At 70.1% G+C, this 56,199-nt stretch carries 53 protein-coding genes, 1 tRNA gene, 1 pseudogene and 1 riboswitch (1 of these 56 cut by a window edge); of the genes and pseudogenes, 34 read left to right on the plus strand and 21 right to left on the minus strand.

All coding sequences use genetic code 11. The features are described from left to right. Nucleotides 1–21: 21 nt before the first annotated feature. Complete coding sequence (locus AB0D85_RS41775; RefSeq protein WP_362332872.1) at nt 22–498, minus strand: Lrp/AsnC family transcriptional regulator; 477 nt, start codon at nt 496–498, stop codon at nt 22–24. Between the two features lie 122 nt (nt 499–620). Between AB0D85_RS41775 and hppD the strand changes: the two genes are divergently transcribed. Next, nucleotides 621–1,769, plus strand: a complete 1,149-nt coding sequence (gene hppD / locus AB0D85_RS41780) for a 4-hydroxyphenylpyruvate dioxygenase (RefSeq protein ID WP_362332875.1) — start codon at nt 621–623, stop codon at nt 1,767–1,769. Between the two features lie 35 nt (nt 1,770–1,804). Here hppD and AB0D85_RS41785 read toward each other — a convergent pair whose 3' ends face one another. Continuing rightward, nucleotides 1,805–3,289: a tetratricopeptide repeat protein gene (locus tag AB0D85_RS41785; RefSeq protein ID WP_362332878.1), complete on the minus strand. Its 1,485-nt coding sequence runs from the start codon at nt 3,287–3,289 to the stop codon at nt 1,805–1,807. 92 nt (nt 3,290–3,381) lie between these two features. On the opposite strand from AB0D85_RS41785, the gene AB0D85_RS41790 reads away from it, so the two are divergent. Beyond that, the gene (locus AB0D85_RS41790; protein ID WP_362332881.1) at nt 3,382–4,788 is read left to right on the plus strand and encodes an FAD-linked oxidase C-terminal domain-containing protein; all 1,407 of its coding nucleotides are present in this window, start codon (nt 3,382–3,384) and stop codon (nt 4,786–4,788) included. 18 nt (nt 4,789–4,806) lie between these two features. Here AB0D85_RS41790 and AB0D85_RS41795 read toward each other — a convergent pair whose 3' ends face one another. Then, entirely contained in the window at nt 4,807–5,220 is a 414-nt protein-coding gene (locus AB0D85_RS41795) for an SsgA family sporulation/cell division regulator (protein WP_362332884.1), read from the minus strand. Between the two features lie 253 nt (nt 5,221–5,473). Between AB0D85_RS41795 and AB0D85_RS41800 the strand changes: the two genes are divergently transcribed. Both AB0D85_RS41800 and AB0D85_RS41805 read left to right on the plus strand, forming a co-directional pair. Continuing rightward, nucleotides 5,474–6,856 (plus strand): RDD family protein, encoded by a 1,383-nt coding sequence (locus tag AB0D85_RS41800; protein WP_362332887.1) that lies wholly within the window; start codon nt 5,474–5,476, stop codon nt 6,854–6,856. 179 nt (nt 6,857–7,035) lie between these two features. Next, entirely contained in the window at nt 7,036–7,680 is a 645-nt protein-coding gene (locus tag AB0D85_RS41805) for an RDD family protein (RefSeq protein WP_362332889.1), read from the plus strand. Nucleotides 7,681–7,769: 89 nt separating this feature from the next. On the opposite strand, the gene AB0D85_RS41810 is transcribed toward AB0D85_RS41805, so the two are convergent. After that, nucleotides 7,770–8,063, minus strand: a complete 294-nt coding sequence (locus AB0D85_RS41810; RefSeq protein WP_362332892.1) for a hypothetical protein — start codon at nt 8,061–8,063, stop codon at nt 7,770–7,772. 423 nt (nt 8,064–8,486) lie between these two features. Here AB0D85_RS41810 and AB0D85_RS41815 point away from each other — a divergent pair, with 423 nt between their 5' ends. Both AB0D85_RS41815 and AB0D85_RS41820 read left to right on the plus strand, forming a co-directional pair. Then, nucleotides 8,487–10,835 (plus strand): immune inhibitor A domain-containing protein, encoded by a 2,349-nt coding sequence (locus tag AB0D85_RS41815; RefSeq protein ID WP_362332895.1) that lies wholly within the window; start codon nt 8,487–8,489, stop codon nt 10,833–10,835. A 122-nt stretch (nt 10,836–10,957) separates the two neighbouring features. Then, entirely contained in the window at nt 10,958–11,287 is a 330-nt protein-coding gene (locus tag AB0D85_RS41820; RefSeq protein WP_362332899.1) for a hypothetical protein, read from the plus strand. Between the two features lie 310 nt (nt 11,288–11,597). On the opposite strand, the gene AB0D85_RS41825 is transcribed toward AB0D85_RS41820, so the two are convergent. After that, nucleotides 11,598–12,182 (minus strand): isochorismatase family protein, encoded by a 585-nt coding sequence (locus AB0D85_RS41825; protein WP_362332902.1) that lies wholly within the window; start codon nt 12,180–12,182, stop codon nt 11,598–11,600. Nucleotides 12,183–12,330: 148 nt separating this feature from the next. Then, nucleotides 12,331–13,677 carry a nicotinate phosphoribosyltransferase gene (locus AB0D85_RS41830; protein WP_362332906.1) on the minus strand — a complete coding sequence of 449 codons (1,347 nt, stop codon included), beginning with the start codon at nt 13,675–13,677 and terminating at the stop codon, nt 12,331–12,333. 7 nt (nt 13,678–13,684) lie between these two features. Here AB0D85_RS41830 and clpS point away from each other — a divergent pair, with 7 nt between their 5' ends. The 9 genes from clpS (at nt 13,685) to AB0D85_RS41875 (ending at nt 21,588) form a co-directional block, all read left to right on the plus strand. Beyond that, nucleotides 13,685–14,050: an ATP-dependent Clp protease adapter ClpS gene (clpS, locus tag AB0D85_RS41835; protein WP_362333096.1), complete on the plus strand. Its 366-nt coding sequence runs from the start codon at nt 13,685–13,687 to the stop codon at nt 14,048–14,050. Nucleotides 14,051–14,118: 68 nt separating this feature from the next. Further along, nucleotides 14,119–14,724, plus strand: a complete 606-nt coding sequence (locus tag AB0D85_RS41840) for a DUF2017 domain-containing protein (protein WP_362332909.1) — start codon at nt 14,119–14,121, stop codon at nt 14,722–14,724. A 334-nt stretch (nt 14,725–15,058) separates the two neighbouring features. Further along, nucleotides 15,059–16,507, plus strand: coding sequence for an amino acid permease (locus AB0D85_RS41845; protein WP_362332912.1), 1,449 nt, complete (start codon nt 15,059–15,061; stop codon nt 16,505–16,507). Nucleotides 16,508–16,641: 134 nt separating this feature from the next. After that, complete coding sequence (locus AB0D85_RS41850) at nt 16,642–17,064, plus strand: M67 family metallopeptidase (protein WP_362332916.1); 423 nt, start codon at nt 16,642–16,644, stop codon at nt 17,062–17,064. A gap of 158 nt (nt 17,065–17,222) precedes the next feature. Continuing rightward, entirely contained in the window at nt 17,223–17,318 is a 96-nt protein-coding gene (locus tag AB0D85_RS41855; RefSeq protein WP_311737230.1) for a putative leader peptide, read from the plus strand. An 84-nt stretch (nt 17,319–17,402) separates the two neighbouring features. Next, a complete protein-coding gene (locus tag AB0D85_RS41860; RefSeq protein WP_089106666.1) occupies nt 17,403–17,681 on the plus strand; it encodes a MoaD/ThiS family protein in 279 nt (92 codons plus the stop codon). Nucleotides 17,682–17,688: 7 nt separating this feature from the next. Then, the gene (locus AB0D85_RS41865) at nt 17,689–18,639 is read left to right on the plus strand and encodes a cysteine synthase (protein ID WP_362332921.1); all 951 of its coding nucleotides are present in this window, start codon (nt 17,689–17,691) and stop codon (nt 18,637–18,639) included. 247 nt (nt 18,640–18,886) lie between these two features. Continuing rightward, entirely contained in the window at nt 18,887–20,962 is a 2,076-nt protein-coding gene (locus tag AB0D85_RS41870) for a putative Ig domain-containing protein (RefSeq protein ID WP_362332924.1), read from the plus strand. A gap of 122 nt (nt 20,963–21,084) precedes the next feature. Next, nucleotides 21,085–21,588, plus strand: a complete 504-nt coding sequence (locus tag AB0D85_RS41875; protein ID WP_362332927.1) for a hypothetical protein — start codon at nt 21,085–21,087, stop codon at nt 21,586–21,588. A 23-nt stretch (nt 21,589–21,611) separates the two neighbouring features. Here the strand turns inward: AB0D85_RS41875 and AB0D85_RS41880 are convergent, their stop codons facing one another. After that, nucleotides 21,612–22,070: a type II toxin-antitoxin system PemK/MazF family toxin gene (locus AB0D85_RS41880; protein ID WP_362332930.1), complete on the minus strand. Its 459-nt coding sequence runs from the start codon at nt 22,068–22,070 to the stop codon at nt 21,612–21,614. 236 nt (nt 22,071–22,306) lie between these two features. Here AB0D85_RS41880 and AB0D85_RS41885 point away from each other — a divergent pair, with 236 nt between their 5' ends. Next, entirely contained in the window at nt 22,307–23,059 is a 753-nt protein-coding gene (locus tag AB0D85_RS41885) for an MBL fold metallo-hydrolase (RefSeq protein WP_362332935.1), read from the plus strand. Between the two features lie 101 nt (nt 23,060–23,160). On the opposite strand, the gene AB0D85_RS41890 is transcribed toward AB0D85_RS41885, so the two are convergent. Next, nucleotides 23,161–24,411 (minus strand): PTS transporter subunit EIIC, encoded by a 1,251-nt coding sequence (locus tag AB0D85_RS41890; RefSeq protein ID WP_362332938.1) that lies wholly within the window; start codon nt 24,409–24,411, stop codon nt 23,161–23,163. Nucleotides 24,412–24,510: 99 nt separating this feature from the next. After that, nucleotides 24,511–25,809: a PTS transporter subunit EIIC gene (locus AB0D85_RS41895; RefSeq protein WP_362332941.1), complete on the minus strand. Its 1,299-nt coding sequence runs from the start codon at nt 25,807–25,809 to the stop codon at nt 24,511–24,513. 177 nt (nt 25,810–25,986) lie between these two features. On the opposite strand from AB0D85_RS41895, the gene AB0D85_RS41900 reads away from it, so the two are divergent. The 4 genes from AB0D85_RS41900 to rdgB all read left to right on the plus strand — a co-directional run bounded on the left by AB0D85_RS41900 (nt 25,987) and on the right by rdgB (nt 28,228). Continuing rightward, entirely contained in the window at nt 25,987–26,220 is a 234-nt protein-coding gene (locus AB0D85_RS41900) for a PTS glucose/sucrose transporter subunit IIB (protein ID WP_362332944.1), read from the plus strand. Nucleotides 26,221–26,295: 75 nt separating this feature from the next. Beyond that, the gene (rph, locus tag AB0D85_RS41905) at nt 26,296–27,033 is read left to right on the plus strand and encodes a ribonuclease PH (protein ID WP_362332948.1); all 738 of its coding nucleotides are present in this window, start codon (nt 26,296–26,298) and stop codon (nt 27,031–27,033) included. Between the two features lie 149 nt (nt 27,034–27,182). After that, complete coding sequence (locus AB0D85_RS41910; protein WP_362332951.1) at nt 27,183–27,596, plus strand: hypothetical protein; 414 nt, start codon at nt 27,183–27,185, stop codon at nt 27,594–27,596. Nucleotides 27,597–27,625: 29 nt separating this feature from the next. Beyond that, nucleotides 27,626–28,228 (plus strand): RdgB/HAM1 family non-canonical purine NTP pyrophosphatase, encoded by a 603-nt coding sequence (rdgB, locus tag AB0D85_RS41915; RefSeq protein ID WP_362332954.1) that lies wholly within the window; start codon nt 27,626–27,628, stop codon nt 28,226–28,228. 56 nt (nt 28,229–28,284) lie between these two features. Here rdgB and AB0D85_RS41920 read toward each other — a convergent pair. From AB0D85_RS41920 to bcp, 4 genes are all read right to left on the minus strand, one after another. Further along, nucleotides 28,285–28,360 (minus strand) — tRNA-Leu (locus AB0D85_RS41920). A 7-nt stretch (nt 28,361–28,367) separates the two neighbouring features. Further along, nucleotides 28,368–29,225, minus strand: a complete 858-nt coding sequence (locus AB0D85_RS41925; RefSeq protein ID WP_362332957.1) for an HNH endonuclease — start codon at nt 29,223–29,225, stop codon at nt 28,368–28,370. Next, complete coding sequence (locus AB0D85_RS41930) at nt 29,222–29,848, minus strand: HNH endonuclease signature motif containing protein (RefSeq protein WP_362332960.1); 627 nt, start codon at nt 29,846–29,848, stop codon at nt 29,222–29,224. The genes AB0D85_RS41925 and AB0D85_RS41930 overlap by 4 nt, the downstream gene beginning before the upstream one ends. Nucleotides 29,849–29,989: 141 nt before the next feature. Then, a complete protein-coding gene (bcp, locus tag AB0D85_RS41935) occupies nt 29,990–30,457 on the minus strand; it encodes a thioredoxin-dependent thiol peroxidase (RefSeq protein ID WP_362332963.1) in 468 nt (155 codons plus the stop codon). A gap of 96 nt (nt 30,458–30,553) precedes the next feature. On the opposite strand from bcp, the gene AB0D85_RS41940 reads away from it, so the two are divergent. The 3 genes from AB0D85_RS41940 (at nt 30,554) to sugE (ending at nt 31,758) form a co-directional block, all read left to right on the plus strand. Further along, nucleotides 30,554–30,883 (plus strand): DUF3618 domain-containing protein, encoded by a 330-nt coding sequence (locus tag AB0D85_RS41940; protein WP_362332966.1) that lies wholly within the window; start codon nt 30,554–30,556, stop codon nt 30,881–30,883. Between the two features lie 24 nt (nt 30,884–30,907). Then, nucleotides 30,908–31,264, plus strand: a complete 357-nt coding sequence (locus AB0D85_RS41945) for a co-chaperone GroES (protein ID WP_362332970.1) — start codon at nt 30,908–30,910, stop codon at nt 31,262–31,264. 72 nt (nt 31,265–31,336) lie between these two features. After that, a riboswitch (guanidine-III (ykkC-III) riboswitch) is annotated at nt 31,337–31,405 on the plus strand. A 32-nt stretch (nt 31,406–31,437) separates the two neighbouring features. After that, nucleotides 31,438–31,758: a quaternary ammonium compound efflux SMR transporter SugE gene (gene sugE, locus AB0D85_RS41950; protein ID WP_362332973.1), complete on the plus strand. Its 321-nt coding sequence runs from the start codon at nt 31,438–31,440 to the stop codon at nt 31,756–31,758. A 16-nt stretch (nt 31,759–31,774) separates the two neighbouring features. Here the strand turns inward: sugE and AB0D85_RS41955 are convergent, their stop codons facing one another. Further along, nucleotides 31,775–34,102 carry a transglycosylase domain-containing protein gene (locus AB0D85_RS41955; protein ID WP_362333099.1) on the minus strand — a complete coding sequence of 776 codons (2,328 nt, stop codon included), beginning with the start codon at nt 34,100–34,102 and terminating at the stop codon, nt 31,775–31,777. Nucleotides 34,103–34,849: 747 nt separating this feature from the next. Between AB0D85_RS41955 and AB0D85_RS41960 the strand changes: the two genes are divergently transcribed. From AB0D85_RS41960 to AB0D85_RS41985, 6 genes are all read left to right on the plus strand, one after another. Beyond that, the gene (locus AB0D85_RS41960) at nt 34,850–35,635 is read left to right on the plus strand and encodes an ABC-2 family transporter protein (protein WP_362333102.1); all 786 of its coding nucleotides are present in this window, start codon (nt 34,850–34,852) and stop codon (nt 35,633–35,635) included. 19 nt (nt 35,636–35,654) lie between these two features. After that, nucleotides 35,655–36,476: an ABC transporter permease gene (locus tag AB0D85_RS41965; RefSeq protein WP_362332976.1), complete on the plus strand. Its 822-nt coding sequence runs from the start codon at nt 35,655–35,657 to the stop codon at nt 36,474–36,476. Continuing rightward, on the plus strand, nt 36,473–37,438 hold the full coding sequence (locus AB0D85_RS41970; protein ID WP_362332979.1) for an ATP-binding cassette domain-containing protein: 966 nt from the start codon (nt 36,473–36,475) through the stop codon (nt 37,436–37,438). Before AB0D85_RS41965 ends, AB0D85_RS41970 begins: the two co-directional genes overlap by 4 nt. A gap of 33 nt (nt 37,439–37,471) precedes the next feature. After that, nucleotides 37,472–38,236 (plus strand): DUF1707 domain-containing protein, encoded by a 765-nt coding sequence (locus tag AB0D85_RS41975; protein WP_362332982.1) that lies wholly within the window; start codon nt 37,472–37,474, stop codon nt 38,234–38,236. Between the two features lie 246 nt (nt 38,237–38,482). Further along, nucleotides 38,483–39,808, plus strand: coding sequence for a DUF445 domain-containing protein (locus tag AB0D85_RS41980; protein ID WP_362333105.1), 1,326 nt, complete (start codon nt 38,483–38,485; stop codon nt 39,806–39,808). Nucleotides 39,809–39,885: 77 nt separating this feature from the next. Beyond that, entirely contained in the window at nt 39,886–41,376 is a 1,491-nt protein-coding gene (locus AB0D85_RS41985) for an MFS transporter (RefSeq protein WP_362332986.1), read from the plus strand. Nucleotides 41,377–41,549: 173 nt separating this feature from the next. Here the strand turns inward: AB0D85_RS41985 and AB0D85_RS41990 are convergent, their stop codons facing one another. Both AB0D85_RS41990 and AB0D85_RS41995 read right to left on the minus strand, forming a co-directional pair. Next, the gene (locus AB0D85_RS41990; RefSeq protein WP_362332989.1) at nt 41,550–43,022 is read right to left on the minus strand and encodes an alginate lyase family protein; all 1,473 of its coding nucleotides are present in this window, start codon (nt 43,020–43,022) and stop codon (nt 41,550–41,552) included. A 53-nt stretch (nt 43,023–43,075) separates the two neighbouring features. Beyond that, nucleotides 43,076–43,534 (minus strand): hypothetical protein, encoded by a 459-nt coding sequence (locus tag AB0D85_RS41995; protein ID WP_362332992.1) that lies wholly within the window; start codon nt 43,532–43,534, stop codon nt 43,076–43,078. Between the two features lie 206 nt (nt 43,535–43,740). On the opposite strand from AB0D85_RS41995, the gene AB0D85_RS42000 reads away from it, so the two are divergent. After that, nucleotides 43,741–44,700, plus strand: coding sequence for a helix-turn-helix domain-containing protein (locus tag AB0D85_RS42000; protein ID WP_362333108.1), 960 nt, complete (start codon nt 43,741–43,743; stop codon nt 44,698–44,700). Between the two features lie 103 nt (nt 44,701–44,803). On the opposite strand, the gene AB0D85_RS42005 is transcribed toward AB0D85_RS42000, so the two are convergent. Beyond that, the gene (locus tag AB0D85_RS42005) at nt 44,804–45,106 is read right to left on the minus strand and encodes a hypothetical protein (RefSeq protein ID WP_362332995.1); all 303 of its coding nucleotides are present in this window, start codon (nt 45,104–45,106) and stop codon (nt 44,804–44,806) included. 193 nt (nt 45,107–45,299) lie between these two features. On the opposite strand from AB0D85_RS42005, the gene AB0D85_RS42010 reads away from it, so the two are divergent. Then, nucleotides 45,300–47,045, plus strand: coding sequence for an esterase (locus tag AB0D85_RS42010; protein WP_362332998.1), 1,746 nt, complete (start codon nt 45,300–45,302; stop codon nt 47,043–47,045). 146 nt (nt 47,046–47,191) lie between these two features. Here AB0D85_RS42010 and AB0D85_RS42015 read toward each other — a convergent pair. The 3 genes and pseudogenes from AB0D85_RS42015 to AB0D85_RS42025 form a co-directional block, all read right to left on the minus strand. Beyond that, nucleotides 47,192–48,363 (minus strand): annotated as a pseudogene (locus tag AB0D85_RS42015) (serine hydrolase domain-containing protein). Between the two features lie 26 nt (nt 48,364–48,389). Beyond that, complete coding sequence (locus AB0D85_RS42020) at nt 48,390–49,658, minus strand: MFS transporter (protein ID WP_362333001.1); 1,269 nt, start codon at nt 49,656–49,658, stop codon at nt 48,390–48,392. A gap of 353 nt (nt 49,659–50,011) precedes the next feature. Further along, a complete protein-coding gene (locus tag AB0D85_RS42025) occupies nt 50,012–50,740 on the minus strand; it encodes an SDR family oxidoreductase (RefSeq protein ID WP_362333004.1) in 729 nt (242 codons plus the stop codon). Nucleotides 50,741–50,843: 103 nt separating this feature from the next. Here AB0D85_RS42025 and AB0D85_RS42030 point away from each other — a divergent pair, with 103 nt between their 5' ends. Together AB0D85_RS42030 and AB0D85_RS42035 are read left to right on the plus strand one after the other, a co-directional pair. Then, nucleotides 50,844–51,683, plus strand: a complete 840-nt coding sequence (locus AB0D85_RS42030; protein WP_362333007.1) for a LysR family transcriptional regulator — start codon at nt 50,844–50,846, stop codon at nt 51,681–51,683. Nucleotides 51,684–51,937: 254 nt separating this feature from the next. Further along, nucleotides 51,938–52,531 (plus strand): PASTA domain-containing protein, encoded by a 594-nt coding sequence (locus tag AB0D85_RS42035; protein WP_362333010.1) that lies wholly within the window; start codon nt 51,938–51,940, stop codon nt 52,529–52,531. Between the two features lie 41 nt (nt 52,532–52,572). Here the strand turns inward: AB0D85_RS42035 and AB0D85_RS42040 are convergent, their stop codons facing one another. Continuing rightward, nucleotides 52,573–54,504, minus strand: coding sequence for an N-acetylmuramoyl-L-alanine amidase (locus AB0D85_RS42040; protein ID WP_362333013.1), 1,932 nt, complete (start codon nt 54,502–54,504; stop codon nt 52,573–52,575). A 353-nt stretch (nt 54,505–54,857) separates the two neighbouring features. On the opposite strand from AB0D85_RS42040, the gene AB0D85_RS42045 reads away from it, so the two are divergent. Further along, nucleotides 54,858–56,199: the 5' portion of a hypothetical protein gene (locus AB0D85_RS42045; protein WP_362333016.1), read on the plus strand. 122 nt of this gene lie beyond the right edge of the window; only the first 1,342 of its 1,464 coding nucleotides appear in the window; the start codon lies at nt 54,858–54,860; its stop codon lies beyond the right edge, outside the window.

Here is a 56,199-nt window from a genome sequence, read left to right on the forward strand (position 1 = left end):
GCCCCTTGGCGCACCTGCCCGTCAGCTCTCCTCGCTGTCCGCCGCCTGTTCCACCAGCGGGATGATCCGCAGCGGAACCGGGTTCTCCATGACGATCGCCGTGGAGGCGCGGACGATGCCGTCGAAGCCGACGACGCGGTCGATCACCCGCTGGAGATCCGCGTTGGAGCGGGCCACCAGCCGGCACAGCATGTCCCCGGTGCCGGTGGTGGTGAGCAGTTCCAGGACCTCCGGGACCGTCGCCAGGTGGGCGCGGACGTCCGGGCCCTGGCCCTGCCGGATCTGGAGGGTGGCGAACGCGGTGACCGGGTAGCCGAGGGCGGCCGGATCCACCTGGGGGCCGAATCCCTGGATCACCCCGTTCGACTGGAGCCGGTCCAGCCGTGCCTGCACGGTCCCGCGCGCCACCCCCAGCCGACGGGACATCTCCAGGACGCCGATCCGCGGCTCCCGGGCCAGCAGCACCAGGATCCGCCCGTCGAGATGATCGATTGCCATGCCCTGCCTCCGGATGGTCATCATGTACAGAAAGTCTGGCGATATGGCCGTAGTGCTGAGCATATTGTCCGGCCATAACGCGAACTATTGCGCACCTTGCCCGCCAGGTTCACCCTTCGACCATGACGCAGACCACACACCTCACTCCCGACACGACCGCCCGGCAGGACGACCCCTTCCCGGTCAAGGGAATGGACGCGGTCGTCTTCGCCGTGGGCAACGCCAAGCAGGCGGCGCACTACTACTCGACCGCCTTCGGCATGCGGCTGGTCGCCTACTCCGGACCGGAGAACGGCAGCCGCGAGACCGCGAGCTATGTGCTGGAGAACGGCTCGGCCCGGTTCGTCCTCACCTCCGTCATCAGGCCGGACACCGCGTGGGGCCACTTCCTGGCCCACCATGTCGCCGAGCACGGCGACGGTGTCGTCGACCTCGCCATCGAGGTCCCGGACGCCCGCGCCGCGTACGCCTACGCGGTCGAACACGGCGCCCGCTCGGTGGCCGAGCCGTACGAACTGAAGGACGAGCACGGGAGCGTCGTCCTCGCCGCGATCGCCACGTACGGCGAGACCCGCCACACCCTCGTCGAGCGGAAGGGCTACGACGGCCCGTACCTCCCGGGATTCGTCGCCGCGTCCCCGATCGTCGAGCCCCCCGCCCGCCGCACCTTCCAGGCCGTCGACCACTGCGTCGGCAACGTCGAACTCGGCCGGATGAACGAGTGGGTCGGCTTCTACAACAGGGTCATGGGCTTCACGAACATGAAGGAGTTCGTGGGCGACGACATCGCCACCGAGTACAGCGCGCTGATGTCGAAGGTCGTCGCCGACGGGACCCGCAAGGTCAAGTTCCCGATCAACGAGCCGGCGATCGCGAAGAAGAAGTCGCAGATCGACGAGTACCTGGAGTTCTACGGCGGCGCGGGCGTCCAGCACATCGCGCTCAACACCAACGACATCGTCGAGACCGTACGGACCATGCGCGCGGCCGGTGTGCGGTTCCTCGACACCCCGGACTCGTACTACGACACCCTCGGCGAGTGGGTCGGCGACACCCGGGTGCCGGTCGACACCCTGCGCGAGCTGAAGATCCTCGCCGACCGTGACGAGGACGGCTATCTGCTGCAGATCTTCACCAAGCCGGTCCAGGACCGGCCGACGGTCTTCTTCGAGATCATCGAACGCCATGGCTCGATGGGCTTCGGCAAGGGCAACTTCAAGGCCCTCTTCGAGGCGATCGAACGGGAACAGGAGCGCCGCGGGAACCTGTGACACCCTCGCGCCGGGTCGGCCGCGAGCGGGCCCGGCTAACCCGGCAGCGGCTCCTCCGGCGGCTCCTGGCCGAGCGTGGCCAGGGCCGTCCGCGCCGCCGGTGCCTGCAGAGGGGAGAAGTACGGATTGATCCGCAGCGCGTCCTGGAGGTGGCGCCGGGCCGGGGCGTCCAGCTCCAGGTCGCGTTCGATCATGCCCCGGTGGAAGGCGTACAGCGCGCTGCGGACCCCGCCGCCCTTCGTCGAGTCCGTCGCGACCGAGGCGTACCGCAGCGCCTCCTTGTCGTCGCCGGACCGGTGCAGCGCCCACCCCAGGGCGTCCGCCACCTCGATGCCGGGCTGCAGCTCCCATTCGGCCGTCAGCCGCTGCACCGCCTCCTGGGCGTCCCCGTGGTCCGCCTCGTACTGCCCGATGAGCAGATCGTCGTCGATTCCGGCCTCCAACTCCTTCTGCACCTGCGCCTGCAGCAGCTGGTACTGCGCGTGCGCCTCCCGCGCCATGCCCAGCGACTCGTACAACTCGGCCAGCTCCAGCGCCACTCGGGGGGTCGGCCGGTGCCCGAGCGCCCCCTGGTAGGCGGTCAGCGCATCCTGGGTGCGGCCCAGCGCGGCCAGCGCCCGTCCCTGCCCCGCCCGGGCGGCCGACTCGTCGGGGTCGAGGCGTACGGCCGCCTGGAAATGCCGTAGCGCGTCCTCCGGGTCGCCGCGCTCCCAGGCCAGCTGCCCGGCCTGGGACAGGTACGCGGCCTGCTCGGCGGGCGTCTGCGCGGCCGCCGCCGCGTCGGTCACCTGCGCCCCCGCGTCCTCACGCCAGCCCCGGTCCCGGTACACGGCCGAGGCCCGCGCCATCACGGCCGGCTTCACGTCGGCCCCGACCTTCAGCGCCGTCAGCTTGTCCAGCGCGGCCCGGGCCGCCTTGTAGTCGCCGAGCCCGTTGTAGGCGTCGATCAGCGCCGGATACGTCGACCACCGCTTCGGCGCCGCCTTCAGCGCGTCCTCGCCGAACCGTTTGGCCTCGGGGAAGTCCCGGCGCGCGTTCGCCAGCGCGGCCATCGCGCCCAGCGCCTCGGCGTTGCCCTTGGCGGCCAGGTGGAGCGAGGTCTGCAGCGCGCGCTCGGCCTTGGAGTAGTCCGCGGTGTCGGCGGTCCGGCCCGCCCGCTCGACATACGCCGCCCCGAGCACCGCCCAGGCCCGCGCGTCCTTCGGCTGCGCCCGCACCCGGGTCTCCCGCTCGCCGATGAGGGTCGTGAGGTCGGGCAGCGCGGCCGGCAGTCCGTTGACGACCGCCGTCAGCACCTGCGCCGACACCTGCCGGTGCGCCTGGGGCCCGGCCGCCGGGGGCCGGGGCGAGCGGTGCGGTTCGTACGGATGCCACAGCAGCTGCACCCCGCCGGCCGCCGCCCCGCCCGCCAGCGTGACGACGAGCAGCCGCCGCAGCACCCGGCGACGGCGGCGTGGCGGCTCCGGGTCCACGAGCAGTGAGGCGGCGGGTCCGGGCTGTCGGTTGTCGAGCGCGCACATGCCGCACACTGTGCGTCAATACGACCACCACATCCGGGCGGCCCAAGGACGGACCCTGTGGGGTTCACACCGATGGCCCCGGGTGCGACGCTGTGATCATGAGCCGTATCGAAGCGCCTCGGGACGAGTCCGTCAGCAACCTCACCGACCGGCTCCTCGCGGGTCTGCCGGCCGACGCGGTCCTCGTCGACCCCGATGTGACCGCCTCCTACGCCAACGACATGGCGAGCTTCTGTCCGGCCGGTACCCCGGCCGTGGTCGTGCTGCCGCGCACGGTCGAGCAGGTCCAGCACGTCATGCGCGTGGCCACCGAACTGCGCGTCCCGGTCGTCCCGCAGGGCGCCCGCACCGGCCTGTCCGGCGGCGCCAACGCCACCGACGGCTGCATCGTGCTGTCCCTGACGAAGATGGACCGCATCCTGGAGATCTCGCCGGTCGACCGCATCGCCGTCACCGAGCCCGGTGTCATCAACGCCACCCTCTCCCGCGCGGTCGAGGAGCACGGCCTCTCCTACCCGCCGGACCCCTCCAGCTGGGAGATGTGCACGATCGGCGGCAACATCGGCACGGCGTCCGGCGGACTGTGCTGTGTGAAGTACGGGGTGACCGCCGAGTACGTGCTGGGTTTGGACGTCGTCCTCGCCGACGGGCGGCTGATGTCCACGGGCCGCCGTACCGCGAAGGGGGTCGCCGGGTACGACCTCACCCGGCTCTTCGTCGGCTCCGAGGGCTCGCTCGGCATCGTCGTACGGGCCGTCCTCGCGCTGAAGCCCAAGCCGCCCCAGCAGCTGGTGCTGGCCGCCGAGTTCGGCTCCGCGGCCGCCGCCTGCGACGCGGTGTGCCGGATCATGGAGGGCGGGCACGTACCGTCCCTCCTCGAACTGATGGACCGTACGACCGTGCGGGCGGTCAACGCCCTCACCCGTATGGACCTGCCGGAGTCCACCGAGGCGCTGCTGCTCGCCGCCTTCGACACCCCGGACCCGGCCGCCGACCTCGCCGCCCTCGGCGCGCTGTGCGAGGCCGCGGGCGCCACCCAGGTGGTCCCGGCCGACGACGCCGCCGAGTCCGAACTCCTCCTCCAGGCCCGCCGGTCCTCGCTCGTCGCCCTGGAGGCCGTCAAGGGCACCACGATGATCGACGACGTGTGCGTGCCCCGCTCCCGGCTCGGCGACATGATCGAAGGGGTCGAGCGGATCGCCGAGAAGTACCGGCTGACCATCGGGGTCGTCGCCCACGCGGGCGACGGCAACACGCACCCCACCGTCTGCTTCGACGCGCAGGACCCCGACGAATGCGCCCGCGCCCGTGAGTCCTTCGACGAGATCATGGCACTCGGCCTGGAACTCGGCGGCACCATCACCGGCGAACACGGCGTCGGCGTCCTGAAGAAGGAGTGGCTGGCCCGCGAGATCGGGCCGGTGGGCGTGGAGATGCAGCGGGCCGTCAAGGACGTCTTCGACCCGCTGGGCATCCTCAATCCCGGCAAGCTGTTCTGATCTCATCCGCATCCGGCCTCACTGGGCGAGCAACTGGTCGAGCGCGTCGTCGATCCCCAGCCGCCTGCCCTCGGTCCCCGGGGGCACCGCCCGCAGCGTCCGCTCCAGCCAGGCGGACACCTGTGCGGTCGGCGCCTCCAGCAGGGCGTCCCCGTCGGGTGAACTCAGCGCCATCAGCACGACGCTGCGGCCCTCCGCCTTCGTCGGCCACACCCGCACGTCCCCTTGCCCGCAGGGCCGGAACACCCCCTCCACCAGCAGGTCGCGGGCGAAGGTCCAGTGGACCGGGCACTCCGAGTTGATGTGGAAGCTGACATGGACGGCGTACGGGTCGTCGGAGCGGTAACGGAGCCGGGCCGGGACCGGGATGCTCCGCTCCGGGGACAGGATGAGCCGGAGCTCCAGCTCGCGCTCCACCACGGTGTGATCCATGACGTTCGTTTCCTCTCTCGATCAGTCGTACGGGCGCCCTGTGGATGGGCCCGTACGAGTGGAGAGGGGCTGGGGCCGCGAGCATTACGCGGGTTCCGGAAATTTTTTTCCGGTGCCGTTCCGATGCCGTGAAGGGGATGCACAGGGGTGCCCGGAAAGGGGCGGGTCCTGCGGGACTGGCGGTACGGACCACCCGCGTCTGATAGATGTGGAGGCTCCCACACGACCCCCGAGCAGATACGGGACGACGGACATGAGCGCCCCAACCCCGGCACCCGGTGACGAGCGGCCCCGCGAGGGCTACTACCCGGACCCGTCCATCCCCGGTTACGTCCGTTACTGGAACGGTGCCGCGTGGGTGCCGGGCACCAGCCGCCCCGCCCCGGCCGACGGCGAACCGCTCACCCCGCCGCCCGGCTCCGGCTCCCACCCCTCGGCCGCCGCGCCCACCGCGGCTTCCGCGGTCGAGGAGACCGGCCCGCACTTCTTCGACGAGGACCCGCAGCCGTCCGGCGCCGCGGCTTGGGGGACCGATCCCCGGGGTTCGGCGGACTCCCCGGTCCAGCCGGACGGCCGGGCCGCGCGCACGGACGGCACGGCGACGATCCCGCCGGCGGACCAGGGGGACATCGACTCGGGCGGCACGTTCATCTTCCGCAGGCCGACGCTGGGCCCGGCGGGGACCCGGCCGGCCGACCGCCCGCCCATGGACGACGGCACGATGACGTTCCGGCCGATCCGGGGCGAGGGCGCACAGGGCGCGGGCTCGGGTACGGCCGCGACGGGATCCGGCGAGCAGGGTGCGGGGGCCGGGTTCGGTGCGGTGGGTTCCGGCGGCCAGGGCGCGGGCGGCTTCGGGACGCAGGGGCCGGTCGGCGCGCCCGGCACCGGCCGTCCCGGCTTCGGCGCCGGAAAGGCGGCCGCGGCCCGTGCGGCGGCGGCCCAGGCGGATTCCGCGCCCGCCGCTCCCCAGGCGGTCGCCCCCTCCCTGCCCCAGCAGTCCGCGGGGCAGGGGACCCCGATGGCCGCCGGTTCCGGCGGTGGGCAGTCCTCCTGGGCGCAGCAGGTGCACCAGCTCGCCGGCGACCAGCAGGCCCCGCCCTGGAAGCCGCCGGTGGAGGACGTCTTCCAGGCGGCCGCCCGGCGCCAGGCGGCGGCCCGTCCCGCCGGACTCGCCAAGCGGCTCGCCGCGCGGCTCGTCGACAGCCTGGTCGTCGGCGCGGTGACCGCCGTGGCCGCCGTACCGTTCGGCACCAAGGCGGCCGAGCACGTGCAGGACAAGATCGACGCGGCCAAGCTGTCCGGCCGTACCGAGACCGTCTGGCTGCTCGACGGCACGACGGGCGCGTACCTCGGGATCGTGCTCGCCGTCCTGCTCGTCGTCGGCGTCCTCTACGAGGTGCTGCCCACCGCCAAGTGGGGCCGCACGCTCGGCAAGAAGCTGCTCGGTCTGGAGGTACGGGACATCGAGGGCCACGAGCCCCCCGCGTTCGGCGCCGCGCTGCGCCGCTGGCTGGTGTACACCGTGCCCGGGCTGCTCGGCATCGGGATCGTCGGCGTCGCCTGGTGCCTGTTCGACCGGCCCTGGCACCAGTGCTGGCACGACAAGGCGGCGCACACGTTCGTCGCGGGGTAGGCGCTTCGCTGGTGGCGCCGCGATGCGTTGTTGTTCGGCTGCGGCGCCGTCGTGGCTGGTCGCGCCCACGCGGCGGTAGCCGCACATCCATACGGCCTCGCGCCCCTTCGGGGCGCTGCCGTACCCCGTATGGCCGCTCGCCGGGTGCGGGCCGCGTGGGTTCGCGGTCCACTCGGGCCATGAGCACCGAACCGCCGCCGGAAGACGACCCGTTCAGGAAGCAGCCCCCGTCGGGCCAGGGCGAGGGGCAGGGTTCGGGCTCGGGTTCGCCGTACGACACCCCGTACGGCGGCTCGCAGCCCCCGCCGCCCTCCTACGGCGGCCCGTACGGAGCGGCCGGCGGCGAGGGCGGCTTTCCCGCCGATCCCCTCGCCGGGATGCCCCCGCTCGCCGACAGCGGCAAGCGCACCCTCGCCCGGATCATCGACATGATCCTGGTGGGCATCGTGGTCGTGCTGCTCACCTGGGCGTTCGGGGTGAGCGAGTACCAGATGCACGGCAACAGGATCTCGGCCGGCCGGTCCCTCGCCCAGTCGGTCATCGCGGCGGTCCTCTTCGTCGCCTACGACACCCTGCTGATCGCCAAGACGGGACAGACCCTCGGCAAGAAGTGGCTCGGCATGCGGGTCGCCAACCTGGACAACGGCGCCACGCCCTCCGCCCAGACCTCGCTGGTGCGCGCCCTGGTGCTGTGGCTGCCGTTCGCCTTCTGCTGCGCCTGCGTCTGGACGATCATCTGCGGCGGCTGGAGTTTCTTCGACAAGCCGTACAAACAGGGGCTGCACGACAAGGCGGCGAAGACGGTCGTCGTCACCACGAACTGATCCGAGTACGAACTGATCCCGAGGGGCGCACAAGCGGTCGGCGGGTCCGTCGGTCTCGCGGACCCGCCGACTTCACTTGGGTGCGTGCGTCAGGGGGCGGTGGGCTCCCGGACGGGTTCGGCCGTGGCGGCCGCCACGGTCTCCCGGGGCGCGGGGATCCGCGCCTCGGGCGGTGCGGTCGGGGCGGGGTGCGACTGCGCGACCGTGCGGGGCCGGGGGAGCGGAACCGTCATGGCGACCAGCAGTCCCAGACCGAGCGCGGCGAGCGCGATGACCGCGATCCCGATGCCCGAACTCGTCTGTGACAGCAGCAGCATGGCGAGCGTCGAGCAGATCACGGTGAACGAACCGTAGACGAGCTGTGCCGGGGTCGGACGAGGCATGGCAATCGTGTCCTCGGGAGATGTGGAGGTGAGACGGGAAGCAGGCCTGGCATTTCACCGGCTTCCGGGCGTTCCACCATTCGACTCTATTCGCGTGCATGCCCGAGTGGAACGACCGGTAAGCGTGACCTAACCCACGGTACCGGTGCACAGGGGGCGCACGGTCGCATGGCATACGGCAACCGCAGGCATATGCGCGCCGGTTGAGCGAGGTCCCTCGTGGACCGGTCCCTCCCCGGGCGTCCGTAAAGCGAACTTCCGCTCCGCATACTGGAGTTGAAGTTTCTAAGTCAAGGTCTGTCTTTTCTCGTAAACCAGTAGTCAAATGTCGTCACTTGAATCGACGCGTTGAACGTGCGCGCACGGACCCCCAACCATGACCCGGTCCTCCTTCCGTGCGCGCGGCGCGGGGGAGGAACTCAAGTGACCAGCAGATCCTGGACGTTGAGAGCGCTCGCCATCGGAGTGACGCTCGCGACGGCCTCAGCCGGCTTCGCCACCTTCGCGGTCGCGGAGGCCGCGACCACGGCGAAGACCGTCACCGTCGACCGGCACGACCCGTCGGCGAAGCAGGAGGAGCACGACCTCGACGGGCCCCTGAGCAAGACCCAGGAGGCCCAGCGCCAGGAGGCCCTCGACCAGGTCATATCCGGCCAGGCCCAGGTCAAGGACCGCGACGGTTCGAAGGTCGTCCAGCTCAAGGGCAAGAAGGGCGGCAGCAAGTACGTCGAACTCGGCCGCGAGAAGACGGACAGGATCTTCACGATCCTCGTCGAGTTCGGCGACCAGACCGACCCCCGCTACAACGGCACGGCCGGCCCGCTGCACAACCAGATCGCCGAGCCGGACCGCACCAAGGACAACTCCACGGCCTGGCAGGCGGACTACAACCAGGCCCACTTCCAGGACCTCTACTTCGGCACCGGCAAGAACACCGAGTCGCTGAAGAAGTACTACGAGAAGCAGTCCTCGGGCCGCTACTCGGTCGGCGGCGAGGTCACCGACTGGGTCAAGGTCCCCTACAACGAGGCCCGTTACGGCAACAACGCCTGCGGCTCCACCACCTGCTCCAGCGTCTGGAACCTGGTGCGCGACGGCCTGAACGCCTGGGTCGCCGACCAGAAGGCGGCCGGCGAGTCCGACGCGGCCATCAAGGCGGACCTCGCCCAGTACGACCAGTGGGACCGCTACGACTACGACGGCGACGGCAACTTCAACGAGCCCGACGGCTACGTCGACCACTTCCAGATCGTGCACGCCGGCGAGGACGAGTCCGCGGGCGGCGGCGCCCAGGGCACCGACGCGATCTGGGCGCACCGCTGGTACGCCTTCGGCACCGACGCCGGCGCCACCGGCCCGGACGACAACAAGCTCGGCGGCACCCAGGTCGGGGACACCGGCATCTGGGTCGGCGACTACACCATGCAGCCGGAGAACGGCGGACTCGGCGTCTACGCCCACGAGTACGGCCACGACCTCGGCCTGCCGGACGAGTACGACACCAACGGCGGCGAGAACTCCACCGGCTTCTGGACCCTGATGTCCTCCGGCTCCTGGCTGGGTACCGGCAAGGAGGCCATCGGCGACCTGCCGGGCGACATGAACGCCTGGGACAAGCTCCAGCTCGGCTGGCTGAACTACGACGTGGCCAAGGCCGGCGTGCGGTCCGCACACAAGCTGGGCGTCGCCGAGTACAACACCAAGAACAAGCAGGCCCTGGTGGTCACCCTGCCCGACAAGGCGGTCACCACGACCGTCGTCACCCCGGCCGAGGGTTCGGCCCAGTGGTGGAGCGGCAGCGGCGACAACCTCAAGAACACGCTCACCCGTGACGTCGACCTGACCGGCAAGTCGTCCGCGACCCTGAACCTCGACGGCTGGTACGACATCGAGTCGGGCTACGACTACCTCTACACCGAGGTGTCCACCGACGGCGGCGCCAACTGGACCGCCCTGGACGGCACGGTGAACGGCGCTGCCATCCCGCGCGACGGCAGCGACAAGCCGGCGCTCACCGGTTCGATCGACGCGTACGCCAAGCTGTCGTACCCGCTGGACGCCTACGCGGGCCAGAACATCCAGCTCCGCTTCCGCTACCAGACCGACGGCGGGGTCGCCCTCAAGGGCTTCGCGGCCGACGAGATCACCCTGACCGCGGACGGGTCGACGGTCTTCTCCGACAACGCCGAGTCCGCGGACGCGGCTTGGACGGCCTCCGGCTTCTCCCGCATCGGCGCGTCCTTCACCAAGGACTACGCGCAGTACTACATCGCGGAGAACCGCCAGTACGTGTCGTACGACAAGACCCTGAAGGTCGGCCCGTACAACTTCGGCTTCTCGACGACCCGTCCGGACTGGGTGGAGCACTACCCGTACCAGAACGGCCTGTTGATCTGGAAGTGGGACACCTCCGAGGCGGACGACAACACCAGCGTCCACCCCGGCACCGGTCTCATCCTGCCGGTCGACTCGCACTCGACGCCGCTGAAGTGGTCCGACGGCACGCTGATGCGCAACCGCATCCAGGCCTACGACTCGCCGTTCAGCCTCTACCCGACGGACGGCATCACGCTGCACAAGGCGGATGTCGCCACCACGATCAAGGGCTCGCGCGGGGTGCCGGTCTTCGACGACCACGCCGGCACGTACTACGACGCGTCGAACCCGGCCGCCGGAGTCAAGATCACTGACACCAATACGAAGATCAAGATCGTCGAGGAGGCGCGAGACGGCTCGACGATCTCCCTCCAGGTCGGCCCCGCGGTGAAGTAGTCGGCATACCCGCAGGTCAGAAGCGTATCGACGGCAACCCCTTGGCGGGTTGCCGTCGATCGTGTTTAGGTGCGTCCTGTGGACTTCTTATTGACACCGACGGAGACGGGGGTCTGATTCGCATGGCTGCAGGAGGCTTCTGCAAGCTGCCGAACGGCAGGGTGGTGGTGGCGCTGAACCTGCCCAGTCCGGCCACGACCGACGGCACGTCCGCCGTACGGGTACTGGTCCACGCCCAGAACCGGGCCCGGGCCCTGACCAGGCTCCGTAACCTGGGCATGCGGGCCGTCTACCTGCGGGGCAACGCCGCCCCACCGACCCCGGACGAGATCACGGCCGTCCTCCACCACCCCGACGGCCTGATATGGCGAACGGCCCCTGACAACGGTGTCACGGTCACAGAACTATGGAGACCGATCAGATCCCTGCTGCGCAGACCAACAGCAGTGTGAGGCACCGGCCAGGGGCAGCTGACCCAGGGGCACGGGGCTGTATCCGATATGCGGCTCCGCCGCGTGGGCGCGACCAGCCCCCCACCGACCCGGAGGCGCCCACCGCCCGCCCCGGCACCGCCGAATTCCGCCGTCGCGGCTGAGCGCCGCCGCGGCGGAAACGAAGGCGACCGGCAGAAGAAGACACAGGCGATCCTCAGGGCACAGGCGCCCTCAAAGCACAGCGGTATGAGGGCGCGGGCCACGTCAGGGCGCGGCGACCTCAGCGTGCGGCCACCTTAGGGCGCGGCCCCCTCGGCGTGCGGCCCCCTCAGACGACCGGCTTGCCGGTGAGTTCCACTCCTGCCTCGCGGAGCTGCTCCAGTGCGCGTTCCGTCGTCTCCTCCGCCACTCCCGCCGTGAGGTCCAGCAGGACCTGCGTGCGGAAGCCCTCGCGTGCCGCGTCCAGCGCGGTCGCCCGCACGCAGTGGTCCGTCGCGATGCCCACCACGTCCACCTCGTCGATCTTGCGGGCACGCAGCCAGTCCCCGAGCTTCACCCCGTTCTCGTCGGCGCCCTCGAAACCGCTGTACGCCGCCGCGTAGTCGCCCTTGCTGAACACGGCGTCCACCGCGCCGGAGGCGACCGCCGGGGCGAAGTTCGGGTGGAAGCCCACCCCCTCCGTGCCGGCGACGCAGTGCGCCGGCCAGCTGTGCACGTAGTCGGGGTTGTCGGCGAAGTGGCCCCCCGGCGCGATGTGGTGGTCGCGGGTCGCCACCACGTGGCGGTAGCCGGCGGGCGCCTGCCCGATCAGCTCGGTGATCGCGGCGGCCACATCCGCACCCCCGGCCACCGCGAGGCTGCCCCCCTCGCAGAAGTCGTTCTGCACATCGACGACGATCAAGGCGCGGCGCATGGTCGGTGTCCTTCGCATTCGATTTCGGTTCTGTCGAGGGGGGAGACGCGTGGAGAAAGCGTGCGGGTCCGGCCTGAACCTCCGAGCGTAGAGACTTACGGGGGCGTAGGGGAGGGGGCTTTGCGGGGCGCGTACGCGGGCACCCGCTCTAGCTACCCGAGCGCCCCTGTACGTACTCCGTCGGAATGACCGGTTCCCCCCGGGAGAGCTGGGTCGCGGACAGCGGGAGATTCGCCCGGGCCGCCGCGTGGCGCGCGCGGGGCTCGTCCAGGGACTCGCGGGCGACCACCTGGCCGGACTTCACCAGTTCGATCAGGAGCTGCTGGTCGACCAGGTCGGCCGGGACCTCCCCGGTGCCGACGACCTCGGCCTCCGCCACCCCGTCGGCGTCCAGCCGCCGCGCCGCCCACTTGCGGCCGCCGATGGACGTCTTGCCGCCCGACGACTTCTTCGCCACCGGCACCAGCGGCGCCTTCGGGTCGGCGGACTCGGCGCGGGCGACCAGCTTGTAGACCATGGAACAGGTGGGGTGCCCGGAACCGGTGACCAGCTGGGTGCCGACGCCGTACGCGTCCACGGGCGCGGCGGCCAGCGAGGCGATGGCGTACTCGTCGAGGTCCGAGGTCACGGTGATCTTCGTGTCGACGGCGCCCAGCTCGTCCAGCTGCTGGCGCACCCGGTGGGCGACGAGGAGCAGGTCGCCGGAGTCGATGCGGACCGCGCCCAGCTCGGGCCCGGCCACCTCCACGGCCGTACGGACCGCCTCCGCGACGTCGTAGGTGTCGATCAGCAGGGTGGTGCCCCGGCCGAGCGAGTCGACCTGGGCCCGGAAGGCGTCGCGCTCGCGGTCGTGGAGCAGGGTGAAGGCGTGCGCGGAGGTGCCCACCGTCGGGATGCCGTAGCGGAAGCCGGCGGCCAGGTCGGAGGTGGTGGCGAAGCCGCCGACGTAGGCGGCGCGGGAGGCGGCGACGGCGGCCAGTTCATGGGTGCGGCGGGCGCCCATCTCGATCAGCGGGCGGTCCCCGGCGGCCGAGGACATCCGGGAGGCGGCGGCCGCGATCGCCGAGTCGTGGTTGAGGATCGAGAGGATCACGGTCTCGAGCAGCACGCACTCGGCGAAGGAGCCCTCGACCCGCATGACCGGCGAGCCGGGGAAGTAGACCTCGCCCTCGGGGTAGCCCCATATGTCACCGCTGAAGCGGTAGCCGGCGAGCCACTTCAGGGTGGGCCCGTCGACGATCCCCCGCTCCTCCAGGAAGCCGAGGACGCCGTTGTCGAACCGGAAGTTCTCGACGGCGTCCAGGACGCGTCCGGTGCCCGCGACGACGCCGTAGCGGCGCCCCTCCGGCAGCCGCCGGGTGAAGACCTCGAAGACGCTGCGCCGCTCGGCCGTACCCGCCTTCAGGGCGGCCTGCAGCATCGTCAGCTCGTACTGGTCCGTGAAGAGCGCCGTCGAGGGAACATCCACCGGCAGCCCAAGGTCCGCTGTGTTCATGGCGAAGATGCTACCCCCATCTCGTCAGTGTGACGATTTTTCATCGGCGTGGCAGCATGGCCCTGTGACGTCACCCGCTCCCGTAGAGATCGAACGCACCGAATCGGCGGAGGAGACCTTCGCCGTACCCGAGCCCGACGTCCCGTGGATCACGCTCGTGCACAACGACCCCGTGAACCTCATGAGCTATGTGACGTACGTCTTCCAGACGTACTTCGGCTATCCCAAGGACAAGGCCACCAAGCTCATGCTGGACGTCCACCACAAGGGCAGGGCGGTCGTCTCCAGCGGTACCCGCGAGGAGATGGAACGCGACGTACAGGCGATGCACGGCTACGGCCTGTGGGCCACCCTCCAGCAGGACCGGAAGTAGCCCCCGCCCCCACCCCCTCCTCGATTCCACGACTCCTCGACCAGGACCGGAAGCAGCGAACCCCCTCCATGCCAGGAATCTTCGAACCGCTCCCCGGCGGCGGCGCGGCCGTCGCGCTCGACGACGTCGAGATCTCCATCATCCGGTCGCTGGCGGTCCAGCTCCTGGAGCTCATCGGCCCCGGCCCCGCCGAGGACACTCCGGCCGACCCGCTCGCCGAGCTGTTCGCCGAAGGTCCGAGCGAGGCGCCCACCGATCCGGTGCTGCGCCGCCTCTTCCCGGACGCCTACGGCGACCCGGAGCGGCTCCCGGGGTCCTCGCGGGAGGCCGAGGAGCAGCAGGCCCATTCCTCGGAGTTCCGCCGCTACACCGAGAACGACCTGCGGGCCGGCAAGCGGGAGAGCGCCCTCGCGGTGATCCGCTCCCTGGACGCCCTCGCCCCCGTGGAGGAGAGCGGCGCGGTCCTCAAGCTGTCCCCGGACGAGTCCCGGCAGTGGCTCGGCGCCCTCAACGACCTGCGCCTCGCCATCGGCTCCCGGCTCGACATCACCGACGAGGACGACACCGACCTGCTCTACCGGCTGCCTGACGAGGACCCGCGCAAGCCGATGGTGATGGCGTACCTGTGGCTCGGCGGCCTCCAGGAGACCCTGGTCGCCACCCTTATGCCGTAATTCGCCCGGAAAAAGCGTTCGCTCAGAGGACGCTCAAATCCGGATAACGATCCAGTCACCGATGCGGCCGTATATGCCCTTTTCGGCCGCACTTTGTCCGCTTCTTCCAGTGGTGTGCGCCACAATCCCTCTCGGCGGATCCCGGTGATCAATGTTGCGGCCGTGATAAATCTTCACGACCGCCCGGCGAACACACCACCCATGTGTATGTCCGGGTGCGCCACCGAACCGGCAACCACCGGTCAGGCACCGCTCCATCAATCCGGGGGGATCGAAACCCGATCCGAGGCCGACGAGAGGCCCGGTTCGGCATGGAGAAAGGCGCACAGCACACATGACCTCCGCTCAGGTCGACACATCGGAGAAGGCAGCCGGGGCCTCCGGGGCCGCCGAAGAGGGGTACGAGCGCGGGCTCGGCAGCCGCCAGGTCCAGATGATCGCGATCGGCGGCGCCATCGGCGTCGGCCTCTTCCTGGGTGCCGGGGCGAACATCGCCAAGGCCGGACCCAGCCTGATCCTCATGTACGCCGTCGCCGGCGCCATCGTCTTCTTCATCATGCGGGCCCTCGGCGAACTGCTGCTCTACCGCCCGGTCTCCGGCTCCTTCGCCGAGTACTCCCGGGAGTTCCTCGGCCCGTTCTTCGGCTACTTCACCGGCTGGACGTACTGGCTGATGTGGGTCGTCACCGGAATGGCCGAGCTGACGGCCGCCGCGATCTACGTCCACTACTGGTTCCCGTCCGTCCCGCAGTGGGTGACGGCCCTGGTCTTCCTGGTGGTCCTCTTCGGGGTCAACCTGATCTCCGTGAAGGTGTTCGGAGAGCTGGAGTTCTGGTTCTCCATGGTCAAGGTCACCGCCCTGATCGGCATGATCGTGATCGGCCTCGGCGTCCTCACGTTCGGCTTCAGCAGCGCCGGTGACACCGCGTCGGTCGCGAACCTCTACCAGTTCGACGGCTTCTTCCCCAAGGGCGTCGGCTCCTCCCTGATGACCCTGCAGGGCGTCATGTTCGCCTACCTCGCGGTCGAGCTGGTCGGCGTCACGGCCGGCGAGTCGGAGAACCCGGAGAAGACCCTCCCCAAGGCGATCAACACGCTCCCCTGGCGCATCGCGCTCTTCTACGTCGGCGCGCTCACCGTCATCCTCTGCGTCGTCAAGTGGACCGAGTTCGCCCCGGGCGTCTCCCCGTTCGTCGCCGCCTTCGCGAAGATCGGCATCCCGGCGGGCGCCGGCATCGTCAACTTCGTCGTGCTGACCGCCGCCCTGTCCTCCTGCAACTCCGGCATGTACTCCACCGGCCGGATGCTGCGCACCCTCGCCGACAGCGGCGAGGCCCCGGCCGTGTTCCGCAGGCTGTCCGCGTCGAAGACCCCGGCGCTCGGCATCACGATCTCGGTCCTCTTCATGGGCATCGGCGTGATCCTCAACTACATCGTCCCGGAGAAGGCGTTCGGCTACGTCACCTCCGTCGCCACCGCGGCCGGCATCTGGACCTGGCTGATGATCCTGATCAGCCACGTCCTGTACCGCCGCGCGGTCGAGGCGGGCCGGCTGCCGGCCTCCTCCTTCCCGGCGCCGGGCGGCGCGGTGTGCAGCTGGATCGCCATCGTGTTCCTGCTCTTCGTCACCGGCCTGATCGCGTACGACGCCGACTCCCGCGTCTGCCTCTATGTGATGGCCGGCTGGGCCGCCGCGCTCGGCGTCGGCTGGCTGGTGCTGAAGAACCGCAACCCGGAGATCGCCGAGCGCCACGAGCAGGAGCCGGCGGCGAAGGCGAGCTGACCACCCCCCTCGGACGTCCCGTCTCGGGGAGCACTCGTGGCGCTCCCCGCGGCAGCCGCTCAGGGCGTCCGGCATCTGGGCCGTCCCGTACCACCCATCGGTACGGGGCGGCCCTTCTGCTTATCCTGACCACCATGCTGACCATCACCCAGGCCCTCGTCGACCAGATCGTCGCCCACGCGCGCAAGGACCACCCCGACGAGGCGTGCGGCGTCATCGCCGGCCCGGCGGGCTCGGACCGCCCCGAGCGCTTCATCCCGATGCTGAACGCGGCGATGTCCCCCACGTTCTACGAGTTCGACTCCGGCGACCTCCTCAAGCTGTACCGGGAGATGGACGACCGCGACGAGGAGCCGGTGGTGATCTACCACTCCCACACGGCGACGGAGGCGTACCCGTCCCGGACGGACATCAGCTACGCGAACGAGCCCGGCGCCCACTACGTCCTCGTCTCGACGGCCGACACGGACGGCCTGGGCGACTTCCAGTTCCGCTCGTACCGGATCGTGGAGGGCGAGGTGACGGAGGAAGAGGTCGTGGTGGTGGCGGCGTACTAGATCCGCGGGCCGGTGGGGGCTGGTCGCGCCCACGCGGCGGAGCCGCATATCGGATACAGCCCCGCGCCCCTGGGGGGCGTCTCAATCCTCGGCCGGAATCCGTCCGGCATATGGGATCACACTCCAGGACCCCGCCCGGGAATCGATACGATGACCCCATGGTTTCCTACGACGTGAGCGACAAGGCGCCGGGCAGCATGCTCGTGGCGCGGCTGCACGTCGACCTGTGCAGGCTGAACAGCGCCATCTGTTGACGTTCCCTGCCGCCGTACGGCCGTGAGCCGCGGCGTGCCGCTGCGCGCCCACCCACCCAGACTTTCCGACAGGAGCCCTGAGCCATGGCCATCGAGGTCCGCATCCCGACCATCCTCCGCCAGTACACCGACGGTCAGAAGGCGGTGGAGGGCAGCGGTGACACCATCGCCGACCTCTTCAACGACCTCGAGACCCGGCACGCCGGTATCCACGCCCGCATCGTGGACGACGGCAAGCTGCGCCGCTTCGTCAACGTGTACCTGAACGACGAGGACGTCCGTTTCGTCGACGGCATCAACACCAAGCTCACCGACGGCGACACCGTGACGATCCTGCCGGCGGTCGCCGGCGGCATGGCCTGAGATCGGCATGCGCTACGACTCCCCGTTGGCCGCGGTCGGCAACACCCCCCTGGTGCGCCTGCCGCGGCTCTCGCCGTCCGCCGACGTCCGGATCTGGGCCAAGCTGGAGGACCGCAACCCGACCGGCTCGGTCAAGGACCGTCCCGCCCTGCACATGATCGAGCAGGCGGAGAAGGACGGCCGGCTCACCCCGGGCTGCACCATCCTGGAGCCGACCTCGGGCAACACCGGTATCTCCCTGGCGATGGCCGCCAAGCTCAAGGGCTACCGCATGGTCTGCGTGATGCCCGAGAACACCTCCCAGGAGCGCCGGGACCTGCTGGGGATGTGGGGCGCGGAGATCATCTCCAGCCCGGCCGCGGGCGGTTCCAACACCGCCGTACGCGTGGCGAAGGAACTGTCCGCCGAGCATCCCGACTGGGTGATGCTCTACCAGTACGGCAACCCGGACAACGCCGGTGCGCACTACGCGACCACCGGGCCGGAGATCCTCGCCGACCTGCCGTCCGTCACGCACTTCGTCGCCGGGCTCGGGACGACCGGCACGCTGATGGGTGTCGGGCGGTACCTGCGGGAGCACAAGCCCGACGTGAAGATCGTCGCCGCGGAGCCGCGGTACGACGACCTCGTCTACGGGCTCCGTAACCTCGACGAGGGGTTCGTGCCCGAGCTGTACGACGCCTCCGTGCTCACCACCCGCTTCTCGGTCGGCTCGGCGGACGCCGTGACCCGGACCCGGGACCTCCTCCAGCAGGAGGGCATCTTCGCGGGCATCTCCACCGGCGCCGCGCTGCACGCCGCGATCGGCGTCGGGAAGAAGGCCGTACAGGCCGGCGAGAGCGCGGACATCGTGTTCGTCGTCGCCGACGGCGGCTGGAAGTACCTGTCGACCGGCGTCTACACCGCCGCCACGACCGAGGAAGCCATCGCGACCCTCCAGGGTCAGCTCTGGGCATAGTCCTCATCATGTACGCGCCAACCCCCTCTCATGAGGGGGCCAAGCGCCCCCTACGCCGCAGTAAAGATCTTGGCGCGGGGGAACCGGTCCCGGCCGAACCCCGTTAGGTTCTGCTCCGTCCTGTCATGCCACGCACAACGGCATCCCAGGGTGTTCGAAGTGTCATGCTCATGACTGCGCGCACTCTGCCGCCGCTACGCGCGTCACGGGCCTGCCTTGTAACCCCACCGATGGAGGCAGTACCCCCATGCGTGAATCACGACGGAGCGTGCGAAGACTCCTCGCCTTCGCCTTCCCCGCTCTCGCCCTCGCCGTCTCCGGTTTCGTCGCGGCACCGACCGCGCAGGCACAGGCACCCGCCCCCCAGCTCGCCCAGGCGTCCCAGACCACCCGGGTCACCCAGAACGCCAAGGCCCTCACCGACCCCGCCCGCCAGGCCGTGCACAGCACCGGCAAGGCCGGGCAGAAGGTGCCGACCAAGCACCTCTGCGCCACCGTCAGCAAGCCCGGTGAGGTCAACTGCTTCGCGCAGCGCCGCACCGACATCAAGCAGCAGCTGGCCGCCGCGCTCGCCGCCGCCCCCTCCGGTCTGAGCCCGACCAACCTGCACAGCGCCTACAACCTGCCCTCAACGGGCGGCTCCGGTCTGACCGTTGCCGTGGTCGACGCCTACAACGACCCCAACGCGGCCTCCGACCTGGCCACTTACCGCTCCCAGTACGGCCTGTCGGCGTGCACCGTCGCCAACGGCTGCTTCAAGCAGGTCAGCCAGACCGGCTCGACCACCTCGCTGCCGACGAACGACAGCGGCTGGGCCGGCGAGGAAGCGCTCGACATCGACATGGTCAGCGCGATCTGCCCCAACTGCAACATCGACCTCGTCGAGGCCAGCTCCGCCACCGACTCCGACCTCGGCACCGCCGAGAACGAGGCCGTCGCGCTCGGCGCCAAGTTCGTCTCCAACAGCTGGGGCGGCTCCGAGTCCTCCTCGCAGACCAGCGAGGACACCTCGTACTTCAAGCACCCGGGCGTCGCGATCACCGTCTCCGCCGGTGACGAGGACTACGGCGCCGAGTACCCGGCGACCTCCCAGTACGTGACCGCCGTCGGCGGCACCGCGCTGTCGACCTCCTCCAGCACCCGCGGCTGGAGCGAGTCCGTCTGGTACACCAGCTCCTCCGAGGGCACCGGCTCCGGCTGCTCCTCCTACGACTCCAAGCCGAGCTGGCAGACCGACACCGGCTGCACCAAGCGCATGGAGGCCGACGTCTCCGCGGTCGCCGACCCGGCCACCGGTGTCGCGGTCTACGACACCTACGGCGGCTCCGGCTGGGCGGTCTACGGCGGCACCAGCGCCTCCTCGCCGATCATCGCCGGCGTCTACGCCCTCGCGGGCACCCCGGGCACCAGCGACTACCCGGCGTCGTACCCCTACAGCCACACCAGCAACCTGTACGACGTCACCAGCGGAAGCAACGGCTCCTGCTCCACCGCCTACTTCTGCACCGCCGAGACCGGCTACGACGGCCCGACCGGCTGGGGCACCCCGAACGGCACCACCGCCTTCACCGCCGGCACCAGCACCGGCGGCAACACGGTGACCGTCACCAACCCGGGCAGCCAGTCCACCACCACCGGCTCCTCGGTCAGCCTCCAGATCTCGGCGACCGACAGCGCGAGCGCCACCCTCACCTACAGCGCGAGCGGCCTGCCCACCGGCCTGTCCATCTCCAGCTCGACCGGCCTGATCTCCGGCACGGCGTCCACCGCGGGCACCTACAGCACCACCGTCACCGCGACCGACTCCACCGGCGCCTCCGGCTCGGCCTCCTTCACCTGGACCGTCAGCTCCAGCGGCAGCGGCTCCTGCACCTCGTCCCAGCTGCTGGGCAACCCCGGCTTCGAGTCGGGCAACACCACCTGGACCGCCTCCAGCGGGGTCATCACCAACTCCAGCAGCGAGTCGGCGCACGCCGGCTCCTACTACGCCTGGCTCGACGGCTACGGTTCGTCCCACACCGACACGCTGTCCCAGTCGGTGACGATCCCGAGCGCCTGCACCAACACCACGTTCACGTTCTACCTGCACATCGACACCGCCGAGACCACCACCAGCACCCAGTACGACAAGCTGACGGTGACGGCCGGTTCGACCACCCTGGCCACGTACTCGAACCTCAACGCGGCCTCCGGGTACGTCCAGAAGTCCTTCAGCCTCGGGTCGTACGCGGGCTCGACCGTCACCCTGAAGTTCAGCGGTGTCGAGGACTCCTCGCTCCAGACCAGCTTCGTCGTCGACGACACCGCCGTGACGACCGGCTGACCCGTCCCGTGAAGTGACCGGATCCCGCCCCCGGAAGCCGTCCGGGTGCGGGATCCGTACGACCGGCGGATACGTCACATCGGCACGAAGGGTCCGTTCCCCGACGGAAAGGCGGACACCTCATGCGCCGTACGACGTTCCATCGCGCGTCGCTCGCCGCGGCGACCCTGCTCCTGCTGGCGGGCTGCGGCTCCCAGAGCGGCGGCGAGGGCAAGGGCAGCGGCACGGTGTCCTCCTCGCCCACCGCCTCCGGCCCCACCACGAGCGCGAGCCCGAGCGCGAGCGCTTCCTCCGGGAGCTGCACGCCCCTGACCTCGGAACTCACCACCGCCGACAGCGGCCGTACCTTCTGCCTGGCCCAGGACGGCACCCTGCGGATCACCCTGAGCGGCTCCGAGCAGCGCCCCTGGAAGAAGATCGCCGCGGCCGGCGACACCGGCGCCCTGAAGCCGATGAACTACGGGATCATGCTGCGCGGCGGCGACGCGGGAGCCGCCTACCAGGCGGTCGCCGCGGGCACCGTCACCTTCTCCGCCACCCGCCCGCTGTGCGCCGAGCCCACCGCGCCCGGCCAGGTCTCCTGCAAGGGCATCCAGGAGTGGCACGTCACCGTTCAGGTGGGGTGACGGGCGAACCACCGCACCGACCCTCAGGTGGCCAGGTGCCGTACCTGGTCCCACAGCACCGGGTCGACCACGCCCACCCGGCGCCTGAACTCCCACACCGCGATCTCGCGCAGCTCGTCCGTCTCCAGGAAGCTCGGCCGGCCCTGGGCGTCCCCGACCGAGCCCGGCGGCAGCGGGATCACTCCGGCGCGCTCGTCGTGGTACTTGCTGGTGATCTTGGCGATCGTCGCCCGGTTCCCGCGCACGGCCAGCACCAGACAGGGCCGGTCCTTGGCGCCCGGGCCGTCCTCGTAGGGCACGTTGGCCCACCAGATGTCCCCCGGATGAGGCCGTCCCACCTGCTCACGCGCGCCCCGCGGATGTCCCGGCGGCCGGGTCCGGTGCCCGCGCGGACGGTGGCCCCTGCCCCATCCGTCGACAAGCGTGGCGACCAACGCGAGCAGGACCACCGCCGCGAGCGCGAGCCACCATGACGTGTCCATACGACGACGTTACCGGCGCGAGATAATCGCCGCGCGCCCTCTCGCAATCCTCATACGCCCCTGGTCCAGCCGAACCGGTGACACCACAGGTGAGTTCGCCCACAACGGCCCCTGGCAGAGGAGCGACCGGCTCTTTTGCGCCTTACGCTCGACAAACCGCACGACCCCCGCCATACCCCTTTCCCGACTCCAGTTCCCGGTACGTCCGGGTCACCGCCAACGGAGGTTTCTGCTTCATGAAGCTCACCGTCGTCGGCTGCTCGGGGTCGTTCCCGTCCGCGGAATCGGCCTGCTCGAGCTACCTCGTAGAGGCCGACGGCTACCGGCTGCTCCTCGACATGGGCAACGGCGCCCTGGGCGAGCTGCAGCGCCACTGCGGTCTCTACGACCTCGACGCGATCTTCCTGAGCCATCTGCACGCCGACCACTGCATCGACATGTGCGCCTACTTCGTGGCGCGCTACTACCGCCACGACGGCGGCCCGTGCCCCCCGATCCCGGTCTACGGACCCGAGGGCACCGAACACCGGCTCACCACCGCCTACGCCGACACCCCCACCGCCTCCTCGATGAGCGAGGTCTTCGACTTCCACACGGTCAAGCCGTCCACGTTCGACCTCGGCCCCTTCACGGTCCACACCGAGCGGGTCCGCCATCCCGTGGAGGCGTACGGCATCCGCGTCGAACACGCCGGGAAGTCCCTGACGTACTCGGGCGACACCGGCGTCACGGACGCGCTGGAGGACCTGGCCCGGGACACCGACCTGTTCCTGTGCGAGGCGGCGTTCACCCACGGCAAGGAGAACATCCCGGACCTGCACCTCAACGGCCGCGAGGCAGGCGAGACGGCCGCCCGCGCCGGCGCCCGCCGACTGGTCCTCACCCACATCCCGCCGTGGACCGACCCCGCCGTCAACCTCGCCGACGCCCGCGAGGTCTTCGACGGCCCGGTGGAACTCGCGGCGCCCAGGGTGACGTACCAGATCTGACCGTCGTACCACGGAGTTCAGGACCGTCGGTACGACCTCGTGTGTACGACGAAGGCCCCCCGCAGCCGCCGGGCTGCGGGGGGCCTTCGTCATGCCGTGGCTCATGCCTTCGTGAGGTCCTCGACCTCCTCCTCGGGCTCACGGCCCGGGGTGGGGAGGTTGAACCGGATGATGGCGAAGCGGAAGACGAAGTAGTAGATCGCTCCGAACACCAGGCCGATGGGGATGATCAGCCAGGGCTTGGTCGCCAGGTTCCAGTTGAGTATGTAGTCGATGACACCCGCGGAGAACGTGAAGCCCGCGTGCACCCCGAGCGCCCAGGTGATCGCCATCGACAGGGCGGTGAGCACCGCGTGGATCACGTACAGCAGCGGCGCGATGAACATGAAGGTGAACTCGATCGGCTCGGTCACACCGGTCACGAAGGAGGTCAGCGCCATCGACAGCATCATGCCCATCACGGCGGCGCGGCGCTCCGGGCGGGCGGTGTGCGCGATCGCGAGGGCGGCGGCCGGGAGGCCGAACATCATGATGGGGAAGAAGCCGGACATGAACTGACCGGCCGTCGGGTCACCGGCGAAGAAGCGGGTCAGGTCACCGTGGACGATGGTGCCGGTGGCGGTCTTGTAGTCGCCGATCTGGAACCAGGAGACGGTGTTCACGAACTGGTGCATGCCGACCGGGATCAGCGCGCGGTTGATCAGGCCGAACAGACCGGCACCGAGGGCGCCCAGGCCGGTGATCCACTTGCCGAAGTCGGAGATGCCGTCACCGATCGGCTTCCAGACCAGGCCGAAGAACACACCCATGACCGTGCCGACGAAGGCCATGATGATCGGGACGAGCCGGCGGCCGTTGAAGAAGCCGAGCCAGTCCACCAGCTTGGTGCGGTGGAAGCGCTGCCAGACCACCGCGCCCAGCAGACCCATCACCAGGCCGCCCAGCACACCGGGGTTGTTGTAGGTGGCGGCCACGTCCGCGCCCGCCTGGACCTTCGCCTCGGTGACGGGGAACGCGGTGAGGACGTTCTTGTAGACCAGGAAGCCGACCAGGGCGGCCAGCGCGGTGGAGCCGTCCGACTTCTTGGCGAAGCCGATCGCGACACCCACGCAGAACAGCAGCGGCAGGTTGTCGAAGATCGCGCCACCCGCCGTGGCGAACACCGCTGTCACCTTGTCGGGCAGGTGCAGCTTGTCGTGGATGTCCTGCTGACCGAAGCGGAGCAGCAGACCCGCCGCCGGCAGCACGGCGATAGGGAGCTGAAGGCTGCGGCCGACCTTCTGCAGGCCCTGGAACAGCCCGGATCCCCACTTCTTCGTGGGGGCCGCCGTGGGCGCGGTGGCGGTTGTCATACTTCCTCCATCGGTGATGGTCTACACCACTCAGTGGTGTAGACCTGTTGTACACGATGGGGGCGTTATAAGGAACCCGTCAGTTCCGCAATCGGAGAACTACGCCTGGGTGACGTCCTCCACCTCGTCCTCCGGCTCCCTGCCCGGCGTCCGCAGATCGAACCTCGTGATGGCGAAGCGGAAGATCGCGTAGTAGACGGCCGCGAAGCACAGCCCGATCGGGACGATCAGCCACGGCTTCGTCGCCAGCCGCCAGTTGATGACGTAGTCGATCAGACCCGCCGAGAAACTGAACCCGTCGTGCACCCCCAGCCCCCACGTCACCGCCATCGACACCCCCGTCAGCACCGCGTGCACCACGTAGAGGAGGGGCGCGATGAACATGAAGGAGTACTCGAGCGGCTCGGTGATGCCGGTCACGAACGACGTCAGCGCCACCGACAGCATCAGACCGCCGATCTCCTTGCGCCGGTGCGGCTTCGCGCAGTGCGTGATCGCGAGGGCGGCCGCCGGCAGCGCGAACATCATGATCGGGAAGAACCCCGAGGTGAACTGGCCCGCGTTCGGGTCGCCCGCCAGGAACATGTTGATGTCGCCGTGCACCACCGTGCCGTCCGGCGCGGTGTAACTGCCGAACTGGAACCACAGGGGCACGTTCAGGAACTGGTGCAGCCCGATCACCAGCAACGCCCGGTTCGCGACCCCGAAGACTCCCGCACCCCACGACCCCGCGTCCCGCAGCCAGTGACCGAAGCTCTCCAGACCGCCGCCGATCGGCGGCCAGACCCACAGGCACAGCGCGGCGAACGCGATGGCCACGAACGACATGATGATCGGGACCAGCCGCCGCCCGTTGAAGAAACCGAGCCAGTCCACCAGCCTCGTCCGGTGGAAACGGGCCCAGAAGAAGGCGGCCAGCAGCCCCAGCGCGATCCCGCCGAAGACCCCCGGATTCTGGAACGTGAACGTCGACACCGTCCCGTCCGCGACCTGGCAGCCGACACCCGGCAGCGTCTTCGAACCACCGGGACAGTCCGCCGGGAACTGGTGCAGCACCCCGTAGTAGACGAGGAAACCCGCCACCGCCGCGAGCGCCGTCGAACCGTCCGCCTTCTTCGCCATGCCGATCGCGACCCCGACACAGAACAGCAGCGGCAGCCCGAGCGAACTGTCCAGCAGCGCCCCGCCCGCGCCCTTCATCACCCTGGAGAGGTCCGTCCAGCCCAGGCCCTGGTCACCGAACACATCGGGCTGGCCCAGCCGGTTGAGGATGCCCGCCGCCGGCAGCACCGCGATCGGCAGCTGAAGACTCCGCCCCATCTTCTGCAGCCCCTGGAAAAGGGCGTTCCACCGCTCCCGCGCGGGACCGGCCGTGCTGTCGGCGCTCTCGGCACTCATGGACACGTCCTCCCGGCCATGGGGGTTTGTCGACCGCCCACCAGCTGGTGTAGACCAGTCGGCAGACGGTTCCGCCGCGGTGCTCGCCATCCTTCGGCACACGAGGCACAACCGCTCGCAAAGATGGGCCAACTGTGGGTTACTGCGACAAAGCGGTTCGGATCAGGGAGAGACAACATGGCCAGCAAGGCTGAGAAGATCGTCGCCGGGCTCGGGGGCATCGAGAACATCGAGGAGATCGAGGGCTGCATCACCCGGCTGCGCACCGAGGTGATCAACCCCGACCTGGTCGACGAAGCCGCTCTCAAGGCCGCCGGCGCCCACGGCGTCGTCAAGATGGGCACCGCCATCCAGGTCGTCATCGGCACCGACGCCGACCCGATCGCCGCGGACATCGAAGACATGATGTGAGCACGGACGTTCACCACTGAAGGGCTCCTCCCACCGGGAGGAGCCCTTCGCCGTGCTCCGGATAGGCTCATGGTCATGTCTCGAATCGACGGCCGCACCCCTGAACAACTCCGCCCGGTCACCATCGAACGCGGCTGGAGCAAGCACGCCGAGGGCTCCGTCCTCGTCTCCTTCGGCGACACCAAGGTCTTCTGCACCGCCTCCGTCACCGAAGGCGTCCCCCGCTGGCGCAAGGGCAGCGGCGAGGGCTGGGTCACCGCGGAGTACGCCATGCTCCCCCGCGCCACCAACACCCGCGGCGACCGCGAGTCCGTCAAGGGCAAGATCGGCGGCCGCACCCACGAGATCTCCCGCCTCATCGGCCGCTCCCTGCGCGCGGTCATCGACTACAAGGCCCTCGGCGAGAACACGATCGTCCTCGACTGCGACGTCCTCCAGGCCGACGGCGGCACCCGCACCGCCGCCATCACCGGCGCGTACGTGGCCCTCGCCGACGCCGTCACCTGGGCCAAGGAACGCAAGCTCATCAAGGCCGGCCGCCAGCCCCTGACCGGCACGGTCTCGGCCGTCTCGGTCGGCATCGTGGGCGGAGTCCCGCTCCTCGACCTCTGCTACGAGGAGGACGTCAAGGCCGACACCGACATGAACGTCGTCTGCACCGGTGACGGCCGCTTCGTCGAGGTCCAGGGCACCGCCGAGGCCGAGCCCTTCGCCCGCGACGAACTCAACGCCCTCCTCGACCTCGCCGTCGGCGGCTGCACCGACCTCGCCGCCATCCAGCGGGCGGCGCTCGAAGAGGCGCTCAAGAAGTAGAAAGAGGCGCTCAAGAAGTAAAGGGGAAGGAAAAAGCGGAGGTACGGCGGGGCAACCCGGGCGGCCGACCCCGCGTCCCTATGGGTACGGGCGCACGGCATCACCACCGTGCGCCCGGCCAGTTGTACATACCGGGAGGGAACACCGTCATGGCCGCCAGTCGACGCAGAGGCCGACGCCCAGGCCGCTTCACCGCCATCGCCGCCGCGGCCGCGACCACCGCACTCACCGCCGTCCTGCTCACCGGCTGCGACTCGGTGAACAAGGCGCTGGACTGCGTCCAGACCGCCGACTCCATCGCCGACAGCGTCACCAGCCTCCAGCAGGCCGTGGAGAACGCGGCGAACGACCCGACCCGGATCGGCTCGGCCATCACGTCCATCGGGAACAACCTCGACAAGATCGACAACAGGACGGACAGCGCCGACCTCGACAAGGCGACCCAGGACATGCGCAAGGCCCTGGCCAAGGTCCGGACGGCCGTCCGGAACGGCGACGACACACCCGACATCAGCGGGGTCACGGACGCGGCCGGCGAACTGACCAAGGTCTGCCAGCCGTAGCCCCGCGCGGGGCCGGGATACTGGTCCCCATGACCCGCCTGATCCTCGCCACCCGCAACGCCGGAAAGATCACCGAGCTCCACGCGATCCTCGCCGCAGCAGGCCTGCCGCACGAACTCGTCGGCGCAGACGCGTACCCCGACATCCCCGACGTCAAGGAAACGGGCGTCACCTTCGCGGAGAACGCCCTCCTCAAGGCCCACGCCCTGGCCCGGGCAACGGGCCTCCCCGCGGTCGCCGACGACTCGGGCCTCTGCGTGGACGTCCTCAACGGCGCCCCCGGCATCTTCTCCGCCCGCTGGGCAGGCCGCCACGGCGACGACAAGGCGAACCTGGACCTCCTCCTCGCCCAGCTGTCGGACATCGCCGACGAACACCGGTCCGCCCACTTCGCCTGCGCGGCGGCCCTGGCACTGCCGGACGGGCGGGAGCGCGTGGTCGAGGGCCAACTGAGGGGTGTACTTCGGTATGCGCCGACAGGCACGAACGGCTTCGGCTACGACCCGATCCTCCAGCCGGAGGGGGAGACGCGGACGTGCGCCGAGCTGAGCCCTGCGGAGAAGAACGCGATCAGCCACCGGGGGAAGGCGTTCCGGGCGTTGGTTCCGGTGGTGCGGGAACTGCTGGGCTGAGGTTTATGGAATGGCCCCGCACCTTTGAATCCAAGGTGCGGGGCCCTACTTTCCTGTGGGCCCGGTGGGACTCGAACCCACGACACACCGGACCTAAACCGGCGCCCTCTTGGCCAGCTGGGGTACGGACCCGTCGTGCTTACTGTACTGTGCGCGGCGACGGGGTCGTACGGCGAGATCGATTCGCGAAGGTTTTCGTCTGGCTATGGCATGACGGGCACAGGTACCGCAGGTTTTCCCGGCGGTTGTCCAGCCGGTCTCCATTGATGTGGTCGATCTCCAGCACGAGGCGTTTGCCTTGCCAGACATCCCCCACACCGCAGGTGTCACAGACATGGGGGACGCCGAGGTCATCGAGTGCGCGTCTCAACAGCGCCGTCTTGGCGCGAGAGGCGCCCGGCTCAAGCCGAACGAGGGTTTTGGCTGCTGACTTGCGGTTCTTGCTGGGAACGCCGAGGCGGTGACCTTGACCTACGAAATGGTCGATCGACAGGCCATGAGCTTCCACGCTTCGCTTGATGCGCTCCCGTGCTGCCCCATTGTCGACGATGTCGAGCTGCTTCAGGAGATCCGCGAGGCTCCGAGAGGAGGCGACCGCAGGAGCGAGTCGGTCGAACGGCAGGATGCCCGGACCGTATCTGCGCCCGCTCGTGAAGTGCGAGGTGTCGATCCCGAACTGGTCGAGTTTCTTGCGAATGTGACCGTACGGGCTGTCGCGCGGATCGAGGCCCATGTGCTCCAACATCTCTCGGATGCTGTACGAACGGGCTGCTGCCTCCTGTAGAAGCTCCTTCGAGTAGCTTCGCCGTTCTCGTGCGGGCATCGGTTCGTCGAGGAAGTGCGAGGTGTCGATGCCGTGGTGCTCGAGCCGCTTGAGCAGGTAATGGCGTGGGGCGCTCCCCAGCGGCGCGTTCAGCCTGCGCATCAGGTCGACCAGACTGGTGGAGGCAGCGGCGGCGCGGGCGAGCAGCCAGTACGTGTACTTCGGAGCGCTCATGCCCTGGCCCTTTTCCTGCGGCCTCGGTACGTATCCGTAACCGCGTGGCAGTTGGGGCAGAGCAGCTGGAGGTTCCCAGGACGGTTGTCCCACCAGTCGCCGTTGATGTGATCCACTTCGAGTCTGAGGGGCTGACCGTTTCGTTCCGGTCCGGTGCCGCACATCGCGCAGCGCTCCGCGACTCCAAGACGGAGCAGCGCGCGGTGCAGACGTTCCCCAGGGACTCGTCCGTCCTCAGGGTTGCGCAGGCAGAGAAGAGCCCCGAGTGAACCCTTCGCGCGGCCTCGGCGTACCGGGCTGAAGTGGCTCGTGTCGATCCCGAACTTGGCGATGCGGCGGCTGATGTGGGTCTGGTTGCCGCCGACCTGGCTGATCCCAAGATGGCGTACGACGGCCTTGATGCTTGTCGATGCCGCCACGGCCTCGCGTAACCGCGCTTCGGTGTGCCGAACTTGGTTCGTCTCGAAGTGCGAGACATCGATGCCTTCTTCCGCCATCTTCTGTCGCAGATAGCGCCTGCTGCCAGGTGTAGGGCGGCCGCCGCACCAACGGACCGCGTCATCGATGTGCTTCGTCCGGCGAGCCGCCTCCTCCAGCAGCTCGCGGGTGTACCGAACGGTCACGTCCCCTCCGTCTCCGGCCGCGCGTTCGCAGCCCGTACGGAGTAACGAACCGGTTATCGGACAGTCACGCCCGGAAAAGAGAAAACGGCTCGCGCCAGGTCAACCCCGGTGCGAGCCGTCAGTGGCGGATCGAGTCCGCCGTCAGATGCCCAGATCCTTGATGATCTTGGCCACGTGGCCGGTGGCGCGGACGTTGTAGAGGGCCTTTTCCACCTTGCCCTGCTCGTCGACGATGATTGTCGAGCGGATGACTCCCATGTACGTCTTGCCGTAGTTCATCTTCTCGCCGAAGGCGCCGTACGCGTCCAGGACCTTCTTGTCGGGGTCGGCGAGGAGGGTGACCTTGAGGTTTTCCTTGTCGCGGAACTTGCCGAGTTTCTCCGGGGCGTCGGGGGAGATGCCGAGGACGTCGTAGCCGGCGTCGGCGAGGAGGGTGAGGTTGTCGGTGAAGTCGCACGCCTGCTTCGTGCAGCCCGGGGTGAGGGCTGCCGGGTAGAAGTAGACGATGACCTTGCGGCCCTTGTGGGCGGAGAGGGACACCTCGTTGCCGTCGGCGTCGGGGAGGGTGAAGTCGGGGGCTACGTCCCCGGGCTGGAGTCGCTCGCTCATCGGTCTAGCGTAACGGGGGGTCCTGACATGGCGGCGGCGGTGAGAGCTGACAGACTGTCCGGAACAGGCAGTACGGCAGACTTCGGAGGGCCCACGGTGGCGGAGACGTCGGACACCAGAACCCCGGCGCAGATCGAGGCGGACATCAAGCGCCGCCGCGAGGTGCTGGCCGAGACGCTGGACGAGATCGGGGTGCGGGTGCATCCGAAGACCATCGTCGGCGACGCGAAGGCCAAGGTCGCGGCCAACGTCGATCACACCCTCGGGCGGGCCTACGTCCAGGTCAACCGGGTCGTGAGCGAGGTCAGGGCCCAGTTCGTGGACGAAGAGGGCGCGCCGCGGCTGGAGCGTGTGGTGCCGGTCGCCCTCGTGGCCGTGGGGGTGGCCGGGCTGCTGGTCTTCCGTACCCGGCGGCGTAAAAGCTGACCAGAGGCAGGTAGGTTCGAAGGCGTGAGCGCCAAGAGAGACGAGCAGAGCAGCCAGCACGACAAGCTGCCCATCCGCATGCTGCACGACCGGGTCCTGGTCAAGCAGGACGCCGGCGAGGGCGAGCGGCGTTCCGGTGGCGGGATCCTGATCCCGGCGACCGCGGCCGTCGGGCGCCGGCTGGCCTGGGCCGACGTGGTCGCGGTCGGGCAGAACGTGCGGACGGTGGAGCCCGGCGACCGGGTGCTGTACGACCCGGAGGACCGTGCCGAGGTCGAGGTGCGGGGTGTCGCGTATGTGCTGATGCGCGAGCGCGATCTGCACGCGGTGGCCGCCGACCGGTTCGAGGGCTCGGAGGACTCGACCGGTCTGTATCTGTGATTCGATATCTGTGAATCGATGACCACGAGGGGCCTGGTGACTGCGGTCACCAGGCCCTTTTGTTGTTTCTTTGCTATGTTCGAAGGAGCCCGCCCGACGAGACGCGCCGTACCGGGACCGTGAAGGCAAAGACGACGCACCCCCGTTCAGCGAACGTCTCGGAGGTGCCTGTCATGGCCTGGGTTCTGCTTGTCGTCGCCGGTCTGCTGGAGGTCGGCTGGTCGGTGGGGATGAAGTACACCGACGGGTTCACCCGGCTCGTGCCCAGTCTGTTCACCGGCGGCGGGATCGTCGCCAGCATGGTGTTGCTGTCGTACGCCGCGAAGACCCTCCCCATCGGTACGGCCTACGGCGTCTGGGTGGGGATCGGGGCGGCGGGGGCGGCGGTGTTCGGGATGGTGGTGCTGGGGGAGCCGGCCACCGCCGCGCGGATCTTCTTCGTGTGCCTGCTGCTGGTCGCCGTGGTGGGGCTCAAGGCGACCAGCGGTCACTGATCACAGGGAAACCCGGCTACTGGAATCCGAAGGCGCCGTTGTCGCCCGCTGTCGTCCCGGTGGTGGTTCCGGCGTCGGTGGTCCCCGCCGTCGTACCCGTACTGGTGCCGTCGGTCGTGGTGCCGGCGGTGGTGCCGGAGGTCGTTGTACCGGATGTGGTCGTACCGGCGGTGGTGCCGGAGGTCGTCGTGCCGGACGTGGTCGTACCGGAGGTGGTGGAACCGGTCGTGGCGCCGCCGTCGGTGGTGCCGTTGGTGGTCGAGCCGTCCGTCGTGCCGCCGTTGCCCTGGTCGGCGCCGGTGGTGCCGCCGTTGTTCTGGCCCTGGCCCGTCGTGCCGCCGTTGCCCTGGCCGCCGGTGGCCGGCTGGGTCGGGGCCTGGGTGCCCGGGGCCACGGTCTCGGCGCCGGCCTGGAGGTCGAGGTCGAAGGCGAAGGGCGCGGTGCCCTTCAGCGCGGCCTTGGTGTACTGCGCCCAGATCTCCGTCGGGGCCCCGCCGCCGTTGATGCGGGGCAGGCCCAGCGCGCCGTACAGCGACTTGTGGGCGGCGGTGACCGGGTCCTGGCCCATCACGGAGACGACGGTGGCGAGGTCGGGGGTGTAGCCCGCGAACCAGGCGGCGGTGTCCTCCTCCGCGGTGCCGGTCTTGCCGGCGGCCGGACGGCCCGCGGCCTGGGCGGCGGTGGCGGTGCCGTTGTCGACGACGCTCTGCAGGATCGAGGTCGTGGTGTCGGCGGCCTGGCGGGTGACGGCCTGGGTGGTCTTGGACTCCGGCAGCTTGATCTCCTGCGTGCCGTCCTTGGTGATCTTGTCGACCATCGAGTACGTGCCGTGCTTGCCGTGGTTGGCGAGCGTGGCGTACGCCTCCGCCATGTCCAGGACACTGGCGGTCGCGGTGCCGAGGGCGATCGACGGGTAGGGCTGGAGGTCCTTGGTGTCGGACGGGATGCCCAGGTCGACGGCGGTCTGCTTGACCTTGGACGGGCCGACGTCGACGGCCATCTGCGCGTACACCGAGTTCACCGACAGGTCGGTGGCCTTGCGCACGGTGATCTGACCGTACGACTTCTCGTCCTCGTTCTCCGGCGCGTAGGCGCCGCCGGGCCAGCCCTGGACGGTGCGCTTGTTGGTGCCGTCGTAGTAGGTGTTCGGGGTGATGGTCTGGCCGGACTGGGTGGTGGAGCCGTTGTCGACGGCGGAGGCGAACACGAACGGCTTGAAGGTGGAGCCGACCTGGAAGTCACCGCGGGTCGCGCCGTTGGTGTACTGCTTCACGTAGTCGATGCCGCCGTACATGGCGACGACGTTGCCGGTCTTCGGGTCGACGGAGGCGCCGCCGGCGCGCACGTAGTTGTCGACCTTGTTGTTCTTCTTGTCCAGCTTGGAGATCAGCTTGTCGTCGACCGCCTTCACGAAGGCGTTCTGCTTGTCCTTCTCCAGGGTGGTGGTGATGCGGTAGCCGCCGGCCTCCAGGGAGTCCGAGTCGATGATCTTGTTCTTGATCAGGTAGTCGTTGACGGCGTTGACGATGTAGCCGCGCTGCCCGGACATGCCGGTGGAGACGGTCTGCTCCTTGGGCATCGGGAACTTCATGCCGGCCCGCTTGGACTCGCTGAGCCAGCCCTTCTTGACCATGCCGTCCAGGACGTAGTTCCAGCGGGCGACCGCGGCGGCCTTGTTCTCGGGGTGGGCGACGACGTCGTACTCGCTCGGCGCGTTGACGAGCGCGGCGAGGTAGGCGGCGCGGGCCGGGTCCAGGTTGGTGGCGTCCATGCCGTAGTAGGCCTGGGCGGCGGCCTGGATGCCGTAGGCGTTGCGGCCGAAGTAGCTGGTGTTGAGGTAGCCCTCGAGGATCTGGTCCTTGGACTCCGTGCGGTCCAGCTTGATCGCGACGAACACCTCCTTCACCTTGCGGGTGACGGTCTGCTCCTGCGCGAGGTAGTAGTTCTTCACGTACTGCTGGGTGATCGTCGAGCCGGACTGGGTGCCCTTGCCGGTCGCGGTGTTCCAGGCGGCGCGCAGCATCGCCTTGGGGTCGACGGCGGACTCGCTGTAGAAGTCCCGGTCCTCGGCGGCGAGCACGGCGTGCTGGGTGTCCTTGGAGACCTGGGCGAGGGTGACGTTCTCCCGGTTGACCTCGCCGTCGCGGGCGAGCTGGGAGCCGTCGGCGAACAGGTACACGTTGGACTGCTTGGTGGCGAACGCGTTGGCCGCCGGGATCTTCACCATCGAGTAGCCGAGGAAGAACAGGCCGATCAGCAGCAGTGTCCCGACGAAGAAGGTGCCGAGCACCATCCGCCAGGTCGGGATGATCCGCCGCCATCCGGTCCGCTTGGGCCGCTTCATCTTCTTCCCGCCCCCCGTCGTCCGCCCGTCGGTCGCGGGCGGCTCGGCCCCGGACGCCGGGACCGCGGCCGGGACCCCGGCCGTGACCGCGGTCGGCGCCGCCGGCCTCGGTACCGCCGGCTTCGGTGCCGCCGCCTTGGGGGCCTCCGTCTGGGGGACCCTGACCGCCGCGAGCTGCCGTGTCTCCGTGTCCTGCCTGCTCTGTGCGTCCTGCTGGTCCTGCCTGTTCTGCCCGTCCTGCCTGTTCGCCGCCGCGGTCGGCCGCTTCTTCGGCGCCGTGACCACGGTGAGCTGCTGCGTGTGCGTGTCCTCGACCGGTGCCCGCGGCGGTGCGATCGTCTTCTCGCCCGCCGCGGGCGGCTCCGCCGTCTTCTCCCCGCCCGCGCCGGCCGCCGCGGGCGGCTCCGGCGCCTTCGACTCGGCCACCGGCTGCGGCGGGGTCTGCTTCTCCTCGGCCGCAGCCGGCGGCTCCGTCGGGCCTGTGCCGCCCTGGTTCGGCTGTTGCGGCTGCGGCTCGTCGCTCATGTCGTGCACGGACTCCTGTTTCGCGTCGTACGTTCGTTCCCGTACGACCTCGTACGCTTCTGCGGTCCCCTGTTGAAGACTCTCGCACCACGCGTTCCGTTCCCGGATTCCGGCACGCTTCGGTCACGGAAATTGCGTGGCCTGCGAGGTCGCCCGCGCAGTAGTCTCCTGCGCTTCGGTGTCGGGCGGTCCGGGAGGTCGGTTGGCGTGGGCGCGGGACGGTTGTACACGGCCGTCGCGGCGGGGGGTTTCCGACGGTACGCGACGTATCGGGCGGCCACTGCGGCAGGGGTGTTCACCAACACGGCCTTCGGGATCATCCTCGTCTACACGTACTTGGCGCTGTGGGACGAGAAACCGCACCTCGGAGGCTATGACCAGGCGCAGGCGGTCACCTATGTGTGGCTCGGGCAGTGCCTGTACGCGACGCTCGCGATCCAGGGCGGGGGTGTCGAAAAAGACCTGATGGAGCGTATCCGCACGGGTGAGATCGCGATCGACCTGTACCGTCCGGCCGATCTTCAAATGTGGTGGCTGGCGACCGATTTGGGCCGCTCGCTGTTCCAGATGCTGGGACGGGGGGTGATCCCGTTCGCGTTCGGGGCGGTGTTCTTTCCCATGTACCTGCCGACGGACGTGGTGACCTGGGCGACCTTCGCCGTCGCCCTGCTCCTCGCGATGGTCGTCAGCTTCGGGATCCGCTACCTCGCGGCGCTGAGCGTGTTCTGGCTGCTGGACGGCCTGGGTGTGAGCCAGGCCATGATGGTTCTGGGGATCTTCTGTTCGGGCATGACCCTGCCGTTGAACGTCTTTCCGGGCACCTTCGGCGAGGTCGTACGGGTGTTGCCGTGGGCGGCACAGCTGCAGGTGCCGGCGGACGTTCTGATGGGGGAGACCAGCCCGCTGCGCGCGTTCGCCTTCGAGGCCGCGTGGGCGGTGGCGCTGCTGGCGGCGGGGCGGCTGCTGCAGACGGCGGCGACGCGACGGGTGGTGGTCCAGGGTGGCTGAGGCGGGGGAGGTGGCTCAGGTGGCCGAGGCCACCCGGCTCGGGGAGGGCCTGCGGGCGTACCGGCTGATCGCGGGGATGTGGATGCGTTCCTCGCTGACCTACCGCGCGTCCTTCGTCCTGACGTTGATCGGCAACCTGGTGGTGACCGGCCTGGACTTCGCCACCATCCTCCTGATGTTCACGCAGGTCGACCGGCTCGGCGGCTGGACCATGCCCGAGGTCACCTTCCTCTACGGCCTGTCGGTCACCGCGTTCGGCTTCGCCGACCTGGTGTTCGGCTCGCTGGACGTGCTGGGCTCCCGCATCCGCGACGGCTCCTTCGACACGTTGCTGGTACGGCCCGCCCCGGTGCTCGCGCAGATCGGCGCGGACCGCTTCGCGCTGCGCCGCCTCGGCCGGATCGTCCAGGGCGGGCTGGTGCTGGCGTACGCGCTGACCGTCGTCGACGTCGACTGGACGCCCCAGAAGGTGCTGCTGGTGCCGGTGACGGTGGTCAGCGGCGCGGTGATCTTCTGTGCGCTGTTCCTGGCGGGGGCGACCTTCCAGTTCATGGCGGGGGACGCGGCCGAGGTGCAGAACGCGTTCACCTACGGCGGTACGACGCTGCTCCAGTACCCGCCGACGGTGTTCGGGCGGGACTTCGTGCGCGGGGTGACGTTCTTGCTGCCGCTGGCCTTCGTCAACTGGGTGCCGGCCGCGTACGTGCTGGGGCGGCCGTACCCGCTGCCGCTCCCGGCGTGGACGGCGTGGTCGTCGCCGCTGGTGGCCGCGGTGTGCTGCGTGCTGGCGGGTCTGGCGTGGCGGGCGGGTCTCAGGTCGTATCGGAGTACGGGGAGTTGAGCGTGTTCATCGAGGTCGACGCGGTCGAGAAGGTGTTCGAGGTCCGCAAGAAGACGGGCTTCCTGAGGCGGGAGCGCCGTCAGGTACGGGCGGTCGACGCGCTCTCCTTCACGGTGGCGCGCGGCGAGATGGTCGGCTACATCGGCCCGAACGGCGCGGGCAAGTCGACGACGATCAAGATGCTGACGGGGATCCTGACCCCGAGCGGCGGGCGGCTGCGCGTGGCCGGCATCGACCCGTCCCGCGAGCGCACGCGCCTGGCCCACCGCATCGGCGTGGTCTTCGGCCAGCGCACGACCCTGTGGTGGGACCTCCCCCTCATCGACTCCTACCGCCTGATGCACCGCATGTACCGCATCCCGGACGCCCGTTACCGCGAGAACCTCGACCGTCTGGTCGAACTCCTCTCCCTGGAGTCCCTGTTGGACGTCCCGGTACGGCAGCTCTCGCTCGGTCAGCGGATGCGCGGCGACATCGTGGCGGCGCTGCTGCACGACCCGGACGTGCTGTACCTGGACGAGCCGACGATCGGCCTGGACGTCATCTCGAAGGCCAAGGTCCGCGAGTTCCTGCGGGAGGTGAACGAGGAACGCGGCACCACGGTCCTGCTGACCACCCACGACCTCCAGGACATCGAGCAGTTGTGCTCCCGTGTGATGGTCATCGACCACGGCCGGCTGATGTACGACGGTCCGCTCGCCGGCCTGCACGAGGCGGGCGAGAGCGAACGCACGCTCGTGGTCGACCTGGAGCGGGAACTCCCGCCCGTCGACGCGGGCCCGTCGGCGCGGGTGGTGAAGGTGGAGGGCCCCCGGCAGTGGCTGGCGTTCCCGGCGTCGGAGTCGGCGGCGCCGCTGGTGGCGCGGATCGCGGCGGAGTACCCGTTGGTGGACCTGTCGGTCCGCGAACCGGACATCGAAACGGTGATCGCGAAGATGTACGCGGACAAGGCGACCGCGTAGTCCCCGGCGACGGGAACTCGTAGTCTGCTCTGTATGACCGACGATGCTCCGGAACTGCGCGCTTCCGACGCCGATCGTGAACGAGTCGCCGAGGTCCTCAGGGACGCCCTCGCGGAGGGGCGGCTCGACATGGAGGAGTTCGAGGAGCGGCTGGAGGCGACGTACAAGGCCCGTACGTACGGCGAGCTGACGCCGATCACGAGGGATCTGCCCGTCGCGGCGGCCTCGCCGGCGGTGTCGTTGCGCAAGCCCCCGGTGGAGCGCGGCAGTTGGGGAAGCCGGATCGTGGGCGGCGAGGGTTCGTCGTCCTGGGCGGTGGCGGTGATGTCCGGCTTCCAGCGCAAGGGCCGCTGGACGGTACCGAGGCGCTTCGACTCCTTCGTGTTCTGGGGCGGCGGCGAGATCGACCTGCGCGAGGCGGACTTCGCCGACGGGGAGGTCGTGATCAACTGCATCGCGATCATGGGCGGGATCAGTGTGATCGTGCCCCCGGGTGTCGAGGTGGTGATGCGCGGCATCGGCGTCATGGGCGGTTTCGACGAGCGCGAGCACGACACGGCACCGGACCCGGGTGCCCCGAGGGTCATCGTGACCGGCTTCGCCTTCTGGGGCGGCGTCGAGGTACAGCACAAGATCACAAAGGCGGAACAGCAGCGTCTGAAGGAAGAACGCCGCCAGGAAAAACTGGACCGCAGGTCGGCCCGCCAGGAACTGGACGCGGCGCGGCACGAGTGGCGCCAGGAACGCCGAGACCACCGCCGAGCCGAACGCGACCGCCGAAGGCACGGCGACTACTGAGAGTCCCCGACACGGCGACCATCGATCGGCGGCAGTGCAGCCCACCCAGGGGCGCTGGGGGTACCCCCGGCCGAAGGCTGGGGGAGGAACTGCGCGCCCAGCCCCCACCGGCCCGCACGTGACCACCGGCCGGTCCGGCACCGCCGGGGCGCGGGAACTCTTCGTGCGTTCTGGGAGTAGGTCAGGAAGGGACAATATGTGCGGGATCACCGTGAGGGTGTGACCGGCTGCGAACGGGTGGAGCAGATGGCGGAACCTACGGAAACGGTGGACAGGGACGGCGGGGCCGCTGCCCCGTCCTACAAGTCCATGAACGCCTTCACGCCCGCCGACGCGGAGCGCCAACGCGGCGTACGGCGCATGAAGCGCACCGCGACCGGCCTGCTGCTGCTCGTCGCGCTGGTGTACGTCCTGGCCAAGATCGCGTCCGGCGCGGGCGCCGGCGTCTGGGCGGACTATGTCGCCGCGGCCGCCGAGGCCGGCATGGTCGGCGCGCTCGCCGACTGGTTCGCGGTGACCGCACTCTTCCGTCACCCCCTCGGCCTCCCCATCCCGCACACCGCGATCATCCCGACGAAGAAGGACCAGCTCGGCGTCTCGCTCGGCGAGTTCGTCGGCGAGAACTTCCTCTCCCAGGACGTCGTACGCCAGCGGCTGCGCTCCGTGGGCATCGGCAGCCGCCTCGGCACCTGGCTCGCGGAGCCGGAGCACGCCGACCGGGTGACGGCCGAGCTCGCGACAGCGCTCCGCGGGGCGCTCACCGTGCTGCGGGACTCGGACGTCCAGGCGGTCGTGGGCGAGGCGATCACACGGCGTGCCGACGCCCAGGAGATCGCCCCCGGCATCGGCAAGATGCTGGAGCGGATAGTCGCGGACGGCGGCCACAAGCGGGTCGTGGACCTCGTCGTCACCCGGGCGCACGACTGGCTGGTGCTGCACGGGGACTCCGTGATGGACGCCGTACAGGGCGGCGCCCCCGGCTGGACCCCCCGGTTCGTGGACCGCAAGGTCGGCGAGCGGGTCTACAAGGAGCTGCTGCGCTTCTGCGCCGAGATGCGGGACATGCCGTCCCACCCGGCGCGCGGTGCCCTCGACCGTTTCCTCACGGACTTCGCGAACGACCTCCAGTCCGACACCGACACCCGGGCCCGGATCGAACGGCTGAAGGGCGAGGTCCTGGGCCGCGGCGAGGTGCAGGACCTGATCGCGTCCGCCTGGACGGCCGTACGATCCATGATCGTCTCCGCGGCCGAGGACGAACGCAGTGAGCTGCGGCTGCGCGTCCGCGCCTCCCTGATCTCCCTGGGCGCCCGGATGGCCACGGAACCCAAGGTCCAGGAGAAGGTCGACAGCTGGGTCGAGGGCGCGGCCGTGCACGTGGTGACGACGTACCGCAAGGAGATCACGTCCCTGATCACCGACACGGTGGCCGGCTGGGACGCGGAGCACACCACCCGGAAGATCGAGGCGCACATCGGGCGCGATCTGCAGTTCATCCGGATCAATGGCACGGTGGTGGGGTCGCTGGCCGGTGTGCTGATCTTCACGGTGTCGCGGGCGCTGGGAGCGTAGCCGGCGCGCTTCGACCGCCTCGGGGCGGGCACCCGGCCGGGGTTCCGGTTGTCTGTCTTCCGGCCGAGGAGGCGAGCATGGCCACGGGTGCGAGCGCGGACGCGGCACGGGACGGCCGTACGATCACCACCCGTGTCCCGGCCCGTCTGGACCGGCTCCCGTGGTCCCGCTGGCACTGGACGATCGTCATCGGCCTCGGCACGGTCTGGATCCTGGACGGCCTGGAGGTCACGGTCGTCGGCAACATCGCGAGCCGGCTGTCCGAACCGGGCAGCGGACTCGCGATCTCCTCCGCCCAGGTCACCGGCACGGCCGCGGCGCTGTACGTGGCCGGCGCCTGCGTCGGTGCCCTCTTCTGGGGCCGGCTGACCGACCGGCACGGCCGCCGGAAACTCTTCATGGTCACCCTGGCGGTCTATCTGGCCGCCACGGCCCTGACCTCGATCTCCTTCGCCCCCTGGTGGTTCTTCACCTTCCGTTTCCTGACCGGCTTCGGCATCGGCGGCGAGTACGCGGCGATCAACTCCGCGATCGACGAGCTGATCCCCGCGCACCACCGCGGCCGCGTGGACCTGATCATCAACGGCAGCTTCTGGGTGGGCGCGGTGGGCGGCTCGCTGCTGTCGATCGTCGCGCTGAACACGGACCTGCTGCCCAAGGACGTGGGCTGGCGGCTGACCTTCGCACTGGGCGTCGTCCTGGGCCTGGTCATCCTGCTGGTACGGCGGAACGTCCCGGAGAGCCCGCGGTGGCTGCTGATCCACGGCAGGGAGCGCGAGGCGGAGGAGATCGTCGCCTCCATCGAACGCCGGGTGACGGCGGAGAAGGGGACGTCTCTCCCGGAACCGGCCGGCGAGCTGGTGATCCACCAGCGCAGGAGCATCACCTTCACGGAGATCGCCCGCACGCTCTTCCACGACTACCGCCGCAGGTCCGTGCTCGGGTTCTCCCTCTTCATCGGCCAGGCGTTCCTGTACAACGCGATCACGTTCGGCTTCGGCGCGATCCTCACGGCCTTCTTCGACGTGCCGACGGGCGACACGGGCTACTACTTCGTCGTCATCGCGGTGGGCAACTTCCTGGGCCCCCTACTGCTGGGCAAGCTGTTCGACACGGTGGGGCGGCGGGTGATGATCTCGTCGACGTACATCCTCTCCGGACTGCTGCTGTTCCTGACGGCGTGGCTGTTCGACCGGGGTGTGCTGACGGCGGGGACGCTGACGGCGTGCTGGTGCGCGGTGCTGTTCTTCGCGTCGGCGGGAGCGTCGAGCGCGTACCTCACGGTGTCCGAGATCTTCCCGATGGAGACGCGGGCGATGTCGATCGCGTTCTTCTACGCGCTGGGCACGGCGGCGGGCGGCATCAGCGGTCCGCTGCTCTTCGCCGACCTGACGGGAACGGGGAAGGTGTCGGACACGGTGCTGGCCTTCCGGATCGGCGCGGGCCTGATGTGCGCGGCGGGACTGGTGGCGGCGGCGCTGGCGGTGAACGCGGAACGGAGACCGCTGGAGGAGATCGCGACGCCGCTCACGGCTGCGCCGGGCGGGGCGGCGAAGGCGGACGCGTAGGGGTGGTCCGGTGGTGTGCGGACTGCGGGTGGGCGGGGGCTGGTCGCGCCCACGCGGCGGTAGCCGCACATTGACACGGCCCCGCGCCCCTGAAGGGGCGCTTCAGCCGCGGGCGGCACCCTGCCGGCGCCGGTGAGCGTCCCCACCCCACCCCCGCTCGGTCCCTGGGCCGCCTACTGACCGCCCCTGGCCCGTCGCCGCATCAACAGCAGTCCGCCGGCCAACGTCACGACCCCCGCGGCCGTGGTCCACCCCACGATCTCGCCCGCTCCCGTGGCAGCGAGGTCGTCGCCCTTGCTCTTGCCCGTTGCCGAGGCCGAGGCCGAGGCGGTGGCCAAAGGCGACGCCGATCCCAGCGCACTGGGCGCCGCCGTCGGACTCGGCGACGCCGAGCCCTTCGTCGTACCCGCCGTCCGGTCCCGCGTGAACGTCATTGTGCCGAAGCCCAGTTGGTCGTACCCCCCGCTGTTCGGCCCGTAGTCACCGCCCCCGCCCTCGGGTGCCGCCTTCGCCGCGATCTGGGTGACGTAGGTCGCCGAGAGGCCCCGTCGCTTGGTGTAGTGGTTGGCGATCATCGCCCAGATGGGACGCGTCATGGCCGGATCGACGCCCGCCGCGGCCGTCACCGTCTCGTTCCCCGACCAGCCCCCGATGGCGCCCTTCCGCCGCGTGTTCGCGGTGAACGGCACCTGCCCGCCCAGGCTCCACTTGGCGACGTACTGCGCCCCCTTGAGGAACCGGCTGTCGTCGTACCCGTACAGGTCGTACCCCTGGTTCCAGGCCATCTCGCAGAACGTGCCCATCAGCCCGACCCCGAGCAACGCGTGCCCCTGGTCGCGCCCCGCCTCCAGCCATTCGCCGAGCCCGTCGTCGTACACGACGGGAATCGCGTTCCTGACCGACCCGAGCCCGGCGCCGTTCTTGAAGTAGTCGACGGCGCGGGTGACTTGGGCGCGGTCGTCGCAGAGGATGCCGGTGGCGAGGACGCAGGCCATGTTGGCGAGGTCCCAGTTGGTCCAGTAGTTGGAGACGACGGCGTTGTTGTGCCGGACAAGGAAGTCGTCGCTCATCGCCCCGAACTGCTTGCTGAGCATCTCCTGGAAGCGAGCGAGCTCGAAGTCGCCGTGGTCGCGGACGAGTTCGGCGGCGTTGGCGAACTGGTAGCCGTACAGTCCGGCGGCAAGGAACCGGTCGGCGGAACCGTTCACGGCGGTGAGCGTCGAGGACCAGGCGTTGAGGATCGCGACGGCGGTGTCGGCGTACGCGCTCTCCCCGGTGACGTGGTACCGCAGGGCGTTCTGGTAGGCGGCGTGGATGTCGTTGTAGAGGATCGTGTAGTTCTGCGGGCTGCCCGCGCCCCGGTACACGACCGCCTGCGGCCGCGGCTGCCAGCCGCTCTGCGCGTGCCGGTTGGCGGTGAGCCTGGCGAACCCGGCCGTGTAGGGCGCGGCGCCCGCCTTCACCTTGGCGGCCATCCGGTCGAGATCGGTACGGGTGTGCAGCAGGCCGGGGTGGGCGAAGGAGCCGGTCCCGGTCCCGGCGGCGGTCGCGGTACCGCCCGCCGCGGCGATCCCGGCGGCGGCTCCCACCGCCACTCCCGAGGCCTTCAGCATGCTCCGGCGGCTGATCTGTCGAGTCGTGTGCATGCCCCCGGAGACGAACCGGCACGCCCCGCGATAACAGAAACCTGTGAAGCAGCTCAGGCTCCGGTCGTCGACCCCGGCCGCACGATCATCAGTACCGTCACGGCGGCCCAGAGCAGATTGAACACCCCGGTGAACATGGCCAGCCGGGCGGTCGCCTGCCGCGTGGCACCGCCCGCACCGGCCTCCAGCAGCGCGCTCTGCCGGGGCAGCACCAGCGCGGCGAGCACGAGTGCCGCGAGCGCCGTGAGTGCTATGGACACGATCAGCCAGGCGCTGCCGAGGACGTGCATGGTGCTCGCCGTGGCGAACCCGAACACGGGGACGACGACGCCGACGACGGCGTACACCCGGCAGATCCGGTACAGCAGCTGAAGGGTCTCGGCGGCCCGGACGTCGTCCGGCGCCTCGATGACGCGGCGGGCGGCGGGCGGGAACATGCTGGCGGCCACGGTGACGGGGCCGACGGCGACGATCGCCGCAAGGACATGGACGGCGAGGAGGAACTTGGTCACGGCCTCGACCGTAGGCGGCGGGAAGATCTTGCAGAAGCGGCAATACTGCCACCGCTCAACGGATTCCCGCCAGCCGTGCCGGCCTTACCTGTCACCCGCCGCGGATGGGAAGCCCCCCTGGATCCACCTGGGTCCCCCTGGATCCCCCTGGAACTTCCTTGAGCTCCCCGATTGGCGAGAACCCGTCGACCGGCTACGTTCCTGCCATGCACACCGTCGCCGTACTCGTCCTGGACCAGGTCGTCCCGTCGGACTTCACCGTGCCGATCGACACCTTCGGCTGGGCCCGGCTGCCCGACGGCCGGGACGCCTACCGGGTGCGGGTGTGCGGGCCGGCGGACGAGGTGACCGCGGCGGGCGGCGCGTTCACGATCAAGGCGCCGTACGGGCTGGACGCGCTGGCCGAGGCGGACACGATCATCGTGCCGGGCCTCGCCGACCCCACCCTCGCCCCGCCGGCCGAGGTCGCCGACGCCCTGCGCGCGGCGGCGGCGAACGGCACGCGGATCGCGTCGGTCTGCGTCGGGGCGTTCGTCCTCGCGGCCACCGGCCTGCTCGACGGCCTGCGCGCGACCACGCACTGGGCCGCCGCCGACACCCTGGCCGCGCTGTACCCGGAGATCGACGTCGACGCGAACGTCCTGTACGTCGACAACGGCCAGTTCCTGACCTCGGCGGGCGCGGCGGCGGCCATGGACGTGTGCCTGCACATGATCCGCAAGGACCACGGCTCGGCGGTCGCCGCGCACGCGGCGCGGATGTCGGTCATGCCGCTGGAACGGGAGGGCGGCCAGGCCCAGTTCATCGTCCACGACCAGCCGCCGGCCCCCGCCGGCGCCACCCTGGAGCCGCTCCTGGTCTGGCTGGAGGACAACTGCGGCCGGGACCTGACCCTCGACGAGGTCGCGGCGCGGGCCGGCATGAGCACCCGTACCCTCAACCGCCGCTTCCGCGACCAGACCGGCACGACCCCGCTGCAGTGGCTGCACCGGGCCCGCGTGCGCCGGGCCCAGCACCTCCTCGAAACCACCGGCCACCCCGTCGAACGCATCGCGACCCAGGCAGGCTTCGGCTCCCCGACGGCGTTCCGCGAACGCTTCCGCAGAGTGGTCGGCACCAGCCCCCAGGCATACCGGCGAGCGTTCCGCACCTCGGAAGCGCCCTAGCCAGAAAGCGCCCCGTAGGGGCGCGGGGAACTGCGCGCCCAGCCCCCACGGCGCCGCAGCGTCTCGACGGCCAATCGCGGCACCATCGGCACACCCAGCGGAGCTAGCCGCGGCGATCCGCAACCGCCCACGAAGCCAGCGCCACCGCACCCGCCACCCCGAAGACGGACGGCCAGGCGCCGACCTTCTTGGCCAGCGGATGCGACCCGGCGAACGCGGCGACGTACGCGGCCGACAGCGCCCCGGCGGCCTTCCCGCCCGCCTGCCGCCGCCACTGCTGCGCGGCGGCGGCCCCGGCGACGGCCAGCACCGCCCCGCCCAGCGGCCGCTTCTTCGTCCAGCGCGCCACGCCGTACCCGCCGACGAGCCCGCTCGCCGCGATCACCGAACTGGGAACCCTGGCCATGCCTGTCTCCTTCTGTCTGGAATCCGGCCGGATTTCCCGAGGCTAACGCGAGGCCGTCGGCCGCGCCGAGCCGCCCCCCAAGAGCCTTCTAACAAAATTATCATCGAAATTGTTAACAATCCTGGGCTCGTTGCCTACAGTCTGGGACTCGAATGAGCCGACCACGTAACCCGCTGCACAAGGAGGTCCACGGGTGGAAATCAACCGCAGAACCGTTATCCGGGGCGCCGCGGCCGTAGCCGCGTTCGGAATAGCCGAGGGCACGGCAGGCGCGGCTTTCGCCGGCACCTCATCGTCGAGCAGCTCGTCGAGCACGTCCTCGGCGTACTCGCTGGAGTTCGATTCCACCGCCTGGTCGTACGACTCGGCCAACGACGTGTACTACCAGATCGGGAAGATGTACGTCGCCGACCCGGCCGCGACGGACTACGAGAACCTGTCGATCTACGTGCCGGGCGCCTATCTGAAGGCCACCGCGAACAGTGACGGGACCACGTACACGGCGAAGGTAGACCCGAAGGGCACCCTCGGCGGCTACTCGGGACGCACGGCGCCGATCGTGATCCCGGTCAACACCCCGGGCTACGCAGGGCAGAAGCCGGCCACGTCGTACAGCTACAGCAGTGTGTCGCAGTACCTCGAAGCCGGGCACATCTACGTGTGGCCGGGCCTGCGCGGCCGGGACAGCTCGACCAGCGCCCGCTCCGACGCGGCCCCCTGGGGCGTGACCGACCTCAAGGCCGCGGTCCGCTTCCTGCGGTACAACCGGAGCGTCCTGCCCGGCAGCACGGACGACATCGTCCTGTTCGGCATGAGCGGCGGCGGCGCCCAGGACACCGTGGCGGGCGCGTCCGGTGACAGCCCCCTGTACCACCCCTACCTGCGCACGATCGGCGCGGCGATGGAGGACGCCCACGGCCGTCCCCTCAGCGACGCGGTCGCCGGCGTCATGGCCTGGTGCCCGATCACCAGCCTGCACGAGGCCAACCTGTCCTACGAGTGGAACATGGGCCAGTTCGCCTCGGCCGGCACGCGCGCGTCCGGCACCTGGACCAGCGCCTACTCGGCGGACCTCGCGAAGGCCTGGCCCAGGTACCTCAACCGGCTGGGGCTGCGCGACGAGCACGGCAGGCGCCTGGAGCTGACCGAGTCCGGCAGCGGCACCTACCTGGCCGGCAGCTACCACGACCTCCTGATCGAGGTGATCACCACCTCGCTGAACAACTTCCTGGCCGACAACACCTTCCCGTACACCATCACGACGATGGGCGGCCCGCCCGGATCGGGCCAGACCGGGTCCTCCACCACGTACCAGACGGTCGCCGACTACATCGCCTACCTCAACACCGACAGCACCTGGGTCACCTACGACGCCACGACCAACACCGCCACGGTGTCCGGCCTCGAAGGCTTCGTGAAGAGCCAGAAGACCGCGAGCAAGCCGGTCGGCGCGTTCGACGGTTACTCCCGCGGGCAGACGGAGAACAACGTCTTCGCGATGGGACTCGACGCCCCGGCGCACTTCGCGCCGCTCACCCGTGACGTCATCAAGGCGAACGAGACGGCGTACGCCACCTACTCCGACTGGGAGTCCGACTACGGCTCCGCGGCGTACGACAGCGACTTCGCCAAGAAGGACAGCGTCGGGAAGGACATGGCCTGGCGGGCCGACGCGTACAACCCGCTGTACTACCTCTCGCCCGCGTTCGACGGCTACCGCCGGTCGCGGCCGGCGCGGCACTGGCGTATCCGCACCGGCATCATGCAGGGCGACACCGCCAACACGACCGAGATCAACATCCTGCTGGCCCTGCGGAACTACGGCATCCGCGACGTCGACTTCGCCACTGTGTGGGCCCAGGGGCACACCATGGCCGAGCGCACCGGCGACTCGACGACGAACTTCATCAACTGGGTGGCGTCCGTCACCGGGAAGTGACCGCAGGCCCGGACAGCCCGGACGGCCCGGGCGCCCGACCGACGAGCCACGGTCGGGCGCCCGGCGCCACGGGGCCCGCTGCCCGGCGGGTGCTGCACGGTCACCCGGGCGGAAGACCGGCGACGAGCCGGCCGCGCGAGTCGCGGCTACGCCGTGGACTCCCGCACCGCGTCGACGAGGGAAGCCGCGCGCAGGTCCTCCGGCCCCTCGACGATGTGGTTCATCACGTACGCGAAGGCGATCCCGCGCTCCGGGTCGGCGAAGGCGAGCGAACCGCCCCGCCCCGGGTGCCCGAAGGCGCGCGGGCCGGTCATCCGGTCGACCTCGGTGGGCAGCATGTACCCCGACCCGAACCGGCTGGGAATCAGCAGCACCCGGTCGATCCCGGCGGCCTGTTCCGCGGCCGCCGACCCGACGGTCTCCGGGGTGAGCAGCCGTACGCCGTCCACCTCCCCGATCAGCGCGGCGTACATCCGCGCGAGTCCCCGGGCCGTGCCGATCCCGTTGGAGGAGGGGATCTCGGCGGCCTGCACCGCCGCCGAGTCGAAGTCGATCGCGGCGGGCTCGGTGACGGCGAAGGCCCGGTTGTACAGCGACCGGGGATCCCGCGTGGCGGCGACGAGCGCGCGGAACTCCTCGGGAACCACCTCCAGCGGTACGGCGTCGAGATCGGCCCCCGGGTCCTGGTACACCATCCGGCTGACCCGCCCCCGCTCGGCGTCCGGCAGCCCGATGAAGAAGTCGATCCCCAGCGGCCCGGCGATCTCCTCGGCGACGAACCGCCCCGGCGTACGCCCGTCCACCCGCCGGACGACCTCTCCGACCAGCCATCCGAAGGTCCGCCCGTGATACCCGTGCGCACTCCCCGGCACCCACGCCGGCCGCTGCACGGCCAGCGCGTCCACCATCGCCCGCCACTCCAACGCGTCCGCCACCGGCACCGCCGGCTCGACCGCGACCACTCCGGCCCGGTGCGACAACAACCACCGCACCGGGATCTCCGCCTTCCCGTTGACCCCGAACTCCGGCCAGTAGTCGGCCACGGGAGCGTCGAGGTCCAACTTCCCGCGCTGGGCCAGCAGATGAGCGGCGGTGGCGGTCACGCCCTTGGTGGCGGAGTACACGAGCTGCAGGGTGTCCCGCTCCCACGCCCGCCCGGTGTCCGGATCGGCGACCCCGCCCCACAGTCCACCACCGGCCGCCCGTCCCGGTACACGCACACTGCGGCCCCGATGTCCCCCCGCTGCTCGAAGTTGGCGGCGAACGCCTGACGCACACCCTCGAACCCGTCCGCGACTTCCCCGTGGATCATCGTCATGTTCTCCAGTCTGGCAGCGCTCCAGGTCACGGCTGACCGGCGGTCACGCGCATGACGGGCTCACCGCGGAGCCTCGTGAACGTGACGATCAGCGCGGCTGCCTGGACGAGCGCGCAGACCAGCAGGATCTTGTCCAGGTGCGGTGGCGGAGTGAGCGCGACGAGAACGCCCGCCGCGGGGAAGGGCAGCAGCAGGAGCATCATGGTCAGCGAAAGCGTGGCGCCGAGCGCCGTGGGCGGGATGATCAGCGAACGCACGGTGCGCAGCACGACCGTGAGACCTCCGTCGCCCGCCATGAAGAGCGCTGTCAGGGCGGTGTAGGAGACGAACGACGGCGCCTGGGGAATGGCCAGGCAGGCCGCGGCGGCGAGCGTCGAGGACACGACTCCCACGCCCCACAGGTCAAGACGGCTCAGCGCGAGCCGGCAGCCCGTGACCGCCAGCAGGGTCGCCACCGCGGCGACGGACCACAGGGTGCCGACGCTCGCGGAGGAGCGGCCGAAGGTCTCCACCACGATCACCGGGCTGGCGGACTGGAGCAGGCCGAGGGCGAGGTTGGAACAGGCCAGACCGGCCACCAGCCAGCCCAGGGCGGGCAACGTCAGCAAGGTGCGCAGCCCTGTCCGCAGACCGCCGTCCTTTCCCGCACCGTACGTGTGTGCGGACCGCAGCGGGGTCGGCGGAGTCTGCAGGCCGAGTACGGCCGCCATCAGCGACACCGCGCTCAGACACCCGAGCAGCCATTCCGGTCCGGCCAGCAGAAGGAAGCCCGCGAGCAGCGGACCGGCGACCGTGGCCGTCTGGTCGATGCCGATGAGGACCGCTTGTATCCCGTGGGGGCGGTTCTGCTCCCGCCGGGTGACGACCGCACCGACGGCCTCGTTGGCGACGAAACCGAACTGGGACAGCGTGCCGGTCACGGCGGCCAGAAGCAGGATGACCGCGGTCTCGGTGGTGCCCCGCGGAAGCATGGTCACGGCGACCACCGAGACCGCCAGCACCAGGGCCCGTCCGGAGGAGGCCAGGAAGCACACGATCGCCGCACCGCGCCGGTCCACCACGTTGCCGGCGAGGGTGAACGCCGCGATCCGCGGTATCCACTCCAACGCGAACGCGAGGCCGGTCAGGGACGCGGAACTGGTGACGGTCAGGACCAGAAGCGGCATCCCGTACGTCGACATGGAAAATGCCAGCGCGTCACTCGCGCGTGGACCGTAGATTCGCCGAAAGAGACCGCCGGTGGGGACGGCGGCGTGCCGGCCGACAGGCAGGCTCTCACGCACGGTGATGGTCACAAAAAGGAAGACTCTCGGTGAAGGTGTGTCGAGGGGGGCGAGAAAAACAACAAACCGTCCACATGGCAAAGAAATTGCGGGCTTATGGACGGCCCCCGTGACAGTCGCTCAAGACAGTACGCACCGGCCCGAGTTCCGTCTACACCGCCAGAACTCTCCTGCAAGCACCGTCACTTGACGGCTGAACTATAGCGGTTTCGCGAGAGGGGATGCCGTATCCGAGTGGACATTTCTCCACGGAAAGCGTTATGTCCTTTCTGATTCGAATCTCCTGACCGAAAGGCACCTGGCCTGGATACGGCGACCGGTCGATGGGGCCCATTGCGTAAAAGGGGCCGTTCACCGGCCTTCGGTCACCACGGCACCTCTCCGTCCTCGTCGAAGAAGCCGCCGGTGGGGCCGTCGTCGGGCAGGGTCGCGAGGCGGATCGCGATCGCCGCGCCCTGTTCCGGGGTGCGGTGGCCGCGGAATCCGTTGAGGTCGGTCGCGCAGAAGCCGGGGCAGGCGGAGTTGATCAGGATGTTCGTGTCCTGGAGTTCCTTGGTGTACTGGACGGTGACGGCGTTGAGGAACGTCTTGGACGGGGCGTAGGCGACGGAGATCGGGCCCGTTTCCGCGCCGGGCGTGGTCTGCAGGGTCAGGGAGCCGACGCTGCTGGACATGTTCACGATCCGCGGGGACGGCGAGCGGCGCAGCAGCGGCAGCATCGCGTTGGTGACGCGGATGACGCCGATGACGTTGGTCTCCACGGCCGTTCGTACCGTCGTGACGTCGACGGTGGTGGGCAGCTGCTGGAAACTGCCGGTGATCCCGGCGTTGTTGACGAGCACGTCGAGGCGTCCGGCGCGGTCCTCGATCAGCCCGGCGGCGGCGGTCACGCTCGCGTCGTCGGTCACGTCGAGCGGTACGCCGAACGCGTCGGCGCCGTCCGCCCGCAGTTTCGCCACGGCGGCCTCCCGGCGCTCCTCGTCCCGGGCGCCGACCCCGACGCTCCAGCCGAGGGCACCCAGGCCGGCCGCGATCTCGTATCCGATGCCCTTGTTCGCACCCGTTACCAGCGCGATCTTCTTCTGTTCGGTCATGTTTCCGATCCTGTCCGGGGTCGGGCCCGGTCGGCCAACACCGATCGGGTGGGCAGCGATACCGCACGGGTATCGATCCCGGTGGGGTCGGTAGCATGGGGGTGTGGAGACGCGGGAGTTGCGGTACTTCGTGGCCGTCGCCGAGGAGCTGCACTTCGGGAAGGCGGCCCAGCGGCTCGGGATGGCGCAGCCGCCGCTGTCGCGGGCGATCGGTCAGCTCGAACGGCGTCTGGGGGCGACGCTGCTGGAACGCACCAGCCGTGCGGTCACCCTGACCGAGGCCGGCTCGGTGCTCCTGCGGGAGGCCCGGGCGGCGCTGGACGCCGTGGAGGCCGCCGAACGCCGCACCCGCCGCGCCGCCGTCGGCCGACCCGGCATCGTCCTCGCCACCAAGGCCGGCGCGTCCGGCGAACTCCTCGCGAAACTCCTCGACGCCTACGCCGCCGAACCCGACGCGGTCACCGTCGACCTCCTGCTGTGCGGCATCGGCGAACAGGAACGCATGCTGCGCGACGGCCGCGCGGACGTGGCGCTGCTGCATCTGCCGTTCGACTCGACGTCCGGCTTCGACACCGAGGAACTCCGCACGGAGAACCAGGTCGTGATCCTCCCGGCCGGACATCCCCTCACCACCCGGCCCCATGTCCGCAGGGCCGAAGTCACCGACCTGCCCGACCTGCCGCTGCCGCGCTGGCCCGGCCCCGACGGCGGCTATCCGGACGGCCCCGGCCCCCAGGCCCGCGACCACGCCCAGCTGTACCAGCTGATCGCACTCGGCCGCGCCTGCTGGATCGCGCCGGAGTCCTCCCGGGCCCAACTCCGCGACGATCTCGCCGCCGTACCCGTACTGGACGCGCCACCGGTCACGACCGTCATCGCCTGGCCACCCCACAGCCGCTCCCGAGCCGTCGCCGCACTCGTCCGAGCCGCGACCGACTGCTGACGCCAGCTCCGACGGGCCGCTGACGGCAGCTCGGCGCCCGATCCCGCTGGACACCACCACCCGGACGGCGTGCCCTGCCGGTCCGGTGAGCGGACCGCGACGGGCTTTCCCGGGCGCGCGCGAGCAGACTGGCCGCTGTCCGCCCGGACGCTCCGGGCGGCGACGCGGAGGGAGACGCGGGGATGACGGGGACGACGGGGACGACGGGGAAGACAGTTCGCTTCGGATCGCGCGGATCGCGCGGGCTGAGGCGTGTGGCGCGGTGGACGGTGCCCGCGTTCGTCGCGGCGCTGGCCGGACTGTTCATAGCGGTTCCGGCGCACGCGGACGATCCGGGCGCCAACTGCCTGGCGACGGCCACCGGTTCGCTCGCGACATCGTCGAACCCGGTGACGTACGGGCAGAACACGACGGTGTCGTGGGGGGTGGACTGCGTCGGTGCCACGGCGGAGGACGCCGTGGAGATCGTCGGGCCCGGATTCAACCCGGCCACCGACGAGTTGAACCTCGGCGGGTCGCGGTCGGTGTTCATCACCGACACCTCCGCCGCGTCGTGGACCGAGGTCCTGATCGACGAGAGCTCCGACACCGGCGCGAGCCGGGTCCTGGCCACCCTGACGGTCCCGGTGACGGGGGTGACCTACGTGCCGGGCGTGGTCGGGGCCAAGACGGCCGACGCGCAGGTCGCGCTGCGCGCCGCGGGGTACGTGCCGGTGATCGGCGGTACCACCGTGGACTGCCCCGGAGGCAGGGTGTACGAGTCCATTCCGGCGGGCGGCACCGCACTGCCGGTCGGCAGCACGGTGGACCTGATCGTGACGACGTATCCGGCCAACAAGTGCCCGTGACCCGGGCCGGGTCACCCGGAGAACGACACCGGGGCTGACCGTCAGCCGTCCGTGGCCGTGACGTCCGCCGCGTACACGAGGGCGACCCGGTGGTTGTACTGGATGGTGTACATCGCCTTGGCGCCGGTGACGACCGCCCCGCTGGAGGGGAAGAAGTCGTCCGTGAGGGACGGCGCCACGGTGGCCACGTAGGCCTGGCCGGCCGGGACGGTGTACATGCTCAGCGGCGCCTGCGTCGAGGGCGACAGCCCCGAGGGGTACTCGGCGGCGTCCGGGTAGCTGGAGCCGTACACCGCCACCGGGGAGTCACCGGCCGCCGTGATCAGCTTCACCCCGTGGGCCGGCGCGGTCTCGCAGCCGCCCGGGTTGTAGAACCACACCTTCGAGCCGCTGTACCAGATGGCGGTCCAGCCCCCGTCCTGCCCGGCGACCACGAACTGCTGTCCGGCCGCCGCAGTGCTGCCCCAGTCGTTGATCCGGTCGGTACCGGCCGCGCCGGGGTGCAGCGCCTGGTCCCCGAAGAGGGGAGCGGTGTCGCTGGGCTCGGTGCGCAGGTAGACGAAGTTCGACGGCTGCTGGGTCTCGGTGCACGCGGTGGTGGCGCCGGTCGGGTCGTCGGAGGGGCAGATCTGCACGGTCTGCAGGTTGTCGTGGAAGCGGGGGGCGATGGTGACCACCGAGCCGACGGGACCGACGCCGTGCCGCCCGGTGTGCACTCCGAGCAGGCTCATGAAGTGGTTCCAGTCCCAGGACGGGCCCGGGTCCCAGTGCATACCGGAGACGAGGGAGGACTTCGGCCCGGCGACGTTGTCGTGGCCGACGATGTGCTCGCGGTCCAGCGGTATGCCGAAGCGGTCGGCGAGGTACTTCACCAGCTCGGCCGTGGCCTCGTACTGCGCCTCGGTGTACCAGGTGGCACCGTGCGCGGCGTAGCCCTCGTGCTCGATGCCGATCGAGTGCATGTTGGTGGAGTAGTTGCCCGCGTGGAAGGCGAGGTCCTTCGTGGGCACCATCTGCGTCACCGCGCCGTCGGAGGACCGCATGACGTAGTGCGCGGCGGAGCCGCCCGCCTGCTGGAAGAGACTGATGGCGGTGTCGTACGACGTCTCGGTGTCGTGGATGACGATGCTGTCGATCCGGATGCCGTTGGCGGGCCGGTTGGAGACCTGGCCGTTGGAGGGCGACGCCGGCACGAACGTGCAGGCGACGGTGGCCGGGCACTCGGTGTCCGTGGTCGCCGCCGACTGCAGGTCCAGCAGGGCCAACTGGCCGGTGTCCGGGGTGACATCGCTGTCGGCCGACAGCCGCACGCGCTCGCCGTCGGCCGTGGTGCGCCCGGCGCCCTTCTGCACCGTGGCGAAGACACGGTCGGCGAAGGCCGAGGCGCCCTGTCGCCGACTCGACTGGCTGTAACGGGCCACGGCCGCGTACCAGTTGCCCGGGTCCGCGGAGACGGAACCCGTCACCACCTTCTGGTACGAGGCGAGCAGCGCCGCGCCGCCACGGATGTTGGCCGACGGGTCGGTGCGCAGCTCCTCGGCCGACAGACCGGTCAGCTTCGCGGCGGCCTGGACTGTGTGCAGGGCCGGGTCGGCGGCGAGCTTCGCCAACTCCCCGCGCCCCGCCGCGCCCGCGTCCCCGCCGGCCATCATCGCGGGGGTGACGTCCGTGAGATGCATCGGCCCGTAGCCGCCGTCCGTGCTGTACTCCCCGGCGTGCGTGTCCCAGGCCGATTCCTGGTACGCCACCGCCAGCAGCACCTGACGCGGCACGTGGTACGCGTCGGCGGCGGCGGTGAAGTCCTGCTGCAGCGTGGTCGTGGCGCTGGTCGCGGCACCGGTCGCCGCACCGGCGGCCAGCGCCGGCACCGGTACGGCTGTCCCGCCCGCGACGGCGAGCGTGGCGAGGGCGGTCAGCAGGGTGGCACGACGGCGCTTCGACGCGGGTCCGCGTCTGTCATTGCTTGTGCTCATGAAAGGGTCCCCGGACCTCGGAAAGGTCGAATAAGAGATCAAACGGCCGAGCGGGCAGTGCATACGACGGGACCACGGTTGGTCGACCGGACCGGTACGCGCACGACTCCGCGATCTGCGCGGGGCTTCGTCCGTCGGCATCTGGCAGTGGATGATCCCGCTCTGACCGAAGTCGCGTCAACTCCACTGACTGAAGGGGAACTTGAGCACAGGAGAGGGTCTTGTGAAGACGGTGGCCCGCGGCGACCGGGGGGAACGGGACGTGCCGGTAATCCGGCCTGGTGTCCCGGATTGCGCGGAAAGCGTTCGGGATATAGGGGGGTTGACGGGTTCGTCATGAGCGGGGGGTGTTCATGGAGCGGCGACATCTGGTCTATGTGCTGCCCGGGATCGGGGGCAGCGTGCTGGAGCGCCCCGGGTCCGGGGACCGCACGGAGCGGACCGTCTGGGATGCCGGATACGGCGACATCGCCAGACTGGTCGCGGCACCCGGGCGGCTGGCTCCCGACGAGGAGCTCCGGGCCGTCGGGGTGATCCGCTCGCGCTCGCTGCTGCCGGGCTGGACGGTCGTTCCGGGGTACGAGCGGCTGATCGCGGCGCTCGGTGCGCTGCCCGGCCTACGGCGGATCGACCACGGCCATCCCGACCGGCGCGATCTGGACGCGGACCTGGTCGTCTTCCCGTACGACTTCAGGCTCGGCGTGGCCGACGCCGCGGCCAGGCTGGCCGCGGACGTCGAGGAGCGCCTGGCCCACCTGGGGGGACGGACGGAGGGCCGCGTGATCGTGGTCGCCCATTCGATGGGGGGACTCGTCGCCCGCTACTGGCTGGGCCCCCTGGCGGGCTGGCCGTCGTGCCGTGCGCTGATCACGGCCGGCACACCGCATCGCGGGGCGCCCAAAGCGCTGCAGATCATGGGCAACGGCGTGCGCGTCGCCGGCATACGGCTCGGCAGACTCAGCCGGGTCCTGGCGAGTTGGCGATCGGTCGCCGAACTCCTGCCCCAGTACCCGGCGGTGTGGGACGAGGACTCCGGTACGGCCCGCCGCCCGCACGAACTCCCGGCGGACTGGGCCCGCGCGGCCTCGGAGGCGGCGGCCCTGCACGGTGACATCGAGGAGGCGTGGGCGGGCATCCCGCGCGGCGGGCCGCAGGTGGTGCCGAGGGTCGGGTGGAGCCACCGGACGCCGTCGTCGGCACGATGGGCCGGCGGACGGCTGGCGGTCGGGCGGGACCGCCCGCACTGGCTGAAGCTGCCCGGCTGGGAACACGACGACGGGGACGGGACGGTGCCCGCCATCTCGGCCGTACCCAAGGAGATGGACGGCTACGACGTCTCGGGCTGGCTGGAGCGCGAACGCCACGGGTTCCTGGCCAACGGGTCCTGGATACCCGCGCTGGTCCAGTCCCTGCTGGACCGCGCGCCGCTGACGCCGGTGCACGGCCGGGAAAGGCAGTGGGCCCTCGGACTGGACCTGGAGGAACTGCACGTCCCCGCCGAGCCGATTCCGCTGCGGGTCCGGCTGCGCGAGCACCCGGCCGTAGACGCACCGCTCCCCGGCTCCTCACTGCCCTCGCCACTGCCCTCTCCGCCGGACGCGGCACCGCCCGCGCTGTGGGCGACCGTGCGTCGGGCCGACGACAGCCGCGTCAGACTCACCGACGTACGACTGGAACACGACGCGTCCTCCGGGG

The sequence above is a fragment of the Streptomyces sp. NPDC048277 genome (assembly GCF_040652235.1).
In the GTDB taxonomy this organism is placed as follows: Bacteria; Actinomycetota; Actinomycetes; order Streptomycetales; family Streptomycetaceae; genus Streptomyces.

Excerpts from the sequence above, each read along its gene's own strand:
- AB0D85_RS41775 (WP_362332872.1), bottom strand. The coding sequence starts at position 498 with ATGGCAATCGATCATCTCGACGGGCGGATCCTGGTGCTGCTGGCCCGG.
- hppD (WP_362332875.1), top strand. The coding sequence starts at position 621 with ATGACGCAGACCACACACCTCACTCCCGACACGACCGCCCGGCAGGAC.
- AB0D85_RS41785 (WP_362332878.1), bottom strand. The coding sequence starts at position 3,289 with ATGTGCGCGCTCGACAACCGACAGCCCGGACCCGCCGCCTCACTGCTC.
- AB0D85_RS41795 (WP_362332884.1), bottom strand. The coding sequence starts at position 5,220 with ATGGATCACACCGTGGTGGAGCGCGAGCTGGAGCTCCGGCTCATCCTG.
- AB0D85_RS41800 (WP_362332887.1), top strand. The coding sequence starts at position 5,474 with ATGAGCGCCCCAACCCCGGCACCCGGTGACGAGCGGCCCCGCGAGGGC.
- AB0D85_RS41805 (WP_362332889.1), top strand. The coding sequence starts at position 7,036 with ATGAGCACCGAACCGCCGCCGGAAGACGACCCGTTCAGGAAGCAGCCC.
- AB0D85_RS41810 (WP_362332892.1), bottom strand. The coding sequence starts at position 8,063 with ATGCCTCGTCCGACCCCGGCACAGCTCGTCTACGGTTCGTTCACCGTG.
- AB0D85_RS41820 (WP_362332899.1), top strand. The coding sequence starts at position 10,958 with ATGGCTGCAGGAGGCTTCTGCAAGCTGCCGAACGGCAGGGTGGTGGTG.
- AB0D85_RS41825 (WP_362332902.1), bottom strand. The coding sequence starts at position 12,182 with ATGCGCCGCGCCTTGATCGTCGTCGATGTGCAGAACGACTTCTGCGAG.
- AB0D85_RS41830 (WP_362332906.1), bottom strand. The coding sequence starts at position 13,677 with ATGAACACAGCGGACCTTGGGCTGCCGGTGGATGTTCCCTCGACGGCG.
- clpS (WP_362333096.1), top strand. The coding sequence starts at position 13,685 with ATGCTACCCCCATCTCGTCAGTGTGACGATTTTTCATCGGCGTGGCAG.
- AB0D85_RS41840 (WP_362332909.1), top strand. The coding sequence starts at position 14,119 with ATGCCAGGAATCTTCGAACCGCTCCCCGGCGGCGGCGCGGCCGTCGCG.
- AB0D85_RS41845 (WP_362332912.1), top strand. The coding sequence starts at position 15,059 with ATGACCTCCGCTCAGGTCGACACATCGGAGAAGGCAGCCGGGGCCTCC.
- AB0D85_RS41850 (WP_362332916.1), top strand. The coding sequence starts at position 16,642 with ATGCTGACCATCACCCAGGCCCTCGTCGACCAGATCGTCGCCCACGCG.
- AB0D85_RS41855 (WP_311737230.1), top strand. The coding sequence starts at position 17,223 with ATGGTTTCCTACGACGTGAGCGACAAGGCGCCGGGCAGCATGCTCGTG.
- AB0D85_RS41860 (WP_089106666.1), top strand. The coding sequence starts at position 17,403 with ATGGCCATCGAGGTCCGCATCCCGACCATCCTCCGCCAGTACACCGAC.
- AB0D85_RS41865 (WP_362332921.1), top strand. The coding sequence starts at position 17,689 with ATGCGCTACGACTCCCCGTTGGCCGCGGTCGGCAACACCCCCCTGGTG.
- AB0D85_RS41870 (WP_362332924.1), top strand. The coding sequence starts at position 18,887 with ATGCGTGAATCACGACGGAGCGTGCGAAGACTCCTCGCCTTCGCCTTC.
- AB0D85_RS41875 (WP_362332927.1), top strand. The coding sequence starts at position 21,085 with ATGCGCCGTACGACGTTCCATCGCGCGTCGCTCGCCGCGGCGACCCTG.
- AB0D85_RS41880 (WP_362332930.1), bottom strand. The coding sequence starts at position 22,070 with ATGGACACGTCATGGTGGCTCGCGCTCGCGGCGGTGGTCCTGCTCGCG.
- AB0D85_RS41885 (WP_362332935.1), top strand. The coding sequence starts at position 22,307 with ATGAAGCTCACCGTCGTCGGCTGCTCGGGGTCGTTCCCGTCCGCGGAA.
- AB0D85_RS41890 (WP_362332938.1), bottom strand. The coding sequence starts at position 24,411 with ATGACAACCGCCACCGCGCCCACGGCGGCCCCCACGAAGAAGTGGGGA.
- AB0D85_RS41895 (WP_362332941.1), bottom strand. The coding sequence starts at position 25,809 with ATGAGTGCCGAGAGCGCCGACAGCACGGCCGGTCCCGCGCGGGAGCGG.
- AB0D85_RS41900 (WP_362332944.1), top strand. The coding sequence starts at position 25,987 with ATGGCCAGCAAGGCTGAGAAGATCGTCGCCGGGCTCGGGGGCATCGAG.
- rph (WP_362332948.1), top strand. The coding sequence starts at position 26,296 with ATGTCTCGAATCGACGGCCGCACCCCTGAACAACTCCGCCCGGTCACC.
- AB0D85_RS41910 (WP_362332951.1), top strand. The coding sequence starts at position 27,183 with ATGGCCGCCAGTCGACGCAGAGGCCGACGCCCAGGCCGCTTCACCGCC.
- rdgB (WP_362332954.1), top strand. The coding sequence starts at position 27,626 with ATGACCCGCCTGATCCTCGCCACCCGCAACGCCGGAAAGATCACCGAG.
- AB0D85_RS41925 (WP_362332957.1), bottom strand. The coding sequence starts at position 29,225 with ATGAGCGCTCCGAAGTACACGTACTGGCTGCTCGCCCGCGCCGCCGCT.
- bcp (WP_362332963.1), bottom strand. The coding sequence starts at position 30,457 with ATGAGCGAGCGACTCCAGCCCGGGGACGTAGCCCCCGACTTCACCCTC.
- sugE (WP_362332973.1), top strand. The coding sequence starts at position 31,438 with ATGGCCTGGGTTCTGCTTGTCGTCGCCGGTCTGCTGGAGGTCGGCTGG.
- AB0D85_RS41955 (WP_362333099.1), bottom strand. The coding sequence starts at position 34,102 with ATGAAGCGGCCCAAGCGGACCGGATGGCGGCGGATCATCCCGACCTGG.
- AB0D85_RS41975 (WP_362332982.1), top strand. The coding sequence starts at position 37,472 with ATGACCGACGATGCTCCGGAACTGCGCGCTTCCGACGCCGATCGTGAA.
- AB0D85_RS41980 (WP_362333105.1), top strand. The coding sequence starts at position 38,483 with ATGGCGGAACCTACGGAAACGGTGGACAGGGACGGCGGGGCCGCTGCC.
- AB0D85_RS41985 (WP_362332986.1), top strand. The coding sequence starts at position 39,886 with ATGGCCACGGGTGCGAGCGCGGACGCGGCACGGGACGGCCGTACGATC.
- AB0D85_RS41990 (WP_362332989.1), bottom strand. The coding sequence starts at position 43,022 with ATGCACACGACTCGACAGATCAGCCGCCGGAGCATGCTGAAGGCCTCG.
- AB0D85_RS42000 (WP_362333108.1), top strand. The coding sequence starts at position 43,741 with ATGCACACCGTCGCCGTACTCGTCCTGGACCAGGTCGTCCCGTCGGAC.
- AB0D85_RS42005 (WP_362332995.1), bottom strand. The coding sequence starts at position 45,106 with ATGGCCAGGGTTCCCAGTTCGGTGATCGCGGCGAGCGGGCTCGTCGGC.
- AB0D85_RS42025 (WP_362333004.1), bottom strand. The coding sequence starts at position 50,740 with ATGACCGAACAGAAGAAGATCGCGCTGGTAACGGGTGCGAACAAGGGC.
- AB0D85_RS42040 (WP_362333013.1), bottom strand. The coding sequence starts at position 54,504 with ATGAGCACAAGCAATGACAGACGCGGACCCGCGTCGAAGCGCCGTCGT.